Origin of the sequence: Nonomuraea recticatena (genome assembly GCF_039533245.1) — a bacterium.
GTDB classification, from domain to species: domain Bacteria; phylum Actinomycetota; class Actinomycetes; order Streptosporangiales; family Streptosporangiaceae; genus Nonomuraea; species Nonomuraea roseola.
The window spans coordinates 1-56626 of sequence record NZ_BAAATE010000012.1; the positions used below are offsets into that span (position 1 = coordinate 1).

The 56626-nt window shown below is 70.8% G+C and carries 50 protein-coding genes (1 of these 50 cut by a window edge); 33 read left to right on the top strand and 17 right to left on the bottom strand.

The annotated features are described in order from the left end of the window. Positions 1 to 1763, bottom strand: a 1763-nt coding sequence (locus tag ABFX50_RS23005) for an AAA family ATPase (RefSeq protein ID WP_346149435.1), incomplete at its 3' end; no start/stop codon positions are given. 160 nt (positions 1764 to 1923) lie between these two features. Between ABFX50_RS23005 and ABFX50_RS23010 the strand changes: the two genes are divergently transcribed. Further along, positions 1924 to 2934, top strand: a complete 1011-nt coding sequence (locus ABFX50_RS23010; protein WP_346149436.1) for a DUF4145 domain-containing protein — start codon at positions 1924 to 1926, stop codon at positions 2932 to 2934. A 4-nt stretch (positions 2935 to 2938) separates the two neighbouring features. Then, on the top strand, positions 2939 to 3298 hold the full coding sequence (locus ABFX50_RS23015) for an effector-associated constant component EACC1 (RefSeq protein WP_346149437.1): 360 nt from the start codon (positions 2939 to 2941) through the stop codon (positions 3296 to 3298). A 70-nt stretch (positions 3299 to 3368) separates the two neighbouring features. On the opposite strand, the gene ABFX50_RS23020 is transcribed toward ABFX50_RS23015, so the two are convergent. The 3 genes from ABFX50_RS23020 to ABFX50_RS23030 form a co-directional block, all read right to left on the bottom strand. After that, positions 3369 to 3851, bottom strand: a complete 483-nt coding sequence (locus ABFX50_RS23020) for a hypothetical protein (RefSeq protein ID WP_346149438.1) — start codon at positions 3849 to 3851, stop codon at positions 3369 to 3371. A 116-nt stretch (positions 3852 to 3967) separates the two neighbouring features. Next, complete coding sequence (locus ABFX50_RS23025) at positions 3968 to 5071, bottom strand: GNAT family N-acetyltransferase (protein ID WP_346149439.1); 1104 nt, start codon at positions 5069 to 5071, stop codon at positions 3968 to 3970. 12 nt (positions 5072 to 5083) lie between these two features. Next, entirely contained in the window at positions 5084 to 7711 is a 2628-nt protein-coding gene (locus tag ABFX50_RS23030; RefSeq protein ID WP_346149440.1) for a LuxR C-terminal-related transcriptional regulator, read from the bottom strand. Positions 7712 to 7797: 86 nt separating this feature from the next. On the opposite strand from ABFX50_RS23030, the gene ABFX50_RS23035 reads away from it, so the two are divergent. Beyond that, on the top strand, positions 7798 to 8646 hold the full coding sequence (locus ABFX50_RS23035; protein WP_346149441.1) for a tRNA (adenine-N1)-methyltransferase: 849 nt from the start codon (positions 7798 to 7800) through the stop codon (positions 8644 to 8646). 204 nt (positions 8647 to 8850) lie between these two features. Beyond that, the gene (gene arc / locus ABFX50_RS23040) at positions 8851 to 10614 is read left to right on the top strand and encodes a proteasome ATPase (protein WP_183661695.1); all 1764 of its coding nucleotides are present in this window, start codon (positions 8851 to 8853) and stop codon (positions 10612 to 10614) included. Positions 10615 to 11585: 971 nt separating this feature from the next. Here arc and ABFX50_RS23045 read toward each other — a convergent pair. The 3 genes from ABFX50_RS23045 to ABFX50_RS23055 are packed head-to-tail and all read right to left on the bottom strand — an operon-like array spanning position 11586 to position 16434. Next, the gene (locus ABFX50_RS23045) at positions 11586 to 12941 is read right to left on the bottom strand and encodes a family 2B encapsulin nanocompartment shell protein (RefSeq protein ID WP_346149442.1); all 1356 of its coding nucleotides are present in this window, start codon (positions 12939 to 12941) and stop codon (positions 11586 to 11588) included. After that, positions 12938 to 15064, bottom strand: coding sequence for a terpene synthase family protein (locus tag ABFX50_RS23050; RefSeq protein WP_346149443.1), 2127 nt, complete (start codon positions 15062 to 15064; stop codon positions 12938 to 12940). Before ABFX50_RS23050 ends, ABFX50_RS23045 begins: the two co-directional genes overlap by 4 nt. After that, on the bottom strand, positions 15064 to 16434 hold the full coding sequence (locus ABFX50_RS23055; protein ID WP_346149444.1) for a family 2B encapsulin nanocompartment shell protein: 1371 nt from the start codon (positions 16432 to 16434) through the stop codon (positions 15064 to 15066). The genes ABFX50_RS23050 and ABFX50_RS23055 overlap by 1 nt, the downstream gene beginning before the upstream one ends. A 131-nt stretch (positions 16435 to 16565) precedes the next feature. Here ABFX50_RS23055 and ABFX50_RS23060 point away from each other — a divergent pair, with 131 nt between their 5' ends. Further along, positions 16566 to 17714, top strand: a complete 1149-nt coding sequence (locus tag ABFX50_RS23060; RefSeq protein ID WP_346149445.1) for an acyltransferase family protein — start codon at positions 16566 to 16568, stop codon at positions 17712 to 17714. A gap of 85 nt (positions 17715 to 17799) precedes the next feature. Next, complete coding sequence (gene dop, locus ABFX50_RS23065) at positions 17800 to 19314, top strand: depupylase/deamidase Dop (protein ID WP_221242562.1); 1515 nt, start codon at positions 17800 to 17802, stop codon at positions 19312 to 19314. 60 nt (positions 19315 to 19374) lie between these two features. Here dop and ABFX50_RS23070 read toward each other — a convergent pair whose 3' ends face one another. Further along, positions 19375 to 19779 carry a hypothetical protein gene (locus ABFX50_RS23070; protein ID WP_183661682.1) on the bottom strand — a complete coding sequence of 135 codons (405 nt, stop codon included), beginning with the start codon at positions 19777 to 19779 and terminating at the stop codon, positions 19375 to 19377. 147 nt (positions 19780 to 19926) lie between these two features. On the opposite strand from ABFX50_RS23070, the gene ABFX50_RS23075 reads away from it, so the two are divergent. The 3 genes from ABFX50_RS23075 (at position 19927) to ABFX50_RS23085 (ending at position 22190) form a co-directional block, all read left to right on the top strand. Then, positions 19927 to 20136: a ubiquitin-like protein Pup gene (locus ABFX50_RS23075; RefSeq protein ID WP_183661680.1), complete on the top strand. Its 210-nt coding sequence runs from the start codon at positions 19927 to 19929 to the stop codon at positions 20134 to 20136. A 21-nt stretch (positions 20137 to 20157) separates the two neighbouring features. Beyond that, the gene (locus ABFX50_RS23080) at positions 20158 to 21153 is read left to right on the top strand and encodes an endonuclease VII domain-containing protein (protein ID WP_346149446.1); all 996 of its coding nucleotides are present in this window, start codon (positions 20158 to 20160) and stop codon (positions 21151 to 21153) included. Between the two features lie 152 nt (positions 21154 to 21305). After that, positions 21306 to 22190: an alpha/beta fold hydrolase gene (locus ABFX50_RS23085; RefSeq protein ID WP_346149447.1), complete on the top strand. Its 885-nt coding sequence runs from the start codon at positions 21306 to 21308 to the stop codon at positions 22188 to 22190. On the opposite strand, the gene ABFX50_RS23090 is transcribed toward ABFX50_RS23085, so the two are convergent. Continuing rightward, positions 22187 to 23203 carry a DNA polymerase IV gene (locus ABFX50_RS23090; RefSeq protein ID WP_346149448.1) on the bottom strand — a complete coding sequence of 339 codons (1017 nt, stop codon included), beginning with the start codon at positions 23201 to 23203 and terminating at the stop codon, positions 22187 to 22189. The two genes, ABFX50_RS23085 and ABFX50_RS23090, sit on opposite strands and share 4 nt — an antisense overlap. Positions 23204 to 23413: 210 nt before the next feature. Between ABFX50_RS23090 and prcB the strand changes: the two genes are divergently transcribed. The 3 genes from prcB (at position 23414) to ABFX50_RS23105 (ending at position 26262) form a co-directional block, all read left to right on the top strand. Continuing rightward, complete coding sequence (gene prcB / locus ABFX50_RS23095) at positions 23414 to 24262, top strand: proteasome subunit beta (protein ID WP_379479154.1); 849 nt, start codon at positions 23414 to 23416, stop codon at positions 24260 to 24262. Positions 24263 to 24283: 21 nt separating this feature from the next. Beyond that, positions 24284 to 25042: a proteasome subunit alpha gene (gene prcA / locus ABFX50_RS23100; RefSeq protein ID WP_183661666.1), complete on the top strand. Its 759-nt coding sequence runs from the start codon at positions 24284 to 24286 to the stop codon at positions 25040 to 25042. Between the two features lie 689 nt (positions 25043 to 25731). Further along, a complete protein-coding gene (locus ABFX50_RS23105; RefSeq protein WP_346149449.1) occupies positions 25732 to 26262 on the top strand; it encodes a hypothetical protein in 531 nt (176 codons plus the stop codon). On the opposite strand, the gene ABFX50_RS23110 is transcribed toward ABFX50_RS23105, so the two are convergent. Beyond that, the gene (locus ABFX50_RS23110; protein ID WP_346149450.1) at positions 26241 to 27101 is read right to left on the bottom strand and encodes a DUF3995 domain-containing protein; all 861 of its coding nucleotides are present in this window, start codon (positions 27099 to 27101) and stop codon (positions 26241 to 26243) included. The two genes, ABFX50_RS23105 and ABFX50_RS23110, sit on opposite strands and share 22 nt — an antisense overlap. A 220-nt stretch (positions 27102 to 27321) precedes the next feature. Here ABFX50_RS23110 and ABFX50_RS23115 point away from each other — a divergent pair, with 220 nt between their 5' ends. The 7 genes from ABFX50_RS23115 to ABFX50_RS23145 all read left to right on the top strand — a co-directional run bounded on the left by ABFX50_RS23115 (position 27322) and on the right by ABFX50_RS23145 (position 32854). After that, entirely contained in the window at positions 27322 to 27807 is a 486-nt protein-coding gene (locus tag ABFX50_RS23115; RefSeq protein ID WP_346149451.1) for an RNA polymerase sigma factor, read from the top strand. 2 nt (positions 27808 to 27809) lie between these two features. Beyond that, entirely contained in the window at positions 27810 to 28268 is a 459-nt protein-coding gene (locus ABFX50_RS23120) for an SRPBCC family protein (RefSeq protein WP_346149452.1), read from the top strand. 66 nt (positions 28269 to 28334) lie between these two features. Beyond that, positions 28335 to 29693 (top strand): Pup--protein ligase, encoded by a 1359-nt coding sequence (gene pafA / locus ABFX50_RS23125; RefSeq protein WP_346149453.1) that lies wholly within the window; start codon positions 28335 to 28337, stop codon positions 29691 to 29693. Between the two features lie 122 nt (positions 29694 to 29815). After that, complete coding sequence (locus ABFX50_RS23130) at positions 29816 to 30715, top strand: FKBP-type peptidyl-prolyl cis-trans isomerase (RefSeq protein WP_346149454.1); 900 nt, start codon at positions 29816 to 29818, stop codon at positions 30713 to 30715. 90 nt (positions 30716 to 30805) lie between these two features. Further along, positions 30806 to 31696: an FKBP-type peptidyl-prolyl cis-trans isomerase gene (locus ABFX50_RS23135; RefSeq protein ID WP_346149455.1), complete on the top strand. Its 891-nt coding sequence runs from the start codon at positions 30806 to 30808 to the stop codon at positions 31694 to 31696. A 20-nt stretch (positions 31697 to 31716) separates the two neighbouring features. Further along, positions 31717 to 32352, top strand: coding sequence for a helix-turn-helix transcriptional regulator (locus tag ABFX50_RS23140; protein WP_346149456.1), 636 nt, complete (start codon positions 31717 to 31719; stop codon positions 32350 to 32352). A gap of 13 nt (positions 32353 to 32365) precedes the next feature. Further along, a complete protein-coding gene (locus ABFX50_RS23145) occupies positions 32366 to 32854 on the top strand; it encodes a DUF3291 domain-containing protein (protein WP_346149457.1) in 489 nt (162 codons plus the stop codon). Here the strand turns inward: ABFX50_RS23145 and ABFX50_RS23150 are convergent. Further along, on the bottom strand, positions 32791 to 33963 hold the full coding sequence (locus tag ABFX50_RS23150) for a monooxygenase (protein WP_346149458.1): 1173 nt from the start codon (positions 33961 to 33963) through the stop codon (positions 32791 to 32793). The genes ABFX50_RS23145 and ABFX50_RS23150 overlap by 64 nt on opposite strands. A 58-nt stretch (positions 33964 to 34021) precedes the next feature. After that, positions 34022 to 35080: a DUF3866 family protein gene (locus tag ABFX50_RS23155; RefSeq protein ID WP_346149459.1), complete on the bottom strand. Its 1059-nt coding sequence runs from the start codon at positions 35078 to 35080 to the stop codon at positions 34022 to 34024. A 39-nt stretch (positions 35081 to 35119) separates the two neighbouring features. Here ABFX50_RS23155 and ABFX50_RS23160 point away from each other — a divergent pair, with 39 nt between their 5' ends. The 9 genes from ABFX50_RS23160 to ABFX50_RS23200 all read left to right on the top strand — a co-directional run bounded on the left by ABFX50_RS23160 (position 35120) and on the right by ABFX50_RS23200 (position 43925). After that, positions 35120 to 36067, top strand: a complete 948-nt coding sequence (locus tag ABFX50_RS23160; RefSeq protein WP_344830774.1) for a helix-turn-helix transcriptional regulator — start codon at positions 35120 to 35122, stop codon at positions 36065 to 36067. After that, positions 36064 to 37032, top strand: coding sequence for a helix-turn-helix transcriptional regulator (locus ABFX50_RS23165; protein WP_183661638.1), 969 nt, complete (start codon positions 36064 to 36066; stop codon positions 37030 to 37032). Before ABFX50_RS23160 ends, ABFX50_RS23165 begins: the two co-directional genes overlap by 4 nt. A gap of 247 nt (positions 37033 to 37279) precedes the next feature. Then, positions 37280 to 37594: a Sec-independent protein translocase subunit TatA gene (gene tatA, locus ABFX50_RS23170; protein ID WP_346149460.1), complete on the top strand. Its 315-nt coding sequence runs from the start codon at positions 37280 to 37282 to the stop codon at positions 37592 to 37594. Between the two features lie 30 nt (positions 37595 to 37624). Continuing rightward, positions 37625 to 38458, top strand: coding sequence for a twin-arginine translocase subunit TatC (gene tatC, locus ABFX50_RS23175; RefSeq protein ID WP_346149461.1), 834 nt, complete (start codon positions 37625 to 37627; stop codon positions 38456 to 38458). 3 nt (positions 38459 to 38461) lie between these two features. Continuing rightward, positions 38462 to 39322, top strand: a complete 861-nt coding sequence (locus ABFX50_RS23180; protein WP_346149462.1) for a diacylglycerol/lipid kinase family protein — start codon at positions 38462 to 38464, stop codon at positions 39320 to 39322. A gap of 49 nt (positions 39323 to 39371) precedes the next feature. Further along, the gene (locus tag ABFX50_RS23185; RefSeq protein ID WP_346149463.1) at positions 39372 to 40142 is read left to right on the top strand and encodes an FHA domain-containing protein; all 771 of its coding nucleotides are present in this window, start codon (positions 39372 to 39374) and stop codon (positions 40140 to 40142) included. Between the two features lie 2 nt (positions 40143 to 40144). Next, entirely contained in the window at positions 40145 to 40501 is a 357-nt protein-coding gene (locus ABFX50_RS23190; protein WP_346149464.1) for a hypothetical protein, read from the top strand. A 169-nt stretch (positions 40502 to 40670) separates the two neighbouring features. Beyond that, positions 40671 to 43400, top strand: coding sequence for a DEAD/DEAH box helicase (locus ABFX50_RS23195; protein ID WP_346149465.1), 2730 nt, complete (start codon positions 40671 to 40673; stop codon positions 43398 to 43400). Between the two features lie 354 nt (positions 43401 to 43754). After that, complete coding sequence (locus ABFX50_RS23200; RefSeq protein WP_183661613.1) at positions 43755 to 43925, top strand: hypothetical protein; 171 nt, start codon at positions 43755 to 43757, stop codon at positions 43923 to 43925. Between the two features lie 164 nt (positions 43926 to 44089). Here ABFX50_RS23200 and ABFX50_RS23205 read toward each other — a convergent pair whose 3' ends face one another. Both ABFX50_RS23205 and ABFX50_RS23210 read right to left on the bottom strand, forming a co-directional pair. Beyond that, on the bottom strand, positions 44090 to 44464 hold the full coding sequence (locus ABFX50_RS23205) for a VOC family protein (RefSeq protein WP_346149466.1): 375 nt from the start codon (positions 44462 to 44464) through the stop codon (positions 44090 to 44092). A gap of 184 nt (positions 44465 to 44648) precedes the next feature. Next, the gene (locus tag ABFX50_RS23210; RefSeq protein ID WP_346149467.1) at positions 44649 to 46082 is read right to left on the bottom strand and encodes an RNB domain-containing ribonuclease; all 1434 of its coding nucleotides are present in this window, start codon (positions 46080 to 46082) and stop codon (positions 44649 to 44651) included. A gap of 108 nt (positions 46083 to 46190) precedes the next feature. Between ABFX50_RS23210 and ABFX50_RS23215 the strand changes: the two genes are divergently transcribed. Continuing rightward, positions 46191 to 47216: a LacI family DNA-binding transcriptional regulator gene (locus ABFX50_RS23215; RefSeq protein ID WP_346149468.1), complete on the top strand. Its 1026-nt coding sequence runs from the start codon at positions 46191 to 46193 to the stop codon at positions 47214 to 47216. Here the strand turns inward: ABFX50_RS23215 and ABFX50_RS23220 are convergent. Together ABFX50_RS23220 and ABFX50_RS23225 are read right to left on the bottom strand one after the other, a co-directional pair. Then, complete coding sequence (locus ABFX50_RS23220) at positions 47213 to 48109, bottom strand: 5'-3' exonuclease (RefSeq protein WP_346149621.1); 897 nt, start codon at positions 48107 to 48109, stop codon at positions 47213 to 47215. The genes ABFX50_RS23215 and ABFX50_RS23220 overlap by 4 nt on opposite strands. A gap of 64 nt (positions 48110 to 48173) precedes the next feature. Beyond that, a complete protein-coding gene (locus ABFX50_RS23225; RefSeq protein WP_346149469.1) occupies positions 48174 to 49433 on the bottom strand; it encodes a PP2C family protein-serine/threonine phosphatase in 1260 nt (419 codons plus the stop codon). 146 nt (positions 49434 to 49579) lie between these two features. Here ABFX50_RS23225 and ABFX50_RS23230 point away from each other — a divergent pair, with 146 nt between their 5' ends. Both ABFX50_RS23230 and ABFX50_RS23235 read left to right on the top strand, forming a co-directional pair. Further along, entirely contained in the window at positions 49580 to 50689 is a 1110-nt protein-coding gene (locus tag ABFX50_RS23230; protein ID WP_346149470.1) for a M24 family metallopeptidase, read from the top strand. Between the two features lie 100 nt (positions 50690 to 50789). Next, positions 50790 to 51944 (top strand): acyl-CoA dehydrogenase family protein, encoded by a 1155-nt coding sequence (locus tag ABFX50_RS23235; RefSeq protein ID WP_183661602.1) that lies wholly within the window; start codon positions 50790 to 50792, stop codon positions 51942 to 51944. Here the strand turns inward: ABFX50_RS23235 and ABFX50_RS23240 are convergent. After that, the gene (locus ABFX50_RS23240) at positions 51922 to 52473 is read right to left on the bottom strand and encodes a DUF4291 domain-containing protein (RefSeq protein ID WP_346149471.1); all 552 of its coding nucleotides are present in this window, start codon (positions 52471 to 52473) and stop codon (positions 51922 to 51924) included. The two genes, ABFX50_RS23235 and ABFX50_RS23240, sit on opposite strands and share 23 nt — an antisense overlap. Before the next feature lie 215 nt (positions 52474 to 52688). Between ABFX50_RS23240 and ABFX50_RS23245 the strand changes: the two genes are divergently transcribed. Then, entirely contained in the window at positions 52689 to 54053 is a 1365-nt protein-coding gene (locus ABFX50_RS23245) for a hypothetical protein (protein ID WP_346149472.1), read from the top strand. Then, positions 54050 to 56626, top strand: partial view of a DUF7825 domain-containing protein gene (locus ABFX50_RS23250; RefSeq protein WP_346149473.1) — the 5' portion only. Its footprint extends 48 nt past the window's final position; only the first 2577 of its 2625 coding nucleotides appear in the window; its start codon is at positions 54050 to 54052; its stop codon lies off the right edge, out of view. The genes ABFX50_RS23245 and ABFX50_RS23250 overlap by 4 nt, the downstream gene beginning before the upstream one ends.

A 56626-nucleotide genomic window follows, 5' to 3' on the forward strand; every position in this document is an offset into this window, starting at 1 on the left:
GCGTTGCCGCGGGCGAGGGCGAGGCTGCCCTCGCCGCGCGACCAGCCGCGCTGGCCCGCCAGCGCGGCGCGCATGGAGGCGATGGCCTGGTCCATGACGGCCAGATCGCCGGAGAAGTACCCGCACATCGCCCACGTGGAGTGCAGCGGCGAGATCAGAGCGGGCAGCTCGTCGCGCCAGGCCGCGGCGTCCCGCAGCGCCTCGTGGACCAGCGTGACCGCCTCGCCGGTGCGTCCGGTATAGCAGAGCGACAGCGCGCGGGAGCTGAGCACCTGGGCGCGCTGGGCGGGGCCGAGATCGTGGGCGAGCAGGTCGGCGCTGAGGCGGAGCGCCTCGGAGGGCCTGGCGGCCGAGGCGGTCAGCCCCAGCCGCTGGACGGTGACCTGGCGGCGCGGCGGCGCGGCCTTGAGCTCCTTCTCGGCGCTCGCCAGCAGGTCGAGCGCCTCGCCGAGACGGTCCATGCCCCAGGCCAGGTTGCTGGCCTGGGCGAGGACCAGTCGCGCCCTCGTCGGCTCGTCCTCGGGCTCGGGGGTGGCCTCCAGCACGGCCCTCGCCCTGTCGGGCTGCTGGGCGTAGTCGAGCAGCGTGGCCAGCTGCAGCGAGGCGGACACACCGCCGCCCTCAAGGGCGGCCTCGCCGAGGCGGATGGCCAGCGGGTAGTCGTGGGCCGACCAGGCCAGACGGGAGGCCTCCAGCAGCGGGCGGGGCGCGGCGCCGAGTCCTCCCGCCAGGCGCCACACCGTCACCCTGAGCGGGTCCTCCCTGCGGTGCAGGCCCGTGGACTCCAGCGCGGCGACCAGGTCGGCGTGCCTGCGGCGGCGGCGCAGCTCGGGCAGGCGCTCACGGGCCACCTCGCCGTAGAGGGGGTGGCCGAGGCGGGCGATCTCGCGCCGCCTGTCGACGCGGATCCTGACCAGGCCGCGCTCCTCGGCCTCCAGCAGAGCCCGTTCGGAGGTGAGGGAGCTGAGCGTGCGGGCGCCGATCGGCTCGGCCAGCGCGGTGTACTCCAGCACCTCCTTCAGCTCGGGCGACAGCGCGCCGATCCGCTCGTGGATCAGGTCGACCAGGCGCGGCGCCAGCGGCGGGTCGCCCGTCAGCTTCCACATGCCGTGAATGGGCGACAGTGCGCCCGAGGCCATGGCCGCCTGCACCACCTCGTACAGGAACAGCGCGTTCCCCTCCGTCACCTCGCCGAGCCTGCGCACCGTGGCGTCGTCGGGCTGGGCGCCGAGGGCGGCGGTGAGCACGGCGGCGACGTCGAGGTCGCTGAGCGGATCGGTGTCGTACCTGCGCACATGGCCTTCGCGCCACAGAAGCGTCACCGCGTCGGGAGCCGGCTCGCCGGTGCGCAGGGTGGCGACCATCCGCGCCTGCCTGGCCCTGACCAGTGAGGCGATCACCTCGGCGGAGTGGCTGTCGAGCAGATGCGCGTCGTCCACGGCCAGCACGAGCACGCGTCCCCTCGCGTGGGCGAGCAGCTCGTCGGCGGCCCACCGTAAGGTGTTGACCAGGTGCGGAGGGTGCTGTCGCGGGATGAGGTCGGCGAGCGCGCCGTTGGGGATGGAGCTGGCGGCCTTGGTCGCCCTGACCGGCACCAGCGTCACCTTGGCGGCGTGGAAGTGCGTGAGCGCCTCGCCTGCCAGGCGCGACTTGCCCACCCCCGCGGGGCCCGCGATGACGACGCCCTGGGCCGTCGGATCCCTGGCCAGACGCACCAGGTCCTCGAGCTCCTGCCTGCGGCCCGCGAACGGCCAGCGTTTCATGGGCCCCTCCCATTACGCCCTTGTGGCCAATTTCATCATCCCTTATCGTCCTTTTGTGGCGCGATGGGGTGCGAAATTCGATGTTGATTGTCCGAGTTGTGTCCGCCCTACTGTCGCACGTGAACCTGACGGATTACACAGGGTTTTTCTACCCGAGCGATTGCGTCCCTATTGGCTGGCGCTGTGCCAGAGCTGCGGGCAGGCGCTGCTGCTGGAATCGGCGCAGGAATTCGACGATCGCGACCCCGACGACCTGCCGGCCAGACCCGCCACCGTGCTGTGGCCGCAGGACGGCAGGCCCATCGCCGCCGAGGTGCCGCCCGTGGTGCGCAGGGAGCTCACGGCCGCCCGTGCGGGGGTGCGCTCGGGCTCGCCCGCCTCTGCCGTCCTGCACGTCCGGCGGCTGCTGGAGGCGGTCTGCGCCGACCACGGGGTCACGGGGCGCACGCTCTTCCACGCCCTGCGCGAGCTGCGGCGCGGCGGGCTGATCGAGGGCTGGCTGCTGAGCTGGGCCGAGGAGCTGCGCGAGCTCGGCAACGAGGCGGCCCACCTCGGCCCGCGTCCGCTGGGCAAGTCCGAGGCGGAGGACGCGGTGGAGCTGGCGGAGGCGTTCGTCGACTACGTTTACGTTATCTCCGGGAAATACCACCGCTTTCGCGTACGGCGCGGCCCCGACAAATCATCAAATATCCGTAATGTCGTGCAAGAGACCCCGGCTATCCGGATTCTCCGTAAATCTCAGGTGGCGTTCAGGGTCCATCCTTATCCCCACGATCCGGCCAGGACGAAATCAAGGGCGGCGGTCGCCGACGAACTCGGAATCTCGCCCATGCGCCTGCTCAAGGCCGTCATCCTCTATCTCGGCGAACACGCCGTCGTGGCCATCGCGCCCGTCGAGGGCGTGATCGACGAGCGCGCCCTGGCCCGCGCCTTCGGCGCCACCCGCGCCAGGGTCGCGGCCCTGGCCGACGTCGTGCGCATCGGCGAGACGTTCGCCGCCGACGTCGTCAGCCCGCTGGCGCTGCCGTACCTGCCGTCGGTGCTGGAGGAGAGCTCGGCCGCCGCGTCGAGCGTCTTCGTCTCCAGCGGCCGCCACGGGCTCGAACTCGAACTCGACCCTGCCGACCTGGTCCGCCTGACCAGGGCCAGGACCGCCCCGATCGTGAGGTGAGGACATGACCGAGGTCGTCTTCGAGGGATCCTTCGACGAGGTCGCCTCACTGGAGGAGTGGCTGCGTGACGCCGACGCGCTGCGGGGCAGGGTCCGGCTGGAGCATCGCGCTCCCGGGCAGGGGCGGATGGGAGGCGAGCCGCCCGCGCTGCGGATCGAGGTCGAGTCGGCGGCGCAGGCCGCAGCCCTGACCAGGACCGTGGAGTTCTGGCTGCGGTCCAGGGGCAGCGACGTGGCGCTCAAGCTGCGGATCGGCTCGGAGGTCACCGCCGACCTCGACCTGCGCGCCAGGCTGGACGTCGACGCCCTCGTCGCCCAGGTCTCCGCCATCCTGCGCGACGCGCTGAACGCCGCGGCCGACTGAGGACCCGACCCGGCCCGGCTCGGCCCGGCCCCTGGGCCGTGAGGTCGCGCCGCCACGGGCCGCGGCGCGCTCAGACGGTGAACGCGTGGACGGAGCGCAGCATGCGGGCGGCCGCCTCGAGCCCCCTGGAGGCCTCGAGCGCCCGCCCGCAGGCGAGCGCGAGCCTGCCGAGCAGGTGCTCCTCCCTGTCGGTGAAGCGCCCTCCCGCCACCCACAGGTGGGCCAGGTCCCGTGTGGCCAGCGGTACGGGGACCGAAAGGAAGCCGGGCGCGCCCATGGACGGGTCCCGCGCCACCAGGACGGGGCCTGAGCTGACCGCCAGCTCCTTGAGCACGTCCGACTCCTGCAGCCACGCCCGCACGCCCAGCCGGTCGTCCTGCGGGATCAGCACGTGCGAGAGGCGGGCGCGCACCTGCAGGGGGTCGACCTCCACGAACCCCGCGTACGGCGTGCCGCCCACGGCGGCCGCGCACCTGACGACCAGGTCCAGCAACTCGTCGGGCGCCATGTGGGAGAACGACTCGATGAGCTCCTTGACGCAGTCGCTGGTCATTCATCATCTCCTGCTGGAAGGTTCGCCGGCGATCGGCGGAGGGTCAACGGGCGGCGACTCGGAGTATCACTCTCAATCCCGCCCTTGACCACCCCTCAACCGGAAATCCGGATTTCTCAGCCTTCCTGGGGACGAAGGAGCAGCCACTCGACATCGTCCCCCCGCGTGCCGTCAGGGCGAGGGAACAGCTCCCGATGCACTGCCTCCCTTCTGAACCCCGCCCGCTCCAGCACCATCTGGGAGGCCTTGTTGGTCACGTCGGTGCCGGCCACGATCCTGTGCAGCGCGGTGTTCGCGAACGCCCAGTCGACCAGCAGCCGCACCGCCCGCGACATGAACCCCTTGCCGCGGAAGGCGGGCAGCAGGGAGTAACCGAGCATGGCCTGGTCGATCAGCGGCGCGATCTGCGCGAGCTGGATGTGGCCCGCGAAGGCGTCGGTGGCCGCGTCGCGTACGGCGAGCTCCACCCGCTGGCCCGACAGCCACCAGTAGCCGGTGTAGCGGCAGCGGCGCTCTGTGCTCTCGATCGTGGAGGGCGGGGCCATCATCCAACGCGTGATGCTCGGCGCACTCAGCAGGCGGTGGAAGTCGGGGGCGTCGGCGAGCGACACAGGCGCCAGCCGCACCACGCCGTCCGACAGCCCTTCGGCGTCGAGGAAGGGCAGGTAGCGCGGCACCGCCTCACCAGGGTCGGCGGCCAGCCTCGCGAAGGCCACGAAGTCGGCGGGCCTGCCGTCCCTGGTGCGCCGCCGCTCCCTTTCGATGCCCTCCTGGAGGTACCCGGCGGCGTAGGCGACGCGCAGGCTGGCCAGGTTCTCCACCTCGGCGCGCAGCTCGATGCGGCGAACGCCCTTGTCGAAGGCCCACTCGCTCACCGCCCTGGTGGCCGCGGTGGCCACGCCCCTGCCTCTGGCCCACTCGGCCACCCGGTAGCCGATCTCGTGCGCGCCGTGCCCGCCGGTGTCGCGCAGGCCCACCGCGCCGAGGTAGCGGCCGGTGGCCGCGTCGACGACGCTGAACTCCGCGCCACCCTCGGCCCAGCGCCGCTCGGCCGACTCCAGATAGCTTTCGGCGTCCTTGCTCGTGTACGGCACGGGCAGCAGGTAGAGGAACCTGGCGGTCTCGGCGTCGGAGGAGGCCCGCACGATCGCGCCGAGGTCGTCACGCGACGGGGGGCGCAGGATCAGCGAACCGGCGGAGATCACTTCACGCGGCAACATGGTCCATTGCTATCAATCCTCCTCCTCTGGCGGCGAATCGGCGTCGAGCAGCTCGGTCAGCTCCGTTCTGCCGTTGACGCCGAGCTTGCCGTAGACCGACTGCAGGTGGTTGTCGACGGTCCTGATCGACAGCACCAGCCGGGCCGCGATCTCCTTGCTGGCCAGGCCCGCCGCCGCGAGCCTGGCGATCTCCCTCTCACGCGGGGTCAGCACGGGCCCCTGCAGGCGCGCCAAGGCGGGGGTGCGCGGGTCGCCACAGGCGGCGGCGCACGCCGACGCCCTGGCGGCGGAGGTCCTGCCCTGCTGGGGGCGGCCCCTGGCGCGGTGGGCGGCCGAGGCCTGGGCGGCGGCCTCGGCGGCGTGCAGGATCATTCCCAGCTGCCGGTAGGAGCCCGCCACCCGGTCGAGTTCCTCGCCGTCGCCCGAGGCGGCGGCCGTGGCGTGCGCGGCGTAGACGGTGGCGAGCACGCCGTCGTGGCGCCTGGCGACCTCCACCAGCCTGGACACCACCCTCCGGGCCGCGCCGAAGCGCACCGCGTCGTGCAGGGCGACCAGCTCGATGCCCAGCAGGTCATGAGAGCGGGCGCGGTCGGCGTGCTCCAGCGCCAGCTGCACGGCGCGCGGCAGCCGTCCGCCCATCGCCGTCACCCAGCGCTGCGCCGAGTCGATGGAGGTCTGCAGCAGGTAGAGCACGTCGGTGCGGTCCCGCTCCGCCTCCGCCAGCAGCGCGCGGGCGCCGGCCTGGTCGCCGAGCAGCGCCGTGCAGTGGGCCAGCTCGGCCACCGCGAGCGCGGTGAAGTGCCCGGCGCCCGCCAGCGTGGTGGCCTCCTTGGTGACGCGCGCCGCCTCGCCCAGCCTGCCCCGCATCCTGGCGATCTCGCCGTGCCACTGCAGGAACATGCGCCTGAACAGCCGCAGCGCGCTGTCGTCGCCCAGCACCTCCTGCCCTTGCAGGACGGCCCGCCCGGCCGCGTCCAGGTCGCCCGACAGCAGCTCGGACAGGTAGTGGCCGGCGATGAGCTTGAGCACCTCCGAGGGCGCCGCGTCGTGCCAGGAGGCCTCGACCGCCCTGGCCCTGAGGAACATCCGCCTGGCCTCGTCGCACCTGCCCGTGTACGGAAGCCCGTAGGCGGTGATGCCCAGGGCCATCGCCTCGCCGACCACCGACAGGTGCTCGCCCTCCAGCATCTCGTAGGCGATGCGCGCGCACTCGTGCACCTCGCCGCGCAGGACGCGCAGGTTCAGCCGCATGGCCTCCACCAGCTGGCGCAGCGACGGATCGTCGAGCATCGCCTCGGCGGCGTCGAGCACGGCGTCGGCCTCGGCAGGACGGCGCAGCCCGAAGTTGAGGTTCCACGCGCGCTGCATGGCCAGCTGCGCCCGCAGGTCGGGTCCGCATGGCTCGTTCCACACCGAGGTCAGCGCGGCCTCGGAGTCGGTGAACGCCTCGGAGAACGACAGCACGTCCGACAGCAGGATGGCCGCCCGCGCCCCGCCGCCCGCCTTCAGCGCCGCCCAGCCCAGGCGCGTGGCGAGGGTGGCGTCGTGCGCCGCCCACGCGATCGCGCAGCCCGACAGCAGCGGGGCGGGGTCCTTGACGGCGCCGCTCTCCAGACGCCACACCGCCAGCCTCACCACGTCGTCGCGCCGCCGTGCCCCTGCCGCTTCGAGCGCCTCGGCCAGCTGGCGGTAGCGGCGCCTGGTGCGCAGGAGGGGACTGCCGGCCCTGATCGCCTCGCCGTACAGGGGGTGGGCCAGGCGCACCAGCGTGCGCCTGCCGTCCACCAGGACCCTGATGAGGTCCTTGGCCTCCAGCGACTCGACGGTGGCGGCGGGAACCAGGCCGGCCAGCAGCTGCGCGCCGAGCGGCTCGCCCAGCGCGATGTACTCCAGCGCCTCCTCCTCCAGGGGCTCCAGGCGGCCGATGCGGGCGGCGACCAGGTCGGCCAGCGCGGGAGCGACGGGCGGCGCGGACTCCAGGCGCCACAGCCCCTGCACCCGCACCAGCGCGCCCGCGTCGAGCGCGCCGGCCACCAGCTCGCGAAGGAAGAGCGCGTTGCCCTGGGCGAGCCTGTGCAGCCTGGCCACGCCGGCCGACTCCACCGGATCGCCGAGCACGGCGGCCAGGATGCGCCCCACGTCGCGCAGACTCAGCGGGGTCAGCTCCATCCTGGCCAGCCCGAGGTCCTTCCACAGCGAGACCACCGCGTCGGGCACCGGCTCGCCGCTGCGCAGGGTGAGGAGCAACTGGGCGGCGTCGTCCTGCGCCATGTGCTGCAGCACCGCCGCCGACCCCGGATCGAGCAGATGGGCGTCGTCGATCAGCATCAGCGGGCGCCGCTCGGTCCCGACGAGCGTCTCGGAGATCCACTTCAGCGGGTTGGCGCCCTGGGGCAGCGCGGCGGGCAGCAGGTGGGCCAGGGTCCCGAAGGGCAGCTCGCGGGCGGCCATGGAGGCGATGGCGTGGACGGCCGTGCGGCCGCGCGAGCGCAGGGAGCTCACCACCTCCACCGCCAGCCTGCTCTTTCCCACGCCCGCCGCGCCCACGATCGCGACCCCGCGGACGGCGGGATCGTTCATCAGCCTCAGCAGCCGGTCGGTCTCCTCGATGCGACCGGCGAAGGGCCAGCGTGTCGGCACGTGGCGATGTTACGGTCCAGAGGGACCCGAATACAGGGGGTTGCGACGGGCCGTTCGAGTGTGCGATTCGCCCTATCCTCATCTCCATGGGTTTTCGCAGGCACGGGCCGTTCCAGGTGGGGGATCAGGTGCAGCTCACCGACCCCAAGAACAAGCGTCACACGATCACGCTGAAGGAGGACGGGGTCTTCCACACGCACAAGGGCGCGATCCCGCACAGCGACCTGATCGGCCAGCCCGAGGGCTCGGTGGTCCGCTCGGCCAACGGCACGCAGTACCTCGCCTTCAGGCACCTGCTGCAGGACTACACGCTGTCGATGCCGCGCGGCGCGGCCGTGATCTACCCCAAGGACGCCGCCCAGATCGTCGGCATGGCCGACATCTTCCCCGGCGCCCGCGTCATCGAGGCGGGGGTCGGCTCGGGCGCGCTGACCTGCTTCCTGCTGCGCGCGGTGGGCGCCGAGGGCAAGGTCACCTCCTACGAGCGGCGCCAGGAGTTCGCCGACGTCGCCAAGAAGAACGTCGAGAAGTTCTTCGGCGGGGAGATGGACAGCTGGCGCCTGGTCGTCGGCGACCTGAACGACTCCATCGACGAGGGCGACGTCGACCGGATCATCCTCGACATGCTGGCCCCGTGGGAGTGCGTCGAGTCGGCCGCCAAGGCTCTCACGCCTGGCGGCGTGATCTGCGTCTACGTGGCCACGACCACGCAGATGTCCAAGACTGTCGAGGCCCTTCGCGAGCATGGGAGTTTCACCGAGCCCCACGCGTGGGAGACCCTGGTTCGCGACTGGCATGTCGAGGGACTCGCCGTACGGCCTGACCACCGGATGATCGGGCACACCGGGTTCCTCGTCAGCGCCCGCCGCATGGCGGACGGCGTCACGCCCCCGCCAAGGCGCAGACGACCGAAGGGAACCACCGAAGAACTATGACAATTTGGCCACGGCGGTGCCTTGGTGCGTGACACGGGAACAGATCGCCGTGTTCATATGCTGCATGTACTAAACGCTGCAATAGGGATAAATAGCCGAATACTGAATGTCACTCGACGAACACTGCCCGGCCAGGTTACGGAGGGGCCCGAGATAGGTAAGGTCCTTAGTAGTCGCCCTCGACTGGGAAGGAGGTGACGGGGCGTGGCAGCTCGCGATGATGCTGAGGCTCGAGCCGCGCAGCGCGAACGGGAGGTCGCTGATCTTTCAACACAGGTCTCCTTCCTGCAGGAGGAGATCACCGCGCTGAGGCGGAAGCTGGCCGAGTCACCCCGTCAGGCCAGAGTCCTAGAAGAGCGTCTCCATGAGGCGCAGGCCAACCTTGCGGCGGTCACCAGCCAGAACGAACGGCTGGTCGCCACACTCAAGGAGGCCAGAGACCAGATCGTCGCCCTCAAGGAGGAAGTCGACCGGCTGGCCCAGCCGCCATCCGGCTTCGGCGTCTTCCTCGAGGCCAGGGAAGACGGCACGGTGGAGGTCTTCACCGGAGGCCGCAAACTGCGGGTCAACGTCAGTCCCGCGGTCGACGTCGAAGCACTCAGGCGTGGCCAGGAGGTCATGCTCAACGAGGCGCTCAACGTGGTCGAGGCGCTCGGCTACGAAGAGGTCGGCGAGATCGTGATGCTCAAGGAGCTGCTCGAAGACGGGCAGCGCGCCCTGGTCATCTCCCACGCCGACGAGGAGCGCGTCGTGCGCCTGGCGGAGTCGCTGGTCGGACAGCCGATCCGCGCGGGCGACTCGCTCCTGCTGGAGTCCCGCTCCGGCTACGTCTACGAGCGCATCCCCAAGTCCGAAGTCGAAGAGCTCGTGCTCGAAGAGGTCCCCGACATCTCCTACGAGGAGATCGGTGGCCTCATGCGGCAGATCGAGCAGATCAGGGACGCCATCGAGCTGCCCTACCTGCACGCCGACCTGTTCCGCGAGCACAAGCTCCGTCCGCCCAAGGGCGTGCTGCTGTACGGCCCGCCCGGTTGCGGCAAGACGCTCATCGCCAAGGCCGTCGCCAACTCCCTGGCCAAGCAGGTCGCGGAGAAGACAGGGCAGTCGGGCAAGAGCTTCTTCCTCAACATCAAGGGCCCCGAGCTTCTCAACAAGTACGTCGGCGAGACCGAGCGGCACATCCGCCTGGTCTTCCAGCGAGCGCGTGAGAAGGCCTCAGAGGGCACCCCGGTGATCGTGTTCTTCGACGAGATGGACTCGATCTTCCGCACCCGAGGCTCCGGCGTCTCCTCCGACGTCGAGAACACCATCGTCCCGCAGCTGCTGTCGGAGATCGACGGCGTTGAGGGCCTGGAGAACGTCATCGTCATCGGCGCCTCCAACCGCGAGGACATGATCGACCCGGCGATCCTGCGGCCCGGCCGCCTGGACGTCAAGATCAAGATCGAGCGGCCCGACGCCGAGGCGGCGAAGGACATCTTCTCCAAGTACCTCATCTCCGAGCTCCCGCTGCACCCCGATGACCTGTCGGAGCACTCCGACTCCCGCGAGTCGACCATCCACGGCATGATCCAGAGCGTCGTCGAGCGCATGTACTCCGAGAGCGAAGAGAACCGCTTCCTCGAGGTGACCTACGCCAACGGCGACAAGGAAGTCCTCTACTTCAAGGACTTCAACTCCGGCGCGATGATCCAGAACATCGTCGACCGGGGCAAGAAGATGGCCATCAAGCAGTTCCTCGAGACCGGGCAGAAGGGCCTGCGGGTGCAGCACCTGCTGGCGGCCTGCGTGGACGAGTTCTCCGAGAACGAGGACCTGCCCAACACCACCAACCCCGACGACTGGGCCCGCATCTCCGGCAAGAAGGGCGAGCGGATCGTCTACATCCGCACGCTGGTCTCCGGCAAGACGGGCACCGAGGCAGGGCGTTCGATCGACACCGTCGCGAACACCGGCCAGTACCTGTAGTCCTTCTGGTCGAAAGGGCCGCCTCCCGAGAGGGGGGCGGCCCTTTCGACGTCAGGTCCGGCCAGGCCACACCCCGAGCTCCGGGAGCGGCGTTCCTTCCGCGCGCGGCGCCCGGGCGGGCCGTCGCGCCGACACCCACACGCGCCCCCGGCAGGCATCTGCCGCAAGCCGGGAGCCGTCAACGCGCCCACGATGAGCACGACGTCGGCCACCACCGAGCCTCCTGACGGGACGGCTCAAGGGCGCTCGGCCAGACGGCGCTCCAGACCGCCCCATGTGCCGGTCAAAGGCTCGGCGTCGCCACGGCTTGCCTCTCCTGCCGCCGTCAGGGGCGGTTGGCACTGAAGATCTTGGGACAGCGGCACGCCCGTCGCCGTGGCCTACGCGCTGCCGGGGCCGACCCCTGCGACTGAGGTGCAGCGAGATCGGCGAGACCACCACCAGCTCGACAAGCCGCTCCCGCTGAGCGCGAGGCTCCTCCACCGTGGCCGCCACCGAGGAAGGAGTTCACTCCCGCGCCGCCGGCTACGTGGACAGGGCCCACCGGGCCGGGCCCTCTGTCGGTCGCCAACCTGCTCGGACAAGTCGCTCGCGCTGAGCGCGGGCCTCGGCGGCAGGAGCGCCGCGGGCGAGGACTCCACCGTAGCCGCGTCCGAGGGAGGAGATCACTTCTGCGCCGCCGGCTACGTGGACGGGAGTCCACCGAGCCGAGCCCGCTGTCGGTCGCCGCCTCCCGTGCTGTCGGGCTACGTGGTCGGGGTCCATCGGGCCGAGCGGGCTGTCGGTCGCCATCTCCTGCGCTGTCGGCTACGTGGGCATGGCCCTCGCCGATGGAACAGATCCTGGTCGGCGACGCCTCTCGCGCCACGGGGGAGGGCGCGGCGTGCGCTCGCGCCCTCCAGCGGGCTTCCGTCGCCCACCGTCTCTCGGCGGCCCCCGGCGGAGGAGTCCAGGGGCCGCTGGTCCTGCGGCTAGCCCACCTCGACGCTCTCCAGCAGCCCGAGCGCGTCGGGGACCAGGACGGCCGCCGAATGGTAGGCGGTGACCAGGTAGAAGATGATCGCCTGGTCGGAGATCCCGGTGAAGCGCACCGACAGGCCCGGCTCGCGCTCGTCGGACAGCCCCGTGCGACGCAACCCGATCACCCCCTGGTCGTCCTGACCCAGGCGCATGGCCATGATCGAGGTCAGCCCCCTTCCGGAGACAGGGATCTTGTCGCACGGCAGCAGCGGCACGCCCCGCCAGGCGATCACTCTGCCCCCCTGCACCTCGGTCACCGCCGGATAGAGCCCTCGTGCGTTGCACTCGCGGCCGAACGCGGCGATCGCCAGGGGATGGGCCAGCAAGCAGTGCGTCTTCCTGCGCCTGGAAAGCAGCTCGTCCAGGTCGTCAGGGGTGGGAGGCCCCGAGCGGGTGTGGACACGCTGCCTGAGATCGGCGTTGTGCAGCAGGCCGAACTCCCTGTTGTTGACCAGCTCGTGCTCCTGCCTCTCGCGCAGGGCGTGGACGGTCAGCCGCAGCTGCTGCTCCACCTGGTCCATCGGGTCGCTGTAAAGGTCGGCGACCCTGGTGTGCACCCGCAGGATCGTCTGCGCCACGCTCAGCTCGTACACGCGCGGCGACAGGTCGTAGTCGACGAACGTGCCGGGCAGCCTGGCCTCGCCCACGTGACCCGCCGCCAGCGCCACCTCCGCCTCGCCGTACCTGTTCTGCGGCTTCGGCGCTGCCGAAGGCGTCAGATGGGCACGCAGGGCGGGGGAGCGGTCCAGCAGCGCCCGCAGGGCGGGCGCAGGCAACGCCAGGACGGTGCAGGCGGTGAGGGCCCGGACGGTGAACGCCCACGAGGGGGAGCCGCCGGTCAGCAGCGCGTCACCCACGTGGTCGCCGTCGGCCAGCCGCCCGAGCCCGGCCGAGCCGTCGTAGGCGCCGCGCGCCGACTTCTCCAGCTTGCCGTGCGCGACCAGCAGCACCTCCTCGACGGGACGGCCCTGCTCGGCGACGACCTGGTCCGGCTCGTACTCGCGCTGCTCGAACAGCCCGGCGAGCTCCGCCAGCGCCTCGGCGTCGTCGAAGCCCCGCAGCGCGGGCAGCTCGCACAACTCACCCGGGATCACCCTGACGTCGGCGCCCGTCGAGGTGAAGCTCACCCTGCCGTCGCCGACCTGGTAGGTGAGGCGCCGGTTGACGCGGTAGGCGCCGCCCGTCACCTCCACCCACGGCAGCACCCGCAGCAGGTGCCGAGGGGTGATCTCCTGCATGAACGGCACGGACTTGGTGGTGGTCGCCAGATTCCTGGCGGCCGCCGTGCTCAGGCTCAGCGCGGTCACGAGGCGGTCCTCCCCAGCAGCGTGCCGATCCTCGTGCCGGCGGTGCCGAGCCCCGTCGGGCCGGGCACCCAGCGGGAGCCCTTCAGCGTCGCCTCGTCATAACGCCTGCACTCCCTGTGCCAGCGCAGGATGGCGGCCATCCAGTCGCCCAGCTCGGCGACGTAGTCGGCCACCGACGCGCGCAGCCGCGCGTCGGCGTCCATGTCGTCGAGCAGGGCGGGCAGGTCGAGCTCCGCCACCTTCTGGAACTGCCGCATCCTGGCCGTCATCAGCGAGCCGACCAGCTCGGCCGCCCTCGGCAGGTCGCAGTCGAAGAACGTCTGCACGACCAGCACCATGTTGTGCAGCTCGCCCTCGTACTCGATCTCCTTCTGGTAGGAGAACAGGTCGTTGAGCATGCAGCAGTAGTCGTTGGCCGCGGCGACCATCGCCGTCATCGGCCGCGACCCCCACACCTCGGAGGGGATCGACCGCCCGGGCGCCAGCCGCGCCAGAGCCATCGTCATGTCCGAGCCGAACGTCTTGCGCCGCATCTCCACGTAGTCGACGGGATCGGGGACCCGGTTCTGCACGTGGTTGGCCAGCTCCCACACCCAGCTGGCGGTCATCGCCTCCACCCCCGCCCTGAACTCGGCCCTGCCCTCGGGCGACATCGGCCCCGCCGTACGGAGCCACAGGTCGGCCAGGCCGCGTTCCACCGGGTTGGCCGCGACGGCGGTCACGACCAGATCGAGCGGCATGAACTCCGACAGGCGGCGGTTGAACGCCTTGGCCCCCAGGAAGTCGCGGGAGCGGCCGAAGACCACCGGCAGATAGTCGTCGCCGTAGGTGCCCCAGCTCAGCCAGTCGGTGGCCAGGACGAGCTCCTCCAGGCTCGCGTCGGGGTCGATGCCGGCCGCGCACAGCGCCAGGTCGTAGCCGTCATGGCTGTCCCTGTCCCACACCATCGTGTAGAAGCCCATCGCCTCCGCGTAGTCGAGAGTCGCCCTGCGCGCCTCGGCCAGGTGCGGGTTCTCCCGCACCTGGAACGGCATGAAGATCTCCGGCAGCGGCAGGTGGCCCACCTTCCGATGCGGGACGTGGGTGTGGTTGCGCAGCCCGCCGGGACCCATGACATGCCGGGGCGAGACGTGGAAGCCCGTGCGCCCGCCGCCGTTCATGTAGCGGTTGGAGCGCATGTGCCACTCGTGCCCACCCGACTGCCAGTCCTGCAGGCCCCGCGCGTAGCGCAGCACCGCCTCCTGCTCGTGCGGCGGCAGCGCGTACTCCGCGAACAGCACGGGCAGCTCGGTGAAGGTCGTGTGCTCGAAGACGTGCAGGCGCGAGGTCAGCAGATCGTTGGTGATCTCGGCCGCCTTCTGGGTGTCGCAGCCGAGGAAGCGCTCCACGACCAGCACGCAGTTGGACAGCTCGCCCTCCTCCTCCACCTCCCGCTGGTAGGAGAACAGGTCGTTGCGCAGGTGCACCGCGTCGGCGAAGGTCTCCGTCAGCACCCTGATTGGGCGGCTGCCGACCACCCTCTCCGGCACCTCCACCCCCACGGCGTGCTCCACCAGGCAGGCCGACCACGGAGCTCCGCCGACCTTGCGCCGCTCCTCGATGTACTCGATCGGATTGGACACCTGGCCGTCCTCGATGTGGAACAGCTCCCACATCGACTCCTGCATCAGCTCGTGGGTGGTCCTGGTGAACCGCTCGCGCCACAGCCGCGACATGCCGGGGACCGTACGGGCCCACAGATCCTTCAGCCCGCGCTCCACCGCGTTGACCGGCTCGGGCGGATCGTCGGTCATGAACAGGTCGAGCCTGTCGAGGTAGGCCTGGCCGCCCACCACGTCGCGGGTCCGCTTGAACGTCTCGAGGAAGTGGTCGTCGAAGTAGAAGACCCAGACGTACCAGTCGGTGACCAGGTCGAGTTCGGCGGCGTCGCACTCGGGATGGGTGTAGGCGCACAGCAGCCCGTAGTCCATGCCGTCGAACCTGCGCTCCTCCCAGATCTCCGGGTCGTCCAGCATGCCCATCTCCCGCGCCCACTCCTTGGTGTGGACACGGGCGCTCTCGACGTGCGGGTTGAGCCTGGCCGGATACGGGAGGTAGAAGTCGGGGAGCTCGAAGGGGCCCATCAGCCGACTTCGACGCTTTCCAGGATGCCCAGTGCGTCCGGCACGAGCACCGCGGCCGAGTAGTAGGTGGTCACCAGGTAGGAGATGACCGCCTGGTCATTGATGCCCATGAAACGCACCGAAAGACCCGGCTGGTACTCGTCGGGCAGGCCGACGCGGTTCAGGCCGATCACACCCTGGTTGGCCTCGCCCAGACGCATCGCCATCATCGAGGTGACGCCCTTGTCGCTGACCGGGATCTTGTTGCAGGGCAGCACGGGGATGCCCCGCCATGCAGGCACGCTCTGCCCGCCGTACTCGGTGTTGGACGGGTAGAGACCCCTGGCGTTGCACTCGCGGGCGAAGGCCGCGATCGCCTTCGGATGCGCCATGATGACCGCGGGGTCCTTCCACACCTTGGCCAGCAGCTCGTCGAGGTCGTCGGGGGTCGGAGGGCCCGAGCGGGTGTGGATGCGCTGCTTCAGGTCGGCGTTGTGCAGCAGGCCGAACTCCCTGTTGTTGACCAGCTCGTCCTCCTGCCGCTCCCTCAGCGCCTCGATCGTCAGCCGCAGCTGCTGCTCGGTCTGGTTCATCGGCTCGTTGTAGAGATCGGCGACCCTGGAGTGGACACGCAGGATCGTCTGGGCCACGCTCAGCTCGTACTGCCGCGGCCTCAGCTCGTAGTCGACGAACGTGCCAGGCAGCCTGGCCTCACCCACATGGCCGGCGGCCAGCGCGATCGCGGCCTCGCCGTGATCGTTCTGCGCCCGGTCGGCGGGGCTCGAGGCGCTGTCGAGGTGCGCCCGCAACGACGCGGAGGAGTTGACCACCTCGCGGAAGGCGTGCGCGGGCATCGTCAGCACCGTGCAGGCCGTCACCGCCCTGGCCGAGTACTCCCACTCGCCGTCCTGGCCCAGCAGAACCTGCTCGCCCAGGTAGTCGCCGTCGGCGAGCACCCCCAGCACGCTCTCGTTGTCATAGGCGCCCTGCGCCACCTTGGCCACCTTGCCGTGCGCGATGAGCACCACCTCGTCGCGCGGCCGCCCCGCCTCGACGATCGCCTCACCCTGGGCCACCTCCCGCTGGGAGAAACGGCTCGACAGCGCGGCCAGCGCGTCCTGGTCCTCGAACCCGCGCAGCGCGGGCAGCTCGGCCAGCTCGCCGGGGATGACCCGCACATCCGCGCCCGTCGAGGTGAAGGTCACCCGCCCGTCGCCCAGCGCGTACGTGAGCCGGCGGTTGACCCGATAGACCCCGCCGATCGCCTGGACCCAGGGCAGGACCCGCAGCAGGTGCCGCGAGGTGATCTCCTGCATCTGCGGCACCGACTTGGTCGTCGTCGCCAGGTTCCGTGCCGCCGCTGTGCCAAGGCTGAGCTGGTCGTCCGTCATTCCCTCACCCATCCGTTCCGGAGGACTTCGACACGCTCAGTTATCTACAGCTGACGCAAAGTGAAACCTCGAAACGGCAAAGTCTCACGAGCCTCACGGAACCCAACCGCAACAGAACCCGTCAAAAGGGCGTGCACAAACGACGGAAGAGCACCGGACGGCCACAGGGAACCGGGCGGCTCGCGGAGCTCGACCTGCTTCGCTTCATCGCGGCCATGGCCGTCCTCGCCTTCCACTTCTTCGTCGCCTTCGCCTCCGTATGGGGCGAACGGCCCGCCACGCTGTTCCCCTGGCTGGCGCCCGTGGCAGGGCTCGGCATCCTCGGCGTCGAACTGTTCTTCGTGATCAGCGGCTTCGTCATCCTCATGACGATCTGGGGAAGGGGACTCGGGGCGTTCGCCTGGTCCAGGTTCGTGCGGCTCTACCCCGCCTACTGGATGAGCCTCGCCGCCGTGGCCGTCGTGTACGGCGTGCTGGCCGCCAAACCCCTGGACCCCAAGCTGTCGGCAGGCGAGTACGCGATCAACGCCACCATGTTCCAGCGGCTGTTCGGCGTGCAGGACGCCAGCGGCGTCTACTGGTCGCTCTGGGCTGAACTGCGCTTCTACCTGCTGATCTCCATCCTGGTCATCGCAGGCGTCACCTACGGGCGGGTCCTGGCCTTCATGGGCGTCTGGCTGGCCGCCGCCCTCCCCGTGCACTTCCTCGGCGACCACGTCGCCTTCTTCCGCCACGAGGTCGTCGCGCAGATCGTCATGCCCGGCTACGCCGGATACTTCATCGCCGGCATGGCGCTGTACCTCATCCACCGGTTCGGCTCGGCCTGGCTGCCCTGGCTGCTGTTCGCCGCCTCATGGGTGCTGTCGGTGGACTCCGCCCTCGTCCGTGTGGCCAAACGCGTCACAGCGGCCGGCGCCAAGGCCATGCCCGTCACGAACTTCGGCGTGGTCTTCACCATCACGCTGATCTTCGCCGTCATGGCCATGGTCGCCCTCGGCTACCTCAGAATGCCGTCCTCGCCCACGCTGACCGCACTCGGCGGGACCACCTACCCGCTCTACCTCTTCCACAGCGTCGTCGCCGTGGCCCTGATCCCGCCGCTGGTCGGCACGATGCCCGCCTGGATCATCGGCCTGATCGCCACGCTTGTGACCCTGCTCTTGTCGTATCTTGTCTATTCCTGTGCCGAACGACCTCTTCAGCGACTCCTTCGGCCTCGCCGCTCACCGCAAAGCACGCCAATGCCCGCCGTACAGGCTGAAAAGGCGTCGGTGCCATAACTCTGTGACCCTCAGGGACGGTGAAGGGCATAGGCTCGGGCATATAAACGGCGGACAGACAGACCCGGACGAACAGAGGGTGCGCATGACGGTGCGTCGGGTGATGGGCATCGAGACCGAGTACGGCATCTCCGTACCCGGCCAGCCAGGCGCCAACGCGATGGTGACCTCCTCACAGGTCGTGAACGCCTACCTGGCCGCCTCGGCCGCCAGGGCGCGCAGAGCGCGGTGGGACTTCGAGGAGGAGAACCCCCTTCGTGATGCCAGGGGCTTCGATCTGGCCCGCGAGGTCGCCGACCCCAGCCAGCTGACCGACGAGGACCTCGGCCTGGCCAACGTCATCCTCACCAACGGAGCGCGCCTCTACGTCGACCACGCCCATCCCGAATACTCCACGCCCGAGTGCACCAACCCTCGCGCGGCCGTCATCTGGGACAAAGCAGGCGAGCGGGTGATGTACGACGCCGCAGTGCGCGCCTCGGCCATCCCCACCAACGCGCCCATCCAGCTCTACAAGAACAACACCGACGCCAAGGGCGCCTCCTACGGCTGCCACGAGAACTACCTCATGCGCAGAGCCACGCCCTTCGCCGACATCGTCAGACACCTGACCCCCTTCTTCGTCTCGCGCCAGGTCGTGGTGGGCGCCGGCAAGGTCGGCATCGGCCAGGACTCCCGCGGCGAAGGCTTCCAGATCAGCCAGCGAGCCGACTTCTTCGAGGTCGAGGTGGGTCTGGAGACGACGCTCAAGCGGCCCATCATCAACACCCGCGACGAGCCGCACGCCGACCCCGAGAAATACCGCCGCCTGCACGTGATCATCGGCGACGCCAACATGTCGGAGATCTCGACCTACCTGAAGCTCGGGACCACCGCCCTCGTCCTGGCCATGATCGAGGACAACTTCCTCACCCGCGACCTGGCCGTCGACAACCCCGTCCAGGCGCTGCGCGCGGTCTCCCACGACCCCACCTGCCGCTACGAGATCCCGATGCGCGACGGACGCAAGCTCACCGCCATCCAGCTGCAGATGGAATACCTCGAGCAGGCCCGCAAGTACGTCGAGGAGCGCGGCACCGCCACCGAGGAGATGAACAAGGACATCCTCGACCGCTGGGAGTCCGTCCTCACCCGCCTGGCCGAAGACCCCATGCAGCTCTCCCGCGAACTCGACTGGGTCGCCAAGCTCGAGCTCCTCGAGGGCTACCGCACCCGCGACGGCCTCGCATGGTCCCACCCGCGCCTGCAACTGGTCGACCTGCAGTACTCCGACATCAGGCCCGACCGCGGCCTCTACAACCGCCTGGTCGCCCGCGGGCGCATGCAGCGCCTGGTCACCGAGGAACAGGTGCAGCGCGCCGTAGAGAACCCGCCCACCGACACCCGCGCCTACTTCCGCGGCCGCTGCCTGCGCCAGTACAGCGAGTCGGTCGCGGCCGCCTCCTGGGACTCCGTCATCTTCGACATCCCCGGACGCGAGTCCCTGCAGCGGGTGCCGACCCTCGAACCGCTGCGCGGCACCAAGGCCCACGTCGGCGAACTGTTCGACCGCTGCCGCACCGCCGGCGAGCTCGTGGCGGCCCTGACCGGCGGCGACTAGCCGAAGCCCTCTCCCGCGGGGGGCGCGCGTCCTGCGCGTCCCCGCGAGGCGGCGTGCCCGCTAGAGCAGTGAGACGCCCAGCGTCAGCGTCCCCGCCGCCAGCGAGAGGCCGCCCGCGAAGGTGAGCCAGATCAGCCGGCTCGGCTTCGTGTCGCTCGGACGGACCACCGACAGGAAGAAGCCCAGCGGCATCAGGATCGGCGCCGCGACGATCAGCGTGCGCACCAGCGTCTTCACCCCGTCCGTCAGCGGCGACGCGTCGATGTACAGCAGGGCGACCAGGCTGAACAGCACCAGCACGCCCGCGTGAGCGTGCCCCGCCCTCCAGAGCCCGCGGCGTACCGGGTTGTCGTTGTACCCCGGGACGTTGCGCATGAGGTAGGTCAGCAGCGTGACGCCGCCGTAGGCGACGCCCGGGACTGTGATGAGCAACACACCCGCGGTGCTCAGGGTCGAAGGGGACATTCGGGACCTCCTGTGGGATAGGGCTCCAGTATTGGATAGGAGTGCTATCCAGTCAACCCGTTGAAGATCGCGGGGCATCAGGCGCGCAATGTCGGTCGGTTCGGGGAAGATATCCAGTAGAGGCAGTCCCCCAAGCGGAGGTTGATCATGGCGAACAGGGACACCGGCGGTCAGAAGCAGACCGGTCGTCGCGAGAACGAGGTCGAGGAGACCGAGGCCTCGGCAGGCGGCGATGTGCAGGAGCGGCAGGAGAAGCTGACCGACGACGTCGACGCGATCCTGGACGAAATCGACGAAGTTCTCGAAGAGAACGCAGAGGAGTTCGTGCGCTCGTACGTCCAAAAGGGCGGAGAGTAGGGCAAAACGGACAGGTGAAAGGTGCCGGATCGGGTGGAAACGCCGGGTGGAGTTAAGTGGTGTCCGGATTGTGGAGAGACCAAGGCGCTCTCCGAGTTCGGGCTCAACAAGCGCATGGCCGACGGGCGTGCGCGGTACTGCAAGACCTGCTTCCGGGTGAAGTCCACCCAGAGCTACCGCAAGCGCAAAGCCGAGCAAGGAAAGACCGTGCGCGAGCGAGTAGTGGCGCCTGAGGGACACAAGTACTGTCCCCGCTGTCATGAGATCAAGACCAGTGCCGAGTTCGGCAGGAACCGGTCGCAGAAGGACGGGCTGACCGACTACTGCAAGCCGTGTCACACGCAGGCCATGCGTGAGATCAGGATCAAGAATCACGGTAGTGAGCGGAACTATCTGCTCAAGTACCGCTATGGCATAACAGAGGACGACTTCGAGCGGATGCTCGCCCAGCAGGGCGGGCTCTGCGCCATCTGCCGGGTGGTGCCCGGCACGCACGTCGACCACTGCCACACGAGCGGTCTCGTGCGGGGCGTTCTCTGCTTCAACTGCAACAACGCGCTGGGTCACTTCATGGACGATGTCGTGCTCATGGAGGTGGCCGCCCACTATCTCGACGGCGTCGTGCTGTGGCCGGACTATGTGATCCTGCCGGAGCGGCGGAGTGGATCCGTGGCGCCGACCAGGACGTATCACCTGTCGCAGCGGTACCGGATCCGGCACGAGGACGTGGAGAGGATGATCGGCGCTCAGCATGGCCTGTGCGCCGTCTGCTGGGATCGTCCGCCCGAGCACGTGGATCACTGTCATCGTTCGGGTGATGTGCGGTATGCGTTGTGTCTGCCGTGCAATACGGGGATCGGGCAGTTCAGGGATGACGCGGGGGTCGTGCGGAGGGCGATCTCGTATCTGGAGGCGACCTTCGTCGAGTGGGAGTTGGGGGAGGACGAGCTGGCCGAGCTGGCGCGCCAGGAGGATGCGCGGTGGTCTGAGTTCCTGTCGCGGGCGTCGCTCGTGTAGGTGATCGGGGGTCGTCGGCCGGGTGGTTCGCCGGCCGGGTTCCGCCGTTGCCCGCGCCGGGCTGTCCCGGTGGACGGTGACGTCGGTGGCCCGTGCGACCATGTGCCATGGTCATTCCTCCCGAGTTCGTCACCGTCAGTGAAGGTCACCGGTTGGCGGTTCGTCGTGGCGGCCACGGTGGCGTGCCGCTGCTGCTGGTGCACGGCTTTCCCTGTACGAGCCTCATCTGGTCGCACAACATCGAGGAGCTCGCGGCGGCGGGCTTCGATGTCGCCGCCCCTGACCTGCGCGGCTACGGCGACTCCGATTTCGCTCCTGACGGCTTCTATGACTTCGCGGCCTTCAACGCCGATCTGACCGGCCTCATGGACGCCTTCGGCTGGGAGCGGGCGGTGGTCGCGGGGCACGATCTCGGTGCGATGATCGCCATCGATCTGGCGACGCGTCACCCGGGCAGGGTCGACAGGCTGGTGGTGCTCGACGACTCGATGCCCGATCTTCCCGAGGCGTTCGCCGCGGCCGGGATCCCGCCGGGCACGCCCAAGCCGGCCGTCTACGACTATCAGCGCCGCCAGGGCCTGCACGCCGACGAGTTGGTCGCCGAGTTGGACACCCCCGAGCGGCGGCGCCGTTACATCGGTGAGTTCTTCGGCCATCGGATGTGGTGCCCGCCCGGCGCGTTCAGTGAGGCTGATCTCGAGGTGCTGACCGAGCCGTACGGCGACGCGGACCGGTTGCGGGCCTCCTTCGCCGACTATGAGGTGGTGATGGGCGCGCGTCCCATGTCGGCTCCTGAGATGACCGACAGGCCGGTCCAGCAGCCCACGCTGGTGCTCGTGGGGCCCGACCAGGTGACGCTCGGCGAGCACGTCGAGGAGCGGTGCGCGATCGCCTATCCGCGGGTCGTGGGGCCGTTCTGGGTGCGGGGGGCGGGGCACTTCATGCCGTGGGAGAAGCCGACGGTGGTCAACCGCGCCATCCGGTCGTTCTGCGGAGACCTGCTGGCGCGCCACGCGGACTCCAGGGGGGCGCTCTAGCCGTACTCCACCGAGACGCCGAGCAGGCGGACGGGCCGGCTGTGGTCGAAGCGGTCGAAGACGGCGAGGGCGGCCTGTTCGATGGTGGTGGCGTCGTGGGTGGGTTCGGGCAGCTTGGCCTGACGGGTGTGGGTCGTGAACGGGGCCGAGCGGACCTTCACCGTGACGCGGACGACAGGCCGTCCTTCGGTTTCGGCCGCGAGTCGTACGGCCAGGGCGGCGATGTGGGCGCGCATCGCGGCTGGGTCGGTGAGGTCCTGGGTGAAGGTGGTCTCGTGGCTGTGGCCGCGGGGCACCCACGGGGTGGTGGTGACGGTGCTCTCGCCCTTGCCGAGCGCCAGGTAGCGCAGCCAGGGGCCGTTGGTCGGGCCGAAGCGGGCCGCGAGCTCGGCGGGGTCGGCGGCGGCGAGCTGGGCGACGGTGCGCAGGCCGAGGTCGGCGAGTTTCTTGCCGGTCTTGGCGCCGATGCCCCACAGGGCCGTGGTCGGACGTTCTCCCATGACGTGGGGCCAGGTGTCGGTGGTGAGGCGGGAGACGCCCGAGGGCTTCTCGAACTGGGCGGCGAGCTTGGCCTGGTGCTTGTTGTCGCCGATGCCGATCGAGCAGGTGAGCCCGGTCTTGTGGGTGACGGCGCGCTGGATGTCGCGGGCGAGAGCCTCGGGGTCGTCGGTGCGGGCGCCGAGGAAGGCCTCGTCGAGGCCCCACACCTCGACGGTGACGGGGAAGGTGTGCAGGAGTGTCATGACGGCGGCGCTGGCGGCCTCGTAGGCGGGCAGGTCGATGGGGAGGTAGACGGCGTCCGGGCAGCGTCTGAGGGCTGTGCGCATGGGCAGGCCGGAGTGCACGCCGTACTCGCGGGCCTCGTAGGAGGCGGTGGCGACGACTGTGCGAGGGGTGGTGGGGTCGCCGTTGCCGCCGACGACGACGGGACGGCCACGCAGCTCGGGGTTGCGCAGGATCTCCACCGCCGCCATGAAGGCGTCGAGGTCGAGGTGGAGCACCCAGTCCCGCATGGTGTCCAGTATGGACGGGCGCGGACGATCATCGCAGCTCGGCGGGGGAGCGGGTGGAATCGCCACGAGGAGCGTGTCACGACATATCGGCAATTCGGTCGCTCACTTGGCGCGGAAATGGTTCGCGCTCAGCTGATCGTGGGAAGTGCATGCACCAGCACAACATGAGTAGGGTCGCCCTAAGGACACTGAGGTTTTGGAGGGAGTCGCGTGGCACAGCACAGGGATCTGCCCGCCGGCTTGATGAGCCAGCTCTTCGTGAACAACGGAAATTCCTCGTTCTCCGAGTTCGTCGGCAGGCACGCTCCTGACCTACTGCCGGCGCGCGGCGAGGCGCTGGCGACGCCGGTCGGGGACCAGGTGCCGCACGCGACCACGATCGTGGCCGCCACCTGCGCCGGCGGTGTGGTGATGGCGGGCGACCGCAGGGCGACGTCGGGGAACGTGATCTCTCAGCGGGACATAGAGAAGGTCTTCAGGACCGACGACTACTCCTGCATGGGCATCGCGGGCACGGCCAGCACGGGCATCGAGATGGCCAGGCTCTACCGGGTGGAGCTCGAGCACTACGAGAAGATGGAGGGCCGCACGCTGTCGGTGGCCGGCAAGGCCAACCGGCTGGCGACGATGATCCGCGGTAACCTCGCGATGGCGATGCAGGGCCTGGTGGTCGTGCCGCTGTTCGCCGCCTACGATCCCGAGCGCGACAGCGGGCGGATCTTCAGCTACGACGTCGCGGGCGGGCCGTACGAGCGCGACAAGTTCGACGCGATCGGCTCGGGCTCGATCTTCGCCAGGGGCTCGCTGAAGAAGCTCTACAGGGAGAACGCCTCCGCCGACGACATCGTGACGACGGTGATCCAGGCGCTGTACGACGCCGCGGACGACGACTCGGCCACCGGCGGCCCCGACGTGACGAGGAAGATCTGGCCGATCGTCTCCGTCATCGACGCCGACGGCTTCCGCCGCCTGAGCGACGAGCAGGTCGCTGGCGTGGTCCAGCGGATGCTCGAGGACCGCATGATCTCCCCCGACGGCCCCATCGCCCCGCTGCGCTAGAAAGGACCTGCCGAAGTGTCCATGCCTTTTGGATATGCATCGCCCGAGCAGATCATGCGCGACAAGGCCGACTACGCGCGCAAGGGCATCGCGCGCGGCCGCAGCGTGGTGGTGCTGCAGTACGTCGACGGCATCCTGTTCGTCGCCCCGAACCCCTCGAGGGCGCTGCACAAGGTGAGCGAGATCTACGACAGGATCGGCTTCGCCGCGGTGGGCCGCTACAACGAGTTCGAGGAGCTGCGGCTCGGCGGCATCCGCTACGCCGACATCAACGGCTACACCTACGACCGCACCGACGTGACGGGCAGGGGCCTGGCCAACCTCTACGCCTCCAACCTCGGCCGCATCTTCACCGAGTCGATCAAGTCCCTCGAGGTCGAGGTCGTGGTGGCCGAGGTGGGCGACACCGCCGACGGCGACGCCATCTACCGGCTCACCTTCGACGGCTCGGTCTTCGACGAGCACGGCTTCGCGGCGATGGGCGGCCAGGCCGAGGCGGTGGCGACCCGGTTGAAGGAGCGCTACCGCGAGGGGATGACGCTGGCCGAGGCGCTGGAGGTGGCGCTGGCGGCGCTGACCGAGCCGGGCGGCGAGCGCCCGCCCGCCAACCAGTTGGAGGTGGCGGTCCTCGACCGCAACCGCGAGCACCGCAAGTTCCAGCGCCTGGCGGGTCCGCGGCTGGAGCGCCTCCTCCCGGCCGCTCAGGCGCCGGCGGCCTCCGAGGACGAGGACAGCCCGCCCACCGCCCCGGCGCCCGGCGCCGGCGACGGCACCGAATAATCCACCAGCCCGGCGGGCGCATGTACCGGCCCGCAGAGGGCGCCAGCCCGGCGGGCGCATGTACCGGCCCGCAGAGGGCACCAGTCTGTACGGCAGGCGTGCTACGGCCACCGGGGTCACCCGGTGGCCGTCCGTCTTTCACGCTCCTCCAGCGCGACTCCGGCCCTCGCCGTCACATCGCCCGCCCACCCACCGGCCCCGGCCGCGGTGAGGTCGCCCACGCGCCGCCCCAGAGTGAGGTCGGAGCACCCGGCCCTACGCTGGGACTGCCGGGTACCGTCTCGCGGTTTCTGCGGTGAGGTTGCTCGCATTCCGCCGGCTCCGCCCCGGCCCTCGGTAAGGCTCGCCGGGCGCCCGCTTGTGGCTCTGCGGTGCGGTTGCCCGCATGCCCGGCTCCGCGCTGGTTTCGGCCCGGCCCTGGCTCGCGGCTCTGTGGTGAGACTTCCGAGCACCGCTCGCGGTCCTACGGTGACATCGCCCCCGTACTCGCTCCGGCTGGCGCATCGTCTACGCGAGCCTGTCGGCCTCGGTTACCGCCGTAAGGTCGTCCCCGCACATCGCCGGCAGACGGGAGGGGATTCGGGTCGCCTCTATCGCTCACCGTCACGTGCCCCGCACTCTCTATGGATGTGACCGGGATCACGTGATCTCGCGCGAACCGGGGCTCCAGGTTGTGGATCAAAGAGCGTGTGAAGACGAGAACCCTCGCGACCGGCGTAGCCGCGCTCGCCTGCTCCCTGGCCCTCACCGGCGGCCTGGCCGCCCAGGCGGAGGCCGGGGCGATCCCGAAGTACAAGGCGCCCCAGATCTTCGGGACGACCTTTCAGGCCGACCCCGGCCATGACTTCACCAAGGGTCTCCACTCGCGCCGCAACGGCATCCTGCGCGGCTGGATCACGGCTGTGCGGAGCGACGGCACCGCCGAGTACGAGCCGATCAAGTGGAAGCGGGACAAGCACACCGAGGGCTACTTCGTCGGTCCTCCCGAGGGCGACGTGACCGCCTATGCCTCGCCGATCGCCAAGAAGGTGGTCTTCCTCAGCGCCTCGGGCTGCAGCGGGTCGGGCGCGGGCATGACGGTCGACCGCAGGACCGGCCTGGGCAACAAGAGTTGCTCGAGGAGCACGCTGATCAAGCGAGCGAAGGTGGGCCAGCGGGCCTCGCTCATCACGGTCCACAAGGGCGAGATCGTAAAGGTTCAGGAGATCTTCACTCCGTGATCGCGCGCGGGACCGTCCGCGGGGGCGGCGGTCCCGCGAGCCACGACGACGGCCACGAACAGCGCCAGGCACAGCGGCGTGTACAGCAGGGCATTGAGCCAGTAGAACGGCGTTGACGTCTGCACGCCGAATCCAAACGCCCACACCAGACCGAGCACGGCACGCGCCAGCACACCGAGCGCCAGCACCCCGGTCACCAGCCGCACCACAGGCGCCACCAGCAGGCCCGGCATGCGCCGCGCCCCCACCCGCCCAACTTCACCGCCACCACCGCGAAAGCCACCGCCACCGCCACCGCCGGCACCGGCACCGGCAGCGGCGACTCCGCCAATACCTCCACCGCTGTCGGCAACGCCGAACCTGCCGCCAACTCCCCGGTCGCCCTCGGCACCACGGCGACGGACGCCGACACGTCGGATTGCGGCACCGCTGAGTTCGGCACCGGCGAGGCCGCCGATACGGCGGTCTGCGGTATCGCCGAATCCGCCGTCACCTCCGCCGACGTCGGCGACTCCGAACTCGTCGTCGATTCCATGGGGGCTTTCGGCGCCACCGTGACGGCTGCCGACAGGGCGGGCTGCGGCACCGCCGCCGTCTCCGCTAGCGGCGACGCTGCGGTCTCCGACGCTGGCGACGCCGCTCGCCCCCGCCTCGAGGTCCCCGAGTCTGGTGGTGGTGATCAGGGCCGCGGAGGCGGTCAGGAGGGCGGCGGCCAGGGGGAGCAGCACGCGGGGCGTGAAAGGCACCTCCATGTTGAGCACCGCCAGGGACAGGGTCCTGACGTCGGGGGCGGGCCAGATGGCGCCCGTCGTCCAGTAGAGGTGGGCGGCGGCGTCCACGGCCAGGACGGTGGCCGCCGCGTAGGCGGCGCGCGCTCTTGTCTGTCGCTTCATGTCCACCAAGGAGGCCGCGCGGAGCCAGGGGGTTCCCGCTTGTGACGCTCCTCACAGGAGGGAACCGATCTGCCCGCCTGCCACTCTTGGCAGGTATGAGGACAGTGACGCGCGCCGCACGGCCGTTACGGCCCGGCGTGGGGCGCCGCCGGGGCAGGGAGCGCCAGTGGTAGATCCCGAGCTGCTGAGGGCCGCCCAGGGCGGCGACACGATGGCGATGAACGACGTGCTGGACGAGCTGTCGCCGTACGTCTTCAAGATCTGTGGCGCGATCGCGCCGCAGCACGGCCCCGACGCGGCGCAGGAGACGCTGATCGCGGTCTTCCGCCATCTGGCGGGGGTGCGGGAGCCCGCGGCGCTGCGCGGCTGGGTGCGGGCGATCGCGGTACGCGAGGCCGTGCGGATGGCCAAGAGGAACCCGCCAGGGCGCGAGGCGGCGGGGGAGCGGGCCGCCAGGGACGGCGGCGAGCTGTCGGTCGAGGTGCGCGACGTGCTGGCGCGGCTGTCTCCCGAGCACCGGGTGGTGCTGGTCCTGCGCGACCTGGAGGGGCTCGACGAGGAGCAGGCGGCCGCGGTGCTCGGCCTGCCCAAGGGCACGGTGAAGTCCCGCCTGCACAGGGCGCGGCTCGGATTCAGAAAGGCATGGCAGTGAACATGGCTGTGAACGACGATCTGGATCCGGTGCGGCGCCTGCGTGTCATGGCGGCCGCGACCCCCGGCTGCGTGGTGGTGGAGCGTGTGATCGCCGCGCCGTTCGAGGAGGTGTGGGCCGTCGCCGCCGACCTGGAGGGCGAGCTGCCGCGCTACCAGCCCAGCGTCAAGACGCTCAGGGTCACCCCGGGCGAGGGCGACAGGCTGGAGGTGGTCGCTCTGGGAAGGGCGGGGCTGTGCGCGAGTTTCGCGGCCGTGCTGCGTCCCGGCTGGTGCTGGATGCAGAGCCGCACCAGCGTGTTCGGGCTCGCGGCCGTCCCCGTCGAGGGCGGCACGTTGCTCGGGCGCGCGGGCGCGACCCGGCGGCGTGGGGTGCGGATGCTCGCCGCGCCGCTGCTCAGGCGGGCCTTCGCCGCCGAGCTCGACAGGTTCGAGTCCCGCGTCAGGCAACGCGCTCAGTAATCGAAAGAAAACCGAAACACGCGAAGATCTCTCCCGCTGGCCATTTCGGGGAACTAGTGTGAGGTGATGGATCGTCGCATCTTCGGGCTGGAGAACGAGTACGGCGTGACCTGCACGTTCAGGGGGCAGCGCAGGCTGTCGCCTGACGAGGTCGCTCGTTACCTGTTCCGCCGGGTCGTCTCCTGGGGCCGATCGAGCAATGTCTTCCTCCGCAACGGCGCGCGTCTCTACCTCGACGTGGGCAGCCACCCCGAGTACGCAACACCAGAGTGTGACAACGTCATCGAGCTCGTCACCCACGACAAGGCGGGCGAGCGCATCCTTGAGGGCCTGCTCGTCGACGCCGAGAAGCGGCTGCGCGAAGAGGGCATCGCGGGTGACATCTACCTGTTCAAGAACAACACCGACTCGGCCGGCAACTCCTACGGCTGTCACGAGAACTATCTGGTCGGCAGGCACGGCGAGTTCGGCCGCCTGGCCGACGTGCTGATCCCGTTCCTGGTCACCAGGCAGATCATCTGCGGCGCGGGCAAGGTGCTGCAGACGCCACGAGGCGCCGTCTACTGCGTCTCCCAGCGGGCCGAGCACATCTGGGAGGGCGTCTCCAGCGCCACGACCAGGTCCAGGCCCATCATCAACACGCGCGATGAGCCGCACGCCGACGCCGAGCGCTTCCGCAGGCTGCACGTCATCGTCGGCGACTCCAACATGAGCGAGGCGACCATGCTGCTCAAGGTCGGCGCCACCGACCTGGTGCTGCGCATGATCGAGGCGGGCACGGTGATGCGCGACCTGTCGCTGGAGAACCCGATCAGGGCCATCCGCGAGGTCTCCCACGACATGACGGGACGCCGCAGGGTGCGCCTGGCCAACGGGCGCGAGGCCTCCTCGCTGGAGATCCAGCAGGAGTACCTCACCAAGGCCAAGGACTTCGTCGACAGGCGCGGTGGCGACGCCATCGCCCGCAGGGTGCTGGAGCTGTGGGAGCGCACCCTGCACGCGGTCGAGACCGGCAACCTCGACCTCGTCTCCCGCGAGATCGACTGGGTGACGAAGTACCAGCTCATCGAGCGCTACCGCAAGAAGTACGACCTGCCGCTGTCGAGCCCTCGCGTGGCCCAGCTCGACCTGGCCTACCACGACGTGCACAGGCGGCGGGGCCTGTACTACCTGCTGCAGAAGCGCGGCGCGGTCGAGCGGGTGGCCTCCGATCTGAAGATCTTCGAGGCCAAGTCGGTGCCGCCGCAGACCACCAGGGCGCGGCTGCGAGGGGAGTTCATCCGCAAGGCGCAGGAGAAGCGGCGCGACTTCACCGTCGACTGGGTGCATCTCAAGCTCAACGACCAGGCGCAGCGCACCGTGCTGTGCAAGGACCCGTTCCGCAGCGTCGACGAGAGGGTGGACAAGCTCATCGCCGGAATGTAGAGACCGTTTACCAGTTACTTATCAAGGTCGTACACGGGGGTCGGGTAGGGTGACGCGAACCTGTCCGACTTCCTTGAGGGAACTCCATGCGCCGCCGCCTGGCCGTACTTGCAGCAGTGCCTTTGATCTTCGCCGCAGCGTGCGGCACGCAGCCCGCCAGTGACACGTCCGCCGCGGCGTCGGGGCTGAAGGTCACAGGGAACGTGGGTGCCAAGCCCACGGTGACCTTCCCCGCCGGCGATCCCGCCAAGAAGTCGTCGATGGAGGTGCTGAGCCCCGGCACGGGCGCCGGCGTCGCCAAGGGTGACACCGTGTTCGTGAACCTGTCCGTGTGGAGCTGGGACGGCAAGCAGAACACGCTCGAGGGCTCCACCTACGACACCAAGAAGACCGAGCCGATCACCGTCAACGACAACATGCCGAAGGTGATGATCGACGGCTTCGGCAAGACCAAGCTCGGCGGTCGGTTCATGACCGTGGTGGCCAACGACAGCTACACCGAGCAGGAGCTGGCCCAGGCCAAGCAGAACGGCGTCGACACCTCCAAGCCGAGGGTCTTCGTTTTCGACCTGGTCTCCACGCTGCCCAAGGCCGCCCAGGGTGAGGCCAAGGACGTCAAGGTCAAGGGCGTGAAGCTGACCAACCCCGGCGGCGACGCCGCGCCGGTGCTGACGACCAAGACCTCCGACAAGCCGCCGGCCAAGCTGATCAACAAGACGGTCATCGAGGGCACGGGCCCGGTCATCAAGAAGAACCAGTCGGTCGTCGTCCACTACACCGGCAAGCTCTGGGGCAGCGACAAGCAGTTCGACTCCAGCTGGGGCAAGGACCCGTTCACCCTGCAGGGCGTCGGCACCGGCCAGGTCATCAAGGGCTGGGACCAGTCGCTCGAGGGGGCCAAGGTCGGCAGCCGCCTGCTGCTGGTGATCCCGCCGAACCTCGGCTACGGCGACAAGGACTCCGGCACCATCCCCGCCAGCAGCACGCTCGTCTTCGTGGTGGACGTTCTGGGCGCCTACTGACACGAAATCTGATAGACCGGTGGCCCGGTGGCAGAGTCTCTGCCGCCGGGCCATTCGTGTCCGACGGGGTGTGTCTCAGGGAGGACGTCCATGCGCCTGCTTCTGCTGCTGGTGCCGCTGGCGCTGCTGACCGCGTGTACGGGCGCCTCCGCGGGCGACGACCTCGACCTCAAGGTGGGCGGGCAGTTCGGGGCGAAGCCGACCATCGTCTTCCCCGACGGCAAGCCCTCGGCCGAGCTGCAGATCGACCAGCTCACCGCGGGCAAGGGCGCGAAGCTGGGCAAGGAAGACGTGGCGATCGTGCAGTACACCGCGCACATCTGGGACGGCAGGGAGAACCGCCTGGTCGACTCCAGCTTCAACCGCGGCACACCCGCCGCCTTCCCCGTCGGCCGGCTGCTGCCCGGGCTGGACAAAGCCCTGCAGGGCCGGGCCGTGGGCAGCAGGGTGATCGCCGCGATCCCGCCCAAGGACGGCTTCGGCGCCAACCCGCCGCAGGGCATCGGCCCGGACGACGACCTGTTCTACGTGATCGACATCCTCGGCGCCCACGCCAAGGACGCCCACGCCTCGGGCGCCGGCGCGCTGGGCGGGGTCAGGGTGAGCGGCGCGGGCCGTCCGAAGCTGGTCATCCCCGCCGGCGCCGCGCCCCGCGCGTTCGCTGCGAAGGTGCTCGCGCGCGGCGAGGGGCCGAAGACCAGGGCGGGGCAGCTGCTCGTCACCCAGCACGAGGGCGCGGTGTGGGGCTCCAGGAGGGTCTTCGACTCCACCTGGAAGTCGGGCCAGCCCAAGGCGTTCAAGATCGGCGAAGGCAGCGTCATCAAGGGCTGGGACCGCGCGCTCGTGGGCGTCCCGACGGGCAGCAGGGTGCTGATGATCGTGCCGCCCTCCCACGGCTACGGCGCGACGGGCCATCCGCAGTTCGGCATCACGGCGACCGACACCCTGGTGTTCGTCGTGGACGTGCTGGCCGCCTACTAGGGGCTCGTAGACTCCCCGCTGTGAGCGACCTCGAGGCCCTGGCCCAGCTGAACGACCCTGTCCGACGCAGCCTGTACGCGTTCGTGTCGGCCAGCGGCGGCGAGGTGGGGCGCGGCGAGGCGGCGGCGGCCGCCGGGGTGTCCAGGACTCTGGCCGCCCATCACCTCGACAAGCTGGTCGAGGCGGGGCTGCTGGAGGCCGGGTTCAGGGCGCAGGAGCGCAAGGGGCCGGGCAGTGGCCGTCCTGCGAAGGTCTATCGCAGGGCGCGCGCGGAGCTGTCGGTGAGCCTGCCTCCTCGCGACTACGGCTCGCTGGCCTCGGTGCTGGCCGAGGTCGTCGACCTGCTGGGGGGCGAGGAGCAGGCCGAGGAGGCCGCGCGCGCCATGGGGCGCAGGCTGGCGGCGGGGCGCGAGGCCGACGCGGTGGAGGTGCTGCGCGAGCGCGGTTACGAGCCCTACGCGGAGGAGGGTGAGGTCAGGCAGCGTAACTGCCCCTTCCATGCGCTGGCCGAGCGGCAGCCGCTGCTGGTGTGCTCGATGAACCTGGCGCTGTGCCAGGGCCTGCTCGAGGGCCTCGGCCAGGATCCGGGGCGCGCCAGACTCGATCCGCGGCCAGGCGAATGCTGCGTCGCCCTTTCTAAAACCAATGAAAATTGACATAGTAGGGGCCATGCATCTCGCCCAGTTGAACATCGCGCACCTGCGCGCCCCCCTCGACACCCCCGAACTGGCCGACTTCGTCGCCAACCTCGAACCCGTCAACCTGCTGTCCGACGCCGCGCCCGGTTTCGTGTGGCGGTTGAAGGAGAGCGAGAGCGACCCGACCGCCACCGTCCAGCACGAGTACGGCGACCACCTGGTGATCAACTTCTCGGTGTGGGAGTCGCGCGAGACGCTCTGGAACTTCGTCTACAAGAGCCCGCACATGGCCGTGCTCAGGCGGCGCAGGGAATGGTTCCTGCGCATCGCCGACCCCTACAGCGTGATGTGGTGGGTCCCCGAGGGGACGATCCCCTCGCTCGCCGAGGGCATGGAGCGCCTTGAGCGCCTCAGGGCCGAGGGTCCCGGCCCCGAGGCGTTCACCTTCAAGGACTTCTACGAAACGACCACGATGCCCAGGCACATCTCGTCCTGGGTGCCCTCGCCCCAGACCACGTAGCGCGGCGGCAGGTCGCGCAGCAGCGGCAGTTGGGCGCGCAGCGAGGCGTCGTGGGTGCAGGTGGTGCGGATCGTGTCGCCGGGTCTGACGGTGACAGGTTCGGCCAGCGGCTGCAGCGCCTGGTTGTCGAAGTCGTAGCGCGGCACGTCGAGCAGGGTCCGCGCGCCTGGCTTGCCGGGGTTCAGCTCCACCTTGATGGAGCGGCCCAGCAGGTGCATGTGCCCCGCCAGGGCGTGCAGCGTGGCGGGCTCCTGGACCGGCATGTCGCAGTGCTGGGTGGGTCCCGGTGCGGGTTCGCCTCCCGAGCACCACTTCACCAGTGCGGTGGTCTGCTCCTTGGCGTCCAGGCTGAAGCGCCTGCTCACGTCGGCGATGGCGGCCTCGCGCTCGCACAGCGCGCCCTTCTCCTCCGCCGTGCACGGCAGCTCGATGGGGGCCATGAACAGCTCGGTGCGCAGCGGCGTCAGCTTGCCGGTGGTGAGGCGCAGCCTGACACTCGACTGGTCGTCGCCCGCCGGACGGTCGCCGATCGCCAGCGTGCTGTAGTGCACCTGCATGATCAGCGCGCTGCCGGCGGCCATCGGGTAGCCGAGCTTCGGATCGAGCAGGATCTCGCTGGTGCCGGGCGCCCAGTGGCCGATCCAGTCGGCCTCGCCCACCCCCGCGTCGCCGAAGCAGCCCCAGCCCTCGCCAGGCTCCTTGGCGTCGTGGGCGCGCACGTCCGCCACCTTGTCGGCGTCCACCCTGAACAGGATGGCGTGGTGCACCACGTCGCCGTTCTGCGCGGCGAACTGGGTGCCGGTCAGGAAGGTGTCGCCGTCCTTCAGGCCGGGGTCGACGAGGAAGCAGCGGTATTCGTCCGTGCCGCCGTTGGGCGGGTCGGGCGTGTAGGGCTTGGGCATCGTCAGCGTGACGAACCGCTCGCCTCCGCGCAGCGGCGCGGTGGCGGGCGCCGTCTCCGGGGTCCCGTGCAGGCCACTGTGAGCGCCGCTGTGCTGATCACCGGGCCGGGCGGTCGGCCGGTCGCCGCCGGAGACGGCGCCGCCCGCCCCGCAGGCGGTCAGGGCCAGGGCCAGGATCGTGAGCAGTGCGACACGAGTTCGCTTCATCACCCCACGATCCCCGCACGGAGGCGCCGTGTCGTCACTCCTCGGGAGGATCCCGGCTCTAGTCCAGAAGTGTGATCGCGTGCCGCCCTGCCGCCGCCGAGGCCAGGAAGTAGGCCAGGTCCTCCTCGAGCCCCCGACCCATCGTCGACAGCTTGACAGGCGAGTCGAGCAGTGCCTCGTACAGCCCGTCCACGGGCACGGAGACCAGCTCGTGCCGTACGGCCAGCAGCTCGGCCTGGTCGCGCACCCGCTCGCCGAACTCGCCCGGCAGCTCCGGCACCACCACCTGGGCGGGCGTGAGCGCCACCCTGCCGTAGGCGGTCAGCGAGTGGTGCGAGACGCCGATGTGCCGCTCGCGTCTGTCCCCCTCGCTGATCCGCAGCGCCGCGACCGGGCGGCCGCCCAGCACGGCCGCGGCGTTGACCGCCTCGCCCGCCGACACCCCCGAAAAGCCCCACCTGGTGCCGGTGCCGAGGTTGCCGGGGCCCTGGGTGACGATCGCCACGTCGGCCTCCAGCACGTGCCTGGCGGCCAGCAGGCCGGTGTGGGTGGTGACGGCCTCCACGTCTCCGCCGAAGGACTGGCCCACGGTCACCACGCCGGCCAGCCAGCCGATCTCGCGCAGCTTCGCGCAGGCCATGGAGAACCAGGCCGGAAGCGCGCCGCCGTCGAGCATCACGTAGGCGACCCTGGGTCTCGGCCGCATCCCGCACAGGATCGGCGGCAGCGCCGAGTGCAGGTCGGCCACCACGACGGGCATCCCGTCGAGGGAGTCGGCCTCGCGCAACAGCTCGTGGAAGGGGGAGTCCTGCTCGTCCGCGCCGAGGACGGTGGCCTGCATCGGGGTGTAGCGTGCCTTCACCAGGTGGCCAGGACCTTCAGGATCTTCCGGCAATCTGTTCGGGACGGCCACCACCATGGCGTAACCTCCCGTACCGAGACCCATCGCGAGTGCGGTCGTGTTGAGCAGCACCTCGTCACCCGGTTCAGGACGCCCCACCAGTGGGGGATAGGCCAGCGCCCTGCAGGTCCCCTCGGGGACGGTGACCTCGAGCTCCACAGCTCCCGGCCACTCGCGCCGGATCCGGACAACCTCGCCCTTGCGCCATCTGATCACGGAGGCAGGGTAGCGTCGAACGAGTGAGGAGAAGGGCAGATGTCGCGCCGTAAGACAGAGCGGTTGCTCAATCTTGTGATCTGCCTGCTCGCGACGCGCCGGCCGCTGTCGGCCGAGCAGATCCGCCAGGCCGTGCCCGGCTACGACCGCGACGGTGACGAGGCCTTCCAGCGGATGTTCGAGCGCGACAAGAACGAGCTGCGCGAGATCGGCATCCCCATCGAGGTCCACCGCGACCCGTGGGAGGACGAGCCGGGCTACCGCATCCAGCGCGAGGCCTACGAGCTGCCGGAGATCACGCTGGAGCCCGACGAGGCGGCGGTGCTCGGCCTGGCCGCGCAGGTGTGGCAGCGCGCCAGCCTGGCCGAGGCGGCCAGCGGGGCCCTGCTGAAGCTGCGCGCGGGCGGCGTCGCCACCGACGCGGGTCCCGGCGAGGCGCTGGAGCTGCGCGTCGACACGCGCGACCCCTCCTTCCCCGCGCTGTGGGAGGCGGTGCGCGACAGGCGCGTCGTCAGGTTCGACTACCGTCCCGCCGCGGGCGAGTCGGTGCGCACGCGCACGGTCGAGCCGTGGGGCGTCATCAGCCGCAGGGGCAAGTGGTACGTGGCCGGCTTCGACCGCGACAGGCAGGCCCCCCGCGTCTTCAGGCTCAGCCGCATCACGGGGCAGGTCGCCCCGGTCGGCAGGCCAGGGGTGGTCGAGGTGCCCGAAGGGGTCGACCTGCGGGAGATGGTCGGCTTCCCCGAGGAGGCGATGCAGGAGCGCACCGCCGTCCTCGAGGTACGGCAGGGCGCGTGCGAGGGGCTGCGGCAGGTCGCGCGGGCCGTACGCGAGGGGCGCGAGGGATGGGACACGGTGGAGCTGGTCTTCGCCGACCCCGAGCGGCTGGCGGGATGGATCGCCAGCCTGGGCGCCGACGTGAGGGTGGTGGGGCCGCCCGACGCGAGGGAGGCCGTGATCGCACGACTGAAGGGGGCGCTGGCATGAGTTCGACGGCGGATCGGCTGCCGAGGCTGCTGGCGCTGGTGCCGTACCTGATGTCCCACCCCGGGGCGCAGGTCGACGAGGTGGCCGCGGTGTTCGGGCTGAGCGAGAAGCAGCTCATCGACGACCTGCAGCTGGTGTGGATGTGCGGGCTACCGGGCCACACCCCCGGCGACCTGATCGACGTCTCGTGGGACGGCGGCGAGATCATCATCGACAACGCCGACACCATCGCCCGCCCGCTGCGCCTCGGCATCGACGAGGCCAGCGCGCTGCTGGTGGCGCTGCGGATGCTGGCGGCCACCCCCGAGCTGGCCGAGTTCGCCCACGGCGACGCGCTGCCCCGCGTGGTGGCCAAGCTGGAGCAGGCGGCGGGCGAGGGCGCGGCGGCCGTCAGCAGCCAGTTCGCCGTCGACGTGGAGTCGGCCCCCGACGCGGCGGCCAGGGTGCGCGAGGCGCTGACCGGCAGGCGCAGGCTCTCGCTGCGCTACTACGTGCCCGGCCGCGACGAGGTGACGCCCCGCGAGGTCGACCCGACCCGCCTGGTCATGGCCGACGGCCGCACCTACCTGGAGGGCTGGTGCTACAGGGCCGAGGCGATGCGGCTGTTCAGGCTCGACAGGATGCTGACGGTCGAGGTGCTCGACGTGCCCGCCGACCCGCCCGCCGGCGCCGAGCCGATCGACGTCACCCAGGGCGTCTTCAGGCCCTCGCCCACCGACGAGCTGGTCGTGCTGGAGGTGACGGCCGCGGGGCGGTGGGTGGCCGAGTACTACCCCTACGAGCAGGTCGAGGAGCTGGGGGAGGGGCGCATGCGTATCACGCTGCGCGCCCGTGACGACGACTGGACGCTCAAGCTGCTGCTGCGCCTGGGCGACACCGGCAGGATCGTCTCGCCGCAGGCCATGGCGGCCAAAGTGCAGCAGGAGGCCGAGCGGGCGCTGGCGCTGTACGCTCAGGCGTCATGAGCTGGATCTACGTCGCGGTCGCGCTGGGCGTGGCCGGCCTTGCCGTTCTGGGGTTCGCGACGGCCAGGGTGTTGACCGAGGCCAGGCGGCTGAGCGACGAAGTGCGGCGGGCCAGCGCCCGGATTGCGTCCAGCGAGCAAACATTGCGCCTCCGAAATGGGGCGAAAGGGAGCCGAGGGGATGAGTCTGGGCTTCCGGCAGCGTACGATCGTCGGTGAGATTGCACCTCGCTCAATAAGGATGTTTCATGCCGAACCTCGGAGTACCTGAGCTGCTGATCATCGCCTGCGTGCTGGTCCTGCTGTTCGGGGCCAAGAAGCTGCCGGAGATGGCGAGGGGCGTGGGCAAGTCACTGCGCATCTTCAAGGCCGAGACCACCAAGCTGCGCGAGGAGGACGACGAGTACAGCGCGACGCAGGCCGCCCAGCCCGCGCCCGCCCAGTCGCAGCCTCAGCCCGCCCAGCCGCTGGCCGCCGCCCCCTCGCCCGAGGAGCAGGCCCGCCAGCTCGAGGAGCAGGCCGCGAAGCTGCGCGCGCAGGCCTCGGCCAACAAGAACGCCTGACTCACACCCCACCTCTCCAGGGACCGCTGAATGGCGCTGCTCAAACGGCCGACCAAGGCCACCGTCGACGATGAGGGGCGCATGCCCCTCATGGAGCATCTGCGCGAGCTGCGCAACAGGCTCGTCTACGCGCTCCTGGCGCTGGTCGTCGGCGCTGTCGTCGGGTTCTTCGTCTTCGATCCCGTCTGGGCCTTCCTCAAGGAGCCCTTCTGCGACACAGCCGCGGCCCAGCAGTTGCGTCCGGGACAGTGCACGCTGACCACAGGTGGCATCCTCCAGTCGTTCTTCACCACGCTGAAGGTCTCGGCGATGGTGGGCATCCTGGTGTCCTCGCCCGTCTGGCTCTACCAGATCTGGGCGTTCGTCACTCCCGCGCTCTACCGCAACGAGAAGCGTTACAGCGTCGCTTTCCTGGCCATCGCGATCCCGCTCTTCCTCGGTGGCGCCGCGCTCGCCTACATCATCATGGACACCAGCCTGGCGATCCTGCTGGGCTTCATGCCGGCCGACACCGTCGCGACCATCCAGATCAACGAGTACCTCGACTACGTGCTGATCATGCTGGTGATCTTCGGGGTCTCGTTCGAGCTGCCGCTGATGCTGGTCTTCCTCAACGTCATCGGGGTGCTGTCGCACGCCACGGTGAAGAAGCACCGCCGCACCGTCGTGTTCCTGATGTTCGTCTTCGGAGCCGTCATCACGCCCGGCGGAGACCCGGTCACGATGATGGCGCTGGCCGCGCCGATGGTGATCCTCTACTTCCTGGCCGAGACCGTCATCTACCTGCGCGAGAAGCGCAGGCCACAGGATCCCGACGCGCTGCTGTCCGACGATGAGGCGGCCCCGCTCAAACTGGACGACTGACGGGTGGACCTGGCCCTCTTAGTCAACCCCGCCGCCAGGGGCGGCAGGACGCTGCGCCTGCTCGCGCCGCTGGTGCGCCGGTTGCGCCAGGGCGGGGCCGAGGTCAGCGTGATCGTCGGCGACGGCCCTGCCGACGCCCTGGACAGAGCCTGCACCGCGGTGGCCGAGCGCCCCGACGCCCTGGTGGCCTTCGGCGGCGACGGCCTGGTCCATCTGGCGCTCCAGGCGGTGGCCGGAGGCGAGGTGCCGCTGGGCATCATCCCCGCGGGCACCGGCAACGACTTCGCCGCCGCGCTCGGCCTGACGGGCCGCGACCCCGTCAAGACGATCCTGCGGGGCAAGGCGCGCGCCATCGACGCCGCCCGTGTCGGCCCCGACGAGTGGTTCGCGAGCGTGGTGTGCTGCGGCTTCGACTCCAGGGTCAACGAGCGCGCCAACGCGCTCACCTGGCCGCCCGGCATGGCCAAGTACCTGCTGGCCGCGGCCGGCGAGCTGCGCGACTTCAGGCCCATCCCCTTCAGGATCACCCTGGACGGCCGGGTGGTCGAGCAGGAGGCGATGCTGGTGGCCGTCGGCAACACCCGCTCGTACGGCGCCGGCATGCGGATCTGCCCCACCGCCGAGCCCGACGACGGGCTGCTGGACGTGACGATCCTCGGCGCGGTCGGCAAGGGCGCGTTCGTCCGCTCCTTCCCGCGCGTCTACAGGGGCGCACACGGCGCCCACCCGGCGGTCACCATGGTGAGGGCGAGGACCGTCACGCTGGAGGCGCCCGACGTGGTCGCCTACGCCGACGGTGAGCGGATCGGCCCCCTGCCCCTGACCTGCGCCGTCTCGCCGGGAGCGCTGCGCGTCCTGATTTGAGTAGTGGGCTACTCAGGCGCTGTCCTGCCGGTCGGCTCACCATGGACGCATGCCTCGCCTGATCGTCATCCATCCCCCCGGACTGGAGGGGACCGTCCTGCCCGTCGGGGAGCGGCGGCAGGTGATCGGTCGCGGATCCGCGGCGGATCTGCGCCTGGAGGACCCGCACCTCAGCGCCGCGCACGCCGCCGTCGTGCCCGTCGGGGGCGGCGGCGTCACCATCGAGGACCTCGGCTCCCGCAACGGCACGATGGTCGAGCGGGAGCGGGTCTCCAGGCCGAGACGGCTGCGTGACGGAGAGGTCGTACGGCTCGGCACCGTGCACGCCCGCTACGAGGACGACACGGGCGCGGGTGAGCGCGGTCATACGGCCGCCATGCCGAGAGCCGTCGCCTACCACGTCGGCAGCCAGGCGGCCCACCAGCTCAACAACGTGGCGGGCGACCAGTACAACCACTACATCGAACGGCGCGACAGCTTCCTGCGTCAGGTGGCCGCCTACCGCAGCAAGGCCAGGGCGGTGTTCTGGCTGGGCGTGCTGATGATGTTCGGCGGCGCCGCCGTCTACGCCTACTTCCTGCTCAGGGGGATGGGGGACTTCCAGAGCTCGTTCGGCAGCGGGCAGATGCCGAGGGATTTCCCGTTCGGGCCCGACGTGGGTCTCGGGGTGCCGATCGGGCTCGTCGCCTTCGGCGTGGGCTTCGTCGGCAACATCCTGTTCTGGATCGGGCTGATCATGCAGATCGTCGCGGCGGCGCGGGCGCGCAAGGTCGACGTGGATCCGAGGCACTCATGGAACGCGCCCGCCCTACGGAGGTAGCAGTGGTCTTCAACATCGGTTCGCAGCAGGGCAACATCAACAACGTCGCGGGCGACCAGACGATCCACGGCGGCCAGCAGGCCTTCGTGGGCGGGCAGCCCGCCGACTGGGCGGCTCAGCTGGCCGAGGCGTTGCGGGGGGCGGGCATGGCGGCCCAGGCGGCGCAGGCCGAGGCCGTCAGGGCCGAGCTGGAGAGCCCCGCTCCGGACAGACAGGCCATCGCGGGGCGGCTGACGAGCATCGCGCAGGCCGTCGGAGCGGTCGCGGGGGCGGGGACGGCGCTGCGCGAACCGCTCGCCGCGCTGTGCACCTGGCTGGGGTCTCTGGGGACGCCGATCCTGCGCATGATCGGCCTCTGATCTACAATGTAAAGGCGCTTGCCCGGGACGTCCGCCGCCGCGACGGGCGTCCCGGGCCCAGCGCAGGGGCGGCCGGCGAAGAGCGCCGAGCGGGGTTCCGGCGTGCTCGAACGCGGGCCTGGCGGCTACCTGGCCTGACCGGAATGGCGGTTTCGGTAGGCTGGCGGGTATGACAACGCCAGCGGAACGCTACGCGGCCTTCCGTGACAAGCACGGGGACGACGGCGCCGCACTTCGATCGTTTCGGGGGCACTACGAGTTCGAGCTGGACGACTTCCAGCTCGACGCGTGCAGGGCGCTGGAGGCGGGCGACGGCGTTCTGGTGGCGGCGCCCACGGGCTCGGGCAAGACGGTGGTGGGCGAGTTCGCCGTCCATCTGGCCCTTGAGCAGGGGCAGAAGTGCTTCTACACCACCCCCATCAAGGCGCTGTCCAACCAGAAGTACAACGACCTGGTCAAGCGGTACGGCACCGCCAAGGTCGGCCTGCTCACCGGCGACAACAGCGTCAACGGTGACGCTCCCGTGGTGGTCATGACCACCGAGGTGCTGCGCAACATGCTCTACGCCGGCTCGGCGACCCTGGCGGGGCTGGGCTTCGTGGTGATGGACGAGGTCCACTACCTGGCCGACCGCTTCCGCGGCGCGGTGTGGGAAGAGGTCATCATCCACCTGCCCGAGTCGGTGCGCCTGGCGGCGCTGTCGGCCACGGTGAGCAACGCCGAGGAGTTCGGCCAGTGGCTCGGCGAGGTGCGCGGCGACACCACCGTGATCGTCGACGAGCACCGGCCGGTGCCGCTGTGGCAGCACATGATGGTCGGCAACCGCGTTTACGACCTGTTCTCCACCGAGGAGGGCGACAACCTCTCCAGGATCAACCCCACCCTGCTGCGCCTGACGCGCGACGAGGAGCGGCTGGCAGGCGGCAGGGGCAGGAGAGGGTACGGCAGGCCGCAGCGCTTCCGCACGCCCGACAGGGCCGTGATCATCGACAAGCTCGACTCCGAGGGCCTGCTGCCCGCGATCACCTTCATCTTCTCCCGCGCGGGCTGCGACGCGGCCGTCATGCAGTGCCTGTTCGCGGGCATCAGGCTCACCACCGAGCGTGAGAGCCACGAGATCCGCCAGATCGTCGACGAGCGCACCGCCCACCTGCCGGACGAGGACCTCACCGTGCTCGGCTTCCTGGAGTGGCGCGACTGCCTGGAGCGCGGCCTGGCCGCCCACCACGCGGGCATGCTGCCGGCCTTCAAGGAGGTCGTGGAGGAGCTGTTCACCCGCAGCCTGGTCAAGGCCGTCTTCGCCACCGAGACCCTGGCGCTGGGCATCAACATGCCCGCGCGCAGCGTGGTCATCGAAAAGCTCGACAAGTGGAACGGCGAGACCCACGCCGACCTCACCCCTGGCGAGTACACCCAGCTCACAGGGCGGGCAGGGCGGCGCGGCATCGACGTCGAGGGCCACGCGGTCGTCGTCTGGCAGCCCGGTATGGACCCCATCTCGGTGGCGGGTCTGGCGGGCACCCGCACCTACCCGCTGCGCTCCAGCTTCCAGCCCTCCTACAACATGGCCGTCAACCTGGTCGGCCAGTTCGGCCGCGAGCGCGCCAAGACCCTCCTCGAGGCCTCCTTCGCGCAGTTCCAGGCCGACAGGGCGGTGGTCGGCATCGCCAAGCAGCTGCGCAAGCACGAGGAGGCGCTCGAGGGCTACCACGAGGCGATGCACTGCCACCTCGGCGACTTCCCCGAGTACGCGGCGCTGCGCCGCCGCCTGTCCGACCGCGAGACCGAGCTGGCCAAGCAGCGCGGGAGCGCGCGCAGGGCCGCGGCGGTGCGCTCGCTCGAGGCGCTGAAGCCGGGCGACGTCATCCGCGTGCCCGGCGGACGGCGGGCGGGCCTGGCGATCGTGCTCGACCCCGGTCTCAACCCGCGAGGTCACGGGCCCAACCCGCTCGTGCTGACCATCGGCAAGCAGGTCAAGAAGCTCGACCCCGCCGACTTCCCCGTGCCGGTCGAGCCGCTCGACAAGATCCGCATCCCGCGCAACTTCAACGCCCGCGCGCCGAAGGAGCGCGCCAACCTCGTCTCCACGCTGCTTGCCAAGATCGGCGACCGTGACCTCGGCAAGCCGCCGCGCGCCCGCGACCACGCGGTCGAGGACGAGGAGATCATCGAGTTGCGGCGGCTCATCCGCCAGCATCCCTGCCACGGCTGCGCCGACCGCGAGGACCACGCGCGCTGGGCCGAGCGCTACTACAAGCTGCTGCGCGAGACCGAGGGGCTGCGCCGTCGCGTCGAGGGCCGCTCGCACGTCATCTCCCGCACCTTCGACCGCATCTGCGCGGTCCTCGAGCAGCTCGGCTATCTCGAGGACGAGCACGTCACCGCGGAGGGCCGCCGCCTCGGCCGCCTCTACACCGAGCTCGACCTGCTGACGGCCGAGTGCCTCAGGACGGGGCTGTGGGAGGAGCTCGACGCCGCCGAGCTGGCCGCGTGCGTCTCGGCGCTGGTGTTCGAGTCGCGCCAGGCCGACGACGCCAGGCGGCCCAAGATCCCTGCGGGGCGCGCCCAGGACGCGCTCACGGCGATGGTCAGGCTGTGGGGCGAGCTGGAGGGCATCGAGAAGGACAACGGGCTGTCCATCATCCGCGAGCCCGACCTCGGGTTCGCCTGGGCGGCCTTCCGCTGGACGAAGGGCCACACCCTCGACGCGGTGCTCTCGGACGGCATCAACGGCAACGAGCTGGCGGCGGGCGACTTCGTGCGCTGGGTCAAGCAGCTGATGGACCTGCTGGGGCAGGTCGGCAACGCCGCGCCTCCCGGCAGCAAGGTCAAGCAGACCGCCACCAAGGCCATGGACGCCATGCGCCGAGGCGTCGTCGCCTACTCCTCCCTGTCCTGAGCCCGCCAGAGGAGAGCAGGCGATTCACCTGACGATCGCGAGTGACGGCGGGGCGGAGTCATCTGGAGTCCGGCGGAGGAGACTCTGCCGGGAGCCAAGGACTCGCCTGACGAGGCTGACGTGACGGCGGGGGCCGGAAGTCCTGCTGGGGTGGCGTGATGGAGGGACGGTGACCGGTGACCCCGGTGGCCTTGACCCGGCCTTGCCGTACAGGGTGAGAAAGCAACGAAGGGCTGACCGGGCGGTCAAGGTGTTGTGGTTGGAGGTTCACTCAACGTCACCTTCAGGCCAGTTTCCTGGGTGATCACAGCGGAAATCCCCATGTCGGAAGGTATCCCCCGCCTGGAGGTTGGGATGTTCGCTCTGATCGCTGCCCTGCTGTTCGTGCTCGCCCTCGTCTTCGAGATCGCCGGTGTGGCGGTCGGCGGCCTGCTCACCGTCACCACCCTCGGCACCGCCGGTCTGCTCTGCGTCGCCCTCCACCTCATGGGCGTCGGCGCGGGCTGGAGCCCGCTCAAGAAGTGACCTAGGCCATCGGACATCGGACGGGCCGCGCGTGAGGTTCCCCCGGCTTCGCGCGCGGCTTCCGGCCGTCCGCCGCCCGGACCGGCTCGCTGGAGACCGCGCTCGCTGCTCCGTCCGCCGCCCGGACCGGCTCGCTAGAGACCGGCTGGCTAGAGACCGGCTGGCTAGAGACCGCGCTCGCCCTTGCTCCGCTCGACGCAGAACTCGTTGCCCTCGGGGTCGAGCAGCGTCACCCAGCCGAGGCCCTCGGCGGTGCGGTGGTCCTCATACAGCTTCGCGCCCAAGCCGATGACGCGCTCGACCTCCTCGTCGCGCGTGCGCTCGGTCGGCATCCAGTCGAAGTGGATGCGGTTCTTCACCGTCTTGCCCTCGGGCACCCTGATGAACAGCATGCCGGGCAGGGGCGAGGGGGCCTCGACGAGCACCTCGGGGTCGCCGGGCGCGTCCTCGTCGGACATCGGCCAGCCGGTCACGGTGCTCCAGAACGTCCCGAGCTCATAGGGGTTGGCGCAGTCGATGGTCACATGGCGGAGAATCATGACGGCCAGCCTAACGCCGGTTCTCACGCCGTCGCCCCGGCTCCATGGAGGGGGCGACGACGCCTCAGACGACTGCCCAGACGACTGCTCAGACCACGCCTCAGACGACTGCGCAGACCACTGCTTAGACCACGCCTCAGACGGCGCCTCAGGCCACGCCTCAGGCGGCGGGTAAGGCGGCGGGTCAGGCGAGGGCGAGGGCGAAGCGGACCTCCCGGGTGCCGGGATCGGCCTGGGTGAGCCTGACGCGGACACGTTGGCCCAGCGGCAGCGGCGAGCCGTCGCACTTGGCGATGACGGCGGGGTCGGTGAGCTGCACCTGACCGCCCTGGCGGCGCTCGTCGGTGTCGATCACGACCGCGTCGAAGTCATGGCCGATCCTGTCGCGCAGCACGAACGCCTCCACGAGGTCGACCGAGGCCCGCTCGACGGCCCCCGCGCGGCGTCCGGTGGAGGACATGATCTCGGGAAGGTCCATCAGCCCCGCCTGGATGTCGCCGGGCACCGGCTCGCCCGCGGCGATCGCCAGGCACGTCTCGGTGGCGTAGCGGTCGACCAGGCGCCGCAGCGGCGCGGTGACGTGCGCGTACGGCGCGGCCACCGCCGAGTGCTCGGCCATCGCGGGCGGCTCGCCGTTGAAGGACAGGTAGCCGGAGCCTCGCAGCAGGATCTTCGACTCGTTCAGGAAGGCCGCCTGGGCGGGGTTCTTGGGATCCAGCCCGTGCACGACGTCGCCGTAGGAGGCGCCCTCGGGCCACGGCACCTCCAGAGCGGCGGCGATCCTGCGCACCTTGGCCAGGTCGCCGGGCTGCGGGCTCGGCAGCACCCTCAGCACGCCGATCTCCGCGTCGAGCATCATCGAGGCGGCCGCCATGCCGGTCAGCAGGGAGATCTGCGCGTTCCACGCCTCGGAGGGCAGCGGCACCCGGTACTCCAGCCGGTAGCCGTCGTCGTCGCGGACGACCTCCTGCTCGGGCGTGGGCAGCGTGACGCCGCCGCGCTCCCTCTCCAGCTCCAGCCGCAACCGGCCGACCTCGGCCAGCAACTTGAGCGTGCCGTCGGCGGTGCCGGTGTCGACGGCGGCCTGCACGTAGTCGTAGTCGAGCCGTTCGCGGCTGCGCACCAGCGAGCGCTGCACGTCCACGCCGACAGTGCGGCCCTCGGCGTCGAGGTCGATCCGCCACAGCGCGACGGGCCTGGTCACGCCGGGCAGCAGGCTGGCGGCGCCCTCCGACAGCACCTGCGGGTGCAGCGGCACCTTGCCGTCGGGCAGGTAGACCGTCTCGCCCCTGGTGCGGGCCTCCGCGTCGAGCGCGCCGCCCGGTCTGACGAAGGCGCCGACGTCGGCGATGGCATACCACACGCGGTAGCCCGCGCCCAGTGCCTCGATGAACAGGGCCTGGTCCAGGTCCATGGAGCCGGGCGGGTCGATGGTGACGAACGGCAGCGCCGTGTGGTCCTGCCTGGCCGTCCTCGCGGGGCTCTGCGCCACCTGCTCGGCCTCCCGCAGGACGGCCTGCGGGAACACCTCAGGCAGCTTGATCTCGCGCCTGATCCGCTCGAATCCGTCGGCCAGCCGCGGGTGGACATCTCCGGACACTCGGATGTTCGTGGTCACCCGGTCAACTTATCCCCTGACACCCTGCGGTGCCCCCTTCGACGCCGCCGAAGACCCGGCGGCTAAACCGCTCCATCGGTAGACTCCCGCCCAAGAGGAGGGGGAGCCGTGGGGCGACCGACGATTGCCGACATCGCCGCCAAGGTCGGCGTTTCCAAGGGCGCGGTCTCCTTCGCGCTCAACGGCCGCCCCGGCGTGAGCGAGGAGACCAGGGCGCGCGTCCTGAAGGTCGCCGAGGAGATGAAGTGGCGCCCGCACAGCGCCGCCAGGGCGCTGGGCGGGGCGCGGGCCGAGGCGGCGGGGCTGGTCATCGCCAGGCCCGCCAGGACCATCGGCGTGGAACCCTTCTTCGCCCACCTGCTGTCGGGCCTGCAGGCGGGGCTGTCGGCCGGCGCGGTCGCGCTGCACCTGCTGGTCGTGGAGGACACCGCCGCCGAGATCGAGGTCTACAGGCGCTGGGCCTCGGAGGGGCGCGTCGACGGCTTCATCCTGGTCGACCTGCAGGTGCGCGACCCGCGTATCGAGGTCATCGAGGAGCTCGGCGTGCCGGCCGTCGTGCTCGGAGGGCCGGGACCGCACGGCTCGCTGTCCAGTGTCTGGGCCGACGACAGGGAGGCGATGCTGTCGATCGCCGACTACCTGGCCGCGCTCGGCCACACCAGGATCGCCCACGTGTCGGGGTTGCCCGCCTTCCGCCACACCCAGCGGCGGGTCAGGGCGCTTCGCGACTCGGCGCGCAGGCTCTCCCTGCGGGAGGTGGTGTCGGTGCCGACCGACTTCAGCGACGCGCAGGGCGCCGCCGCCACCAGGGCGCTGCTGTCGCGCAAGCAGCGGCCGACGGCGATCGTCTACGACAGCGACGTGATGGCGGTGGCGGGTCTGGGCGTGGCGGCAGAGATGCGGGTGAGTGTGCCGGGCGAGCTGTCGATCGTGGCCTTCGACGACTCGGTGCTGACCCAGATCGTGCACCCGTCGCTGACCGCGCTGTCGCGCGACACGTTCGCGCTGGGCAGGCGGGTGGCCGAGACGCTGCTCGGCGCGATCGCCGACCCCGCCACGCCGGTGAACGTCAGGACGCCGACGCCGGTGCTGACCGTCAGGGAGAGCACGTCGGCGGCGGATGAAGAGCTTTAGCGGCCGGTCAGGACGTCCAGCAGGCGGTTGAGCGGGGAGTCGAGGCCGTAGCGGTCGGCCAGCCGCACCAGGGCCTCCGGGTCGCGTGGCTTGGCAGGCAGGGTGAGGTCGGCGGAGGGCAGCGGCGCGGAGTCGGCGACCTTGACGACGGCGGGCGCGACCCGCAGGTAGTCGCGGGCGGCGGCCAGCTTGGTGCGCGACCCGGCGGGGAAGCCGTCGTTCTGGCCCGCGTCGAGCGCGGCCAGGATCGCCTCGAGGGAGCCGAACCTGGTGATCAGGGAGGCGGCGGTCTTCTCGCCGACGCCCGCGACGCCCGGTAGGCCGTCGCTCGGGTCGCCGCGAAGGGTGGCGAAGTCGGCGTAGCCGCGCCCGGGGATGCCGTACTTCGCGGTGACGAAGGCCTCGTCGACCAGCTGCAGGTTGCGCACCCCGCGAGCGGTGTAGAGGACCCGCACCGGGCGGGAGTCGTCGACGAGCTGGAACAGGTCGCGGTCGCCTGTCACGATGTCGACCGCGCCGCGGGCCTGGTGGGTGAGGGTGCCGATGACGTCGTCGGCCTCGTAGCCGTCGGACTGCAGGCGGGCGATGCCGACCGCGTCGAGCACCTGCTCGATGACGGGGATCTGCGGCACCAGCGTGTCGGGCACCTCCTCGGTGTGCCCGAAGGCGACCCTGTGCGCCTTGTAGGTGGGGATCGCCGCCACGCGGAAGGCGGGCCGCCAGTCGGCGTCCATGGTGGCCACGAGCTCCGTGGGGGAGTGCTGGCGCACCAGCGTGGCGATCATGTCGATGAGGCCGCGCACCGCGTTGACGGGCATGCCGTCGGGCGCCGTCATCGACTCCGGGATGCCGTAGAAGGCGCGGAAGTAGAGCGACGGGGTGTCGAGAAGCATCAGCACGCCCCCATCGTCGCACCACCCGGCGACAGTTTCGGGCGATGGTGCGGGGAACGGGTCGCTAGAGGTCGAGGATGCCGACGGCCAGCAGGCAGGCGTCGTCCTCGGGGTTGGGCCCTCCGATGCTGGCCACCAGCCGGTCGAGGCCCGAGTCGAGGTCGTAGACCGGCAGCTCGCGGGCGGCCGACAGGGCGAGGGCGAGCCCTTCGTCGAGGTCGCGGGTGCGCCGCTCCACCAGCCCGTCGGTGAACAGCAGCAGCAGGTCGTCGGGGCGCAGCTCGATGCTGGCCAGCTCGTACGGCTGCTCGCCCACCGCCCCGAGCAGCACCCCTCGCGGCGAGTCGAGCTGCTTGGCCGTGCCGTCCCTGACCAGGATCGGCGCGAGGTGGCCGGCCTGCCCCCAGGTGAAGACGTTGGTGGTGGTGTCGAGATGGCCGATCAGCGCGGTGGCCGTGGTGTCGTGCAGGCGGTGCATCACCAGCTCGTTCAGCCACGACAGCAACTGGTCGGCGGCCTGTCCCGTCATGGTCAGCCCGATGAGGGCGTGGCGCAGCTGGGCCATGTGCGCGATCGCGGGCAGGCCGTGCCCGGAGACGTCGCCGATGGCCAGCAGCACCCTGCCGTCGGGCAGCCCCGCCGCCTCGAACCAGTCGCCGCCCAGGTTGGCCGCCTTCTCCGCGGGCACGTAGCGCACCGCCACGCGGGTGCGCGGCAGGTCGAGGCAGCCGACGGGCTCGGGCAGGATGGCCTCGCGCAGCGCGATCATCACGTTGCGCTCCTCTGCCGCCCTCTCGCGCGCCTCGATGAGCTGGCGGCGCGACTCGGACATGATGCGCTCGGCCCTGCGCCGTCCGGTGATGTCCTGGACGACCCCGTGCACGCCGGTGGTCTCACCGGCCCCGACGAGGGGTTCGAGCACGACGCGCAGGTTGCGCACCTCGCCGCCCCTCCTGATCCTGAACTCCGCGTGCACGGGCTCGACGCCCTCGCCGACCGCCCAGAGCAGCTGGTCGAGCGTGGAAAGGTCGGCGGGCTCGACGTGGTCGGCCAGCTCGGACAGGCCGACAGGCCCCGCCGAGGGGTCTCTGCCGAAGATCACGTACACATGGTCGGACCAGACGGCCTCGCCCGTGCGCAGGTTCCACTGGGCCCAGCCCATGTTGCCCAGCCGCTGGGCATGGCCCAGCTGGACGGACAGCGTCTCGGCGGACTCGCGCCGCCGTAGCTGGTCGGTGAGCTGCTGCAGGAGCTCGGCGGCCGTCATCGGCCCGCCGGGCCGCCGGTCGTCACTGGAGGGAAGGGGTGCCGGAGGGCCGCCCACGACGCCGACCATAAGGGGCTCACTTCTCGTATGCACTGGAACGGGACAATTGCCCCACGTTATGTGATCGTCCTTCTACAGAGTGTAGCGGCGGCTTGCGTGTTGTGAGACTTTTCGGGGAATTTGACGAGGGTAGATTGGCCCTTGTGACGTCCGAAGATCTGTATCCCGTTTCCCGCCTCGCCGCCGCCCAGGAGGCCACCGCCAAGGCGGGGCTCGACGCCCTGCTGCTCACGCCAGGCCCCGACCTGCGCTACGTGAGCGGGTACGAGGCGCTGCCGCTCGAGCGGCTGACCTGCCTGGTGGTGCCCGCCCGTGGCGAGTCCTTCATGATGGTGCCACGTCTGGAGCTGCCTGCGGCGCAGGCCTCACCGGCCGCGCGCCTCGGCCTCGACTTCGTCGCCTGGGACGAGACCGACGACCCCTACGGCGTGGTCGCGAGCCGGCTGGGCTCCGTCGCCAAGGTGGGCCTGGCCGACCGCATGTGGGCGATGGCCTCACTCCGCTTCAGGGCCGCCATGCCGGGCGCCGAGCAGGTGCTGGCCGGCTCCGTGCTGCGCGAGCTGCGCATGCGCAAGTCGCCTGGCGAGGTCGCCGCGCTGCGCGAGGCAGGGGAGGCGATCGACTCCGTGCACCGGCAGGTGCCGCAGTTCCTCAAGGCCGGGCGCACCGAGCGGGAGGTCGGCAAGGACATCCACGACGCCATCCTCGCCGCCGGGCACTCCACCGTCGACTTCGTCATCGTCGCCTCCGGCCCGAACGGCGCCAGCCCGCACCACGAGGTCTCAGACCGGGTCATCCAGGCGGGCGAGCCCGTCGTCGTCGACATCGGCGGGCAGCTGCACAACGGCTACTGCTCCGACTCCACCCGCACCTACTGCGTGGGCGAACCGCCTGCCGACTTCGCCGCCTACTACGAGGTGCTCAGGCGCGCCCAGGACGCCGCGTGCGAGGCCGTACGGCCCGGCGTGACGTGCGAGTCGATCGACGCGGCGGCCCGTACGGTGATCGCCGAGGCGGGGTACGGCGAGCACTTCATCCACAGGACGGGCCATGGCATCGGCATCGAGACGCACGAGGAGCCGTACATCGTGGCGGGCAACACCGAGGTGATGGAGCCGGGCTTCGCGTTCTCGGTCGAGCCTGGCATCTACCTGCAGGGGCGGCACGGGGCCAGGATCGAGGACATCCTGGTGTGCACGCAGGACGGCGGCGAGCGCCTGAACAACACCACGCGCGAGCTGGTGATCGTCTAGGGCCGGGTGACAGCGCGGGCCGAGGTGGAACCGGCCGGTGGGGGGCCTGGCACAATCGGGACATCGGAGACCCCGAGCCACATTCCTGGAGCGTGTCGCGATGACCGTTGAGCGTGCCCTGCCCACCCCCGAGGCGCACGACCTGATCGACCTGACCCGAGACCTGATCGCCAAGGAGGTCGCGCCGCGCGCCGCGGGTGACGAGTCCGCGGGGCGCTTCCCGCGCGAGGTCTTCACCACCCTCGGCGCCACGGGGCTGCTCGGCCTGCCGTACCCCTCCGAGTACGGCGGCGCCGACCAGCCGTACGAGGTCTACCTGCAGGTCGTGGAGGAGCTGGCGGCCGGTTGGCTGGCCGTCGGCCTCGGCCTGTCGGTGCACACGCTGTCGTGCTTCCCCGTGGCCGCCTTCGGCTCCGACGAGCAGCGCGCCGAGCTGCTGCCCGACATGGTCGGCGGCGAGCTGCTCGGCGCCTACTGCCTGTCGGAGCCCGCCTCGGGCTCCGACGCCGCCGCGCTCACCACCCGCGCCGTCGCGGGCCCCGACGGTTACACCGTCGACGGCGTCAAGGCGTGGATCACCCACGGCGGGGTGGCCGACTTCTACATGCTCATGGCCCGCACCGGGGACAAGGGCGCCCGCGGGATCTCCTGCCTGCGCGTGCCGTCAGGGCTGGAAGGGCTCACCTACGGCGTGCCCGAGCACAAGATGGGCATGCGCTCGTCTCCGACGACGCAGGTCCGCTTCGACTCGGTAAGGCTCCCGCAGTCCGCGCTGGTCGGCGCCGAGGGTGAGGGCTTCCGCATCGCCATGGCCGCGCTCGACGGCGGACGGCTCGGCATCGCGGCGTGCGCGGTCGGCGTGGCCCAGGCCGCCTTCGACGCCGCCGTCGCCTACGCGGGGGAGCGGCGACAGTTCGGCTCGCGGATCATCGACTTCCAGGGCATCGGCTTCATGCTGGCCGACATGGCCACGCAGATCGCCGCCGCCCGCGCCCTGTACCTGGAGGCCGCGCGGCTGCGCGACGCGGGCAGGCCGTACGGCACGAAGGCCGCCATGGCGAAGCTGTTCGCCACCGACATGTGCATGAAGGTCACCACGGACGCGGTGCAGGTGCTCGGCGGCTACGGCTACGTCGAGGACTTCCCCGTCGAGCGCTACATGCGCGAGGCGAAGGTCCTGCAGATCGTGGAGGGCACCAACCAGATCCAGCGCCTGGTCATCAGCCGCGCCCTCACTCCCGAGTCGCGCCGATGACCTCCGCCAGCTCCCTCGGCAGCGGGTAGGGACGCTCGGCCGGCAGCAGGGCAGTCAGATCGCGGCCCGCGCGCAGCGCCGCGTGCAGGCCGCGGACCTGCTCGGTCAGGTCGGTGATCGACAGCGTCCACTCGCCGACGTAGCGGTCGACGGCCTCGCCCGACAGGCCGATCTGGATCGACCGGTACGGCAGCGCGTTGTGGCGGGGGTCGCGTTCGGGATCCCACTGGACGCGCACCGGCATGTCCCGCCTGTCCGACAGGCAGGAGTGCGCCAGCGCCCACTCGAACCCCTCGCGGGTCAGCTCGATCGCCAGCACGCGGCCCTGGCCCTCCTTGGTGGCGTAGCCGCAGCGGTACATCATCCACAGGAACGACGGTTTGATCCAGGTCATCCGCCCGCGCTTGAACGGCGGGACGAACCGCTGCGCCGCCACCGCGGGAGCGGCGACGGCCGGATCGTAGGCCTGGTAGACGGTGATGGACTCCTCGGTGTAAGCGGCTCGGATCTGCCGGTAGGGGATGCTCATGGCGATCAGCGTGCCGAACCCGCCATATCCCCGGCAACGGGATTACGACAGGGAGAGGCTCTCCTTCACCGGCGCCGAGGGGATCTCGAGGGCGGCCGTTGTGAACCTTTCCGCGCACATGTGGTGAGAACAAGGAGACGACCACGTCGGCACGGGGAACCCCCGGCTGGCCATCTCCTAGGAGTCTCCTCGTGCACGTGCCATCGCCTGGTTCTGTGCTGCCCGCGAACCGCCATCGCGCGTTCCTGCTGGCGCTGATCCCAGCCGTAGTCCTGCGAGCCCTCGCGATGGCCGGCTACCAGCCCGCGCTGTGGTTCTGGGCGGACTCCTTCTCCTACCTCAGAGCGGCCGCCGACCCTGTCCCTGGAACGTTCCGGCCGCTCGGGTACTCCCTCTTCCTCGCCGCGCTGGCGCCGGGGCACAGCCTCGCCCTCGTCACCGCTGTCCAGCACGTCCTCGGTGTGGGCCTGGCGGTCGCGGTGTACGTCCTGCTGCGCCGGCGCGGCCTGCCGGGGTGGGGCGCGACGGCCGTGACCATGCCCCTGTTGTACGACGAGTTCCTGATCCTCCTCGAACACATGATCATGGCCGACGCGCTTTTCACCGTCCTGGTCACGGCGGGGGTGATGGCGCTGTCGCGCCGGGCCGTCACGCCGCTGTCGGCGGGCGCCGGCGGGGCGCTGCTCGGGCTGGGGGCGATCACCAGGACCGTCGGCGTGGCCGTGCTGGTGCTGGCCGTGGTGTTCGCGCTGCTGCGCCGTACCGGATGGCGGCCCCTGGCCGGGCTGGTGCTCGCGGGCGCGCTGCCGCTGGTGGCGTACGCCACCTGGATGTACGGCACGAGCGGCACGTTCGGGCTGACCCGGGCCGACGGGCTCTTCCTCTGGGCGCGCACCATGACCTTCGCCGACTGCTCGGTGATACGGCCGGAACCGGGGCTGGCGCGGCTCTGTCCCACGACGCCGGTGGCCGCCCGGCCCGCGCCCGCCTTCTGGATGTGGGGAGCGGCGTCGCCGCTGGCCGGTACGCCACGCGACAGGAACGCGCTGGCGGGGCGGTTCGCCCGCGCCGCCATCATGGCCCAGCCCTTCGACTACCTGGCCGCAGGGGCAGGTGACCTGGGCCGGCTGCTGCGCTGGGAACGCACCACGGCCAGGTCGGCGTCGATGACGAAGACGAAGACGAATCCCTACTGGTTCCCTTTCGAGGAGCGACCGCTGAAGCAGTCCACCAGGGCGGTGGCGGAGGCCTACGAGGGCGGCCCGGCGGCCACGAGACTCACCGAGCCCTACGCGGGGTGGCTGCGCGTCTACCAGCGCTTCGGATACCTGCCCTTCCCGCTGCTGGTCGCGCTGCTCGGGGGCGCCGTCGTCCTGGCGTCGGTACGGCGGCGGCCCGACGCCCTGCTGCCGGGCCTGGCAGCCGCGGCGCTGGTTCTGGCACCGCCGTTCCTGACCGGGTTCGACGTCCGCTACGTCGTCCCGGCCATCCCGTTGACCTGCATGGCCGCGGGCCTGGCCGCGGTGGGACGCACACACGCCCAAGATTGTCGGGGGCCCTCCGTAGGGTCCTCGACATGAATCCGTGGCAGGAGGTCGTCGAGCGTATCGAGGCCGGCGACAACAAGGACCTGGTGGAACTGCTCCGAGGCTTCGGCGAGGTGGGCAGGCGGGCGGTGGCCGTGCAACTGCCCGCCCATCTGGCCGGTCGTGTGGGCCAGGGCTGGGAGGCCCGCTGGGAGGTGCGCGACAGGGCGGCCGGGTTCCGGCTGGCGGGAGCGGCCTGCCTGGGCGGGGCGGCGCAGGTCGCGGCCTGGCTGAACCGGCGGGAGCTGCGCGGCGTGTCCGCGCCGGAGACCGACGCCGCCAGGATCCTCTCGCTGGTCGAGGACCGGCCGGTGAAATGGCGTGAGGAGCTGGCGGTCCGGCTGGTGCGGCGGTTACGCCCGCTCACCCGCCGAGGGTGGCCGAGGAGCGGCGAGGGCTGGGAGCTGGCCGCGGCGCTGGTGCTGGAGACGGGCGTCGACGTCCCCGACAGCGACGCGTTCGTCGCCGGTTGGGCATGGCGGGTGACCGAACGACGGCAGACGGGTGAGGCTCAGGACCTTGCGCAGGACCCGCTGCTCGACCAGATGGTCCCCAGGCTCTTCCACGCGCAAGGGGTGGCCGAGGCGCTCGCCTGGCAGAACGGCCGCTCCACCACCATGATCGACGAGCTCGCCGCGCTGGCCGCGGTGGGCAGGGTCAGCAGGCGGACGCTCCTCGAGGGCTGCGCGAGCAGGTTCATGGCGGGAGGCGAGGGCGGCGAGCTCGCGCCGTTCGTGACGCTGTGGCGCCGACTGGGCGCCGAGGTGGCCGAGATCCCCGTGCTCGACTTCGTCAGGCTGCTGCCCTCCGCCCCCTCGCTCCTGGTGGAGCTCATGGCGGAGGGGCTGCGGCGGGCCGACGCGGCGGGCGCTGTCGACGACGAGCTGTGGGCCGAGGCGGTCCAGGCGCTGACGTTCAGGGCGGAGAAGAAGCACGTCACGGCCGGGCTGCGGTGGATCGCCGAGGCCGCGCCGTCCAGGGCCGACGGCGCGCTGCCCGCGCTGGCGACCGTCTTCGGCCAGGACACGCCCGCCCTGCGCGACAGGGCGGTACGGCTGGCGGTCGCTCTGGCTCCGCACGCGGGCGAGCCGGCGCGTGAGGCGGTCCGGCAGGAAGCCGGGCAGCTGCCCGACGGGCCGCGCGGGCGCATCGAGGCCGCGTTCGGCGAGGTGGCCGCCGCGCCCTGCGAGCCTCTGGCCGGGGCCGTCCTCATCGCGCGCGACCTGCCCGGCCTGCCGCCGCCCATCGCCTCGGCGGCGGAGCTGGTGGCGTGGCTGGAGGCCGAGCCGGCCGCGCCCGCGCAGTTCGAGCGGGCCCTCGCCGCGCTGGTCGAGCTCAGCCATCGCGACCGCGGGGCCGTCGCGCGGGCGCTGCGGCCGTGGCTGGAGAGCCGCTGGTGGCGACCGCTCGACGCCGACGGCCACTTCTTCGGGCTGGCCGAGAACCACGGCGTGCTCCTGGCGCGATGCGCGCTGGCGGTCGTCTCGCCCGACCACGGCAGGGCCATCACCGCGCGGCTGACCGGCGAGCGCCACTTCGCCGAGCCCCCGCTCACGCTCTTCGTCCGGCGACGCTTCCACGAGATCATCGCACGGCTCGAGGCCGGAGCGACGGTGCCCGTGCTGCTGGCCGCGCCGACCGCGCCGACCGGGCACGTCGACGCCGAGACCCTCGTGACGCGCATGGAGCTGCTCGACGGAGCCGAGCCGCTCGAGGCCGACTTCCTCCAGGCGCTGCTGCGGCTGCCCAGGCGGAGCGAGCCCGCGCTCGCCGTACGGGCGGGGCGGCTGACCTCTCGGGCGGGCGCGGTGCTGGCGGCCTGGCTGCGCGACGGCGGCCTGCCCGACCCGGTGGTGGGCTGGGCGGTGGAGCCGGTGCGCAGGCGGAGCCCCTACTCCTCCCTCATGGAGGAGGTGGTGGAGGCGCACGCCAGGGTCGAGCCGGCGACGACCCTGCCCGAGCCGCTGACCGAGCCGCTGGGCGAGCTCTGGGCCCTGGAGCGGACGACCGGCTATCCGGGGTACGCGCACGACCTGGAGTGGTGGCCGTCGATCATGCCCTCGCACCGGGAGGTCCTCGCCGCGCACCTGCTCGAGTACCTGCCCACCTCCGGCGATACCGACGTGCTGGCGGCCCTCGTGCACGGTGAAGGCCCGCTCGGAGCCGCCACCGCGGGCGTGATCGCCGTCGGGATGGGGCACGAACGCCACCGGCAGCGGGCGGCCGCCGCCGACGCGATGATCACGCTGGCCGCGCGCGGGCAGCTGCCGGCCGCCGACCTCGGGGCGGCCGTCGCGAGCCTGCTCCAGGCAGGCCTGCTCAAGCTCAACCGGGTCACCGCCGTGCTGGAGGAGGTCGTGATGGCGGGAGCGCGCGCCGAGGTGTGGTCGGTCCTCGCCGCGGCCCTTCCGCCGATCCTGCCGCGCCAGGGGCACAGGCCCGCGCCGGGGCTGGGCGACCTGCTGGCGGTCGCGGTGAGAGCGGCCACGCTGTCGGGGGCGAGCGCCGACCTGGAGGGCCTGGCCGAACTGGCGGCGCGCAAGGGCGGCAGCCGGGTGGTCGAGCAG

What these genes read in the sequence shown, in the direction of transcription:
- tatC (WP_346149461.1), top strand. Translation starts at nt 37,625, where the DNA reads ATGGCGCTGCTCAAACGGCCGACCAAGGCCACCGTCGACGATGAGGGG.
- ABFX50_RS23015 (WP_346149437.1), top strand. Translation starts at nt 2,939, where the DNA reads ATGACCGAGGTCGTCTTCGAGGGATCCTTCGACGAGGTCGCCTCACTG.
- dop (WP_221242562.1), top strand. Translation starts at nt 17,800, where the DNA reads ATGACGGTGCGTCGGGTGATGGGCATCGAGACCGAGTACGGCATCTCC.
- ABFX50_RS23145 (WP_346149457.1), top strand. Translation starts at nt 32,366, where the DNA reads ATGCATCTCGCCCAGTTGAACATCGCGCACCTGCGCGCCCCCCTCGAC.
- ABFX50_RS23020 (WP_346149438.1), bottom strand. Translation starts at nt 3,851, where the DNA reads ATGACCAGCGACTGCGTCAAGGAGCTCATCGAGTCGTTCTCCCACATG.
- ABFX50_RS23240 (WP_346149471.1), bottom strand. Translation starts at nt 52,473, where the DNA reads ATGAGCATCCCCTACCGGCAGATCCGAGCCGCTTACACCGAGGAGTCC.
- prcA (WP_183661666.1), top strand. Translation starts at nt 24,284, where the DNA reads ATGCCTTTTGGATATGCATCGCCCGAGCAGATCATGCGCGACAAGGCC.
- ABFX50_RS23050 (WP_346149443.1), bottom strand. Translation starts at nt 15,064, where the DNA reads ATGGGCCCCTTCGAGCTCCCCGACTTCTACCTCCCGTATCCGGCCAGG.
- ABFX50_RS23075 (WP_183661680.1), top strand. Translation starts at nt 19,927, where the DNA reads ATGGCGAACAGGGACACCGGCGGTCAGAAGCAGACCGGTCGTCGCGAG.
- ABFX50_RS23235 (WP_183661602.1), top strand. Translation starts at nt 50,790, where the DNA reads ATGACCGTTGAGCGTGCCCTGCCCACCCCCGAGGCGCACGACCTGATC.
- ABFX50_RS23165 (WP_183661638.1), top strand. Translation starts at nt 36,064, where the DNA reads ATGAGTTCGACGGCGGATCGGCTGCCGAGGCTGCTGGCGCTGGTGCCG.
- ABFX50_RS23090 (WP_346149448.1), bottom strand. Translation starts at nt 23,203, where the DNA reads ATGCGGGACTGGGTGCTCCACCTCGACCTCGACGCCTTCATGGCGGCG.
- ABFX50_RS23135 (WP_346149455.1), top strand. Translation starts at nt 30,806, where the DNA reads ATGCGCCTGCTTCTGCTGCTGGTGCCGCTGGCGCTGCTGACCGCGTGT.
- ABFX50_RS23150 (WP_346149458.1), bottom strand. Translation starts at nt 33,963, where the DNA reads ATGAAGCGAACTCGTGTCGCACTGCTCACGATCCTGGCCCTGGCCCTG.
- ABFX50_RS23035 (WP_346149441.1), top strand. Translation starts at nt 7,798, where the DNA reads ATGGGTTTTCGCAGGCACGGGCCGTTCCAGGTGGGGGATCAGGTGCAG.
- ABFX50_RS23120 (WP_346149452.1), top strand. Translation starts at nt 27,810, where the DNA reads ATGGCTGTGAACGACGATCTGGATCCGGTGCGGCGCCTGCGTGTCATG.
- ABFX50_RS23025 (WP_346149439.1), bottom strand. Translation starts at nt 5,071, where the DNA reads ATGTTGCCGCGTGAAGTGATCTCCGCCGGTTCGCTGATCCTGCGCCCC.
- ABFX50_RS23205 (WP_346149466.1), bottom strand. Translation starts at nt 44,464, where the DNA reads ATGATTCTCCGCCATGTGACCATCGACTGCGCCAACCCCTATGAGCTC.
- tatA (WP_346149460.1), top strand. Translation starts at nt 37,280, where the DNA reads ATGCCGAACCTCGGAGTACCTGAGCTGCTGATCATCGCCTGCGTGCTG.
- ABFX50_RS23160 (WP_344830774.1), top strand. Translation starts at nt 35,120, where the DNA reads ATGTCGCGCCGTAAGACAGAGCGGTTGCTCAATCTTGTGATCTGCCTG.
- ABFX50_RS23200 (WP_183661613.1), top strand. Translation starts at nt 43,755, where the DNA reads ATGTTCGCTCTGATCGCTGCCCTGCTGTTCGTGCTCGCCCTCGTCTTC.
- ABFX50_RS23220 (WP_346149621.1), bottom strand. Translation starts at nt 48,109, where the DNA reads ATGCTTCTCGACACCCCGTCGCTCTACTTCCGCGCCTTCTACGGCATC.
- ABFX50_RS23185 (WP_346149463.1), top strand. Translation starts at nt 39,372, where the DNA reads ATGCCTCGCCTGATCGTCATCCATCCCCCCGGACTGGAGGGGACCGTC.
- ABFX50_RS23195 (WP_346149465.1), top strand. Translation starts at nt 40,671, where the DNA reads ATGACAACGCCAGCGGAACGCTACGCGGCCTTCCGTGACAAGCACGGG.
- pafA (WP_346149453.1), top strand. Translation starts at nt 28,335, where the DNA reads ATGGATCGTCGCATCTTCGGGCTGGAGAACGAGTACGGCGTGACCTGC.
- ABFX50_RS23055 (WP_346149444.1), bottom strand. Translation starts at nt 16,434, where the DNA reads ATGACGGACGACCAGCTCAGCCTTGGCACAGCGGCGGCACGGAACCTG.
- ABFX50_RS23070 (WP_183661682.1), bottom strand. Translation starts at nt 19,779, where the DNA reads ATGTCCCCTTCGACCCTGAGCACCGCGGGTGTGTTGCTCATCACAGTC.